Origin of the sequence: Cupriavidus campinensis (genome assembly GCF_905397395.1) — a bacterium.
Lineage (GTDB): Bacteria > Pseudomonadota > Gammaproteobacteria > Burkholderiales > Burkholderiaceae > Cupriavidus > Cupriavidus campinensis.
Genome location: NZ_CAJPVH010000022.1, coordinates 1 through 55,002, shown reverse-complemented (window position 1 = coordinate 55,002; position 55,002 = coordinate 1). Strand labels below are relative to the sequence as shown.

At 67.9% G+C, this 55,002-nt stretch carries 56 protein-coding genes and 1 other RNA gene (1 of these 57 only partly in view); 22 read left to right on the top strand and 35 right to left on the bottom strand.

The window, feature by feature from the left end; translation table 11 throughout:
- Both gltK and KHO18_RS14555 read left to right on the top strand, forming a co-directional pair.
- On the top strand, positions 1 to 228 hold the 3' end of the coding sequence (gltK, locus tag KHO18_RS14560) for a glutamate/aspartate ABC transporter permease GltK (protein WP_144197203.1). It extends 456 nt beyond the left edge of the window; the window shows 228 of its 684 coding nt (coding positions 457–684); its start codon lies beyond the left edge, outside the window; it ends in the stop codon at positions 226 to 228.
- Positions 225 to 959 carry an amino acid ABC transporter ATP-binding protein gene (locus tag KHO18_RS14555; protein WP_144197204.1) on the top strand — a complete coding sequence of 245 codons (735 nt, stop codon included), beginning with the start codon at positions 225 to 227 and terminating at the stop codon, positions 957 to 959. Before gltK ends, KHO18_RS14555 begins: the two co-directional genes overlap by 4 nt.
- An 87-nt stretch (positions 960 to 1,046) precedes the next feature.
- Here KHO18_RS14555 and KHO18_RS14550 read toward each other — a convergent pair whose 3' ends face one another.
- The gene (locus KHO18_RS14550) at positions 1,047 to 1,877 is read right to left on the bottom strand and encodes a class II glutamine amidotransferase (protein WP_144197205.1); all 831 of its coding nucleotides are present in this window, start codon (positions 1,875 to 1,877) and stop codon (positions 1,047 to 1,049) included.
- Positions 1,878 to 2,006: 129 nt separating this feature from the next.
- Here KHO18_RS14550 and KHO18_RS14545 point away from each other — a divergent pair, with 129 nt between their 5' ends.
- From KHO18_RS14545 to rnpB, 5 genes are all read left to right on the top strand, one after another.
- Positions 2,007 to 3,080 carry a tartrate dehydrogenase gene (locus tag KHO18_RS14545; protein WP_092291873.1) on the top strand — a complete coding sequence of 358 codons (1,074 nt, stop codon included), beginning with the start codon at positions 2,007 to 2,009 and terminating at the stop codon, positions 3,078 to 3,080.
- Positions 3,077 to 4,384 (top strand): glycerate kinase type-2 family protein, encoded by a 1,308-nt coding sequence (locus KHO18_RS14540; protein ID WP_211943428.1) that lies wholly within the window; start codon positions 3,077 to 3,079, stop codon positions 4,382 to 4,384. Before KHO18_RS14545 ends, KHO18_RS14540 begins: the two co-directional genes overlap by 4 nt.
- Before the next feature lie 10 nt (positions 4,385 to 4,394).
- Entirely contained in the window at positions 4,395 to 5,429 is a 1,035-nt protein-coding gene (gene pyrC, locus KHO18_RS14535) for a dihydroorotase (protein ID WP_144197207.1), read from the top strand.
- Positions 5,430 to 5,434: 5 nt separating this feature from the next.
- Positions 5,435 to 6,205 carry a DUF3025 domain-containing protein gene (locus tag KHO18_RS14530; RefSeq protein WP_377731482.1) on the top strand — a complete coding sequence of 257 codons (771 nt, stop codon included), beginning with the start codon at positions 5,435 to 5,437 and terminating at the stop codon, positions 6,203 to 6,205.
- Between the two features lie 24 nt (positions 6,206 to 6,229).
- Positions 6,230 to 6,570: RNase P RNA component class A (gene rnpB, locus KHO18_RS14525), an RNA gene on the top strand.
- 22 nt (positions 6,571 to 6,592) lie between these two features.
- Here the strand turns inward: rnpB and KHO18_RS14520 are convergent.
- Entirely contained in the window at positions 6,593 to 7,015 is a 423-nt protein-coding gene (locus KHO18_RS14520; protein ID WP_144197209.1) for an OsmC family protein, read from the bottom strand.
- A 691-nt stretch (positions 7,016 to 7,706) separates the two neighbouring features.
- Here KHO18_RS14520 and rplM point away from each other — a divergent pair.
- From rplM to erpA, 5 genes are all read left to right on the top strand, one after another.
- Entirely contained in the window at positions 7,707 to 8,135 is a 429-nt protein-coding gene (rplM, locus tag KHO18_RS14515; protein WP_092291883.1) for a 50S ribosomal protein L13, read from the top strand.
- Between the two features lie 12 nt (positions 8,136 to 8,147).
- Positions 8,148 to 8,540, top strand: a complete 393-nt coding sequence (rpsI, locus tag KHO18_RS14510) for a 30S ribosomal protein S9 (RefSeq protein WP_092291885.1) — start codon at positions 8,148 to 8,150, stop codon at positions 8,538 to 8,540.
- 268 nt (positions 8,541 to 8,808) lie between these two features.
- Positions 8,809 to 9,498 (top strand): DUF6776 family protein, encoded by a 690-nt coding sequence (locus KHO18_RS14505; RefSeq protein WP_244844807.1) that lies wholly within the window; start codon positions 8,809 to 8,811, stop codon positions 9,496 to 9,498.
- A 22-nt stretch (positions 9,499 to 9,520) separates the two neighbouring features.
- Positions 9,521 to 10,015 carry a bactofilin family protein gene (locus KHO18_RS14500; RefSeq protein WP_144197211.1) on the top strand — a complete coding sequence of 165 codons (495 nt, stop codon included), beginning with the start codon at positions 9,521 to 9,523 and terminating at the stop codon, positions 10,013 to 10,015.
- 112 nt (positions 10,016 to 10,127) lie between these two features.
- Complete coding sequence (gene erpA, locus KHO18_RS14495) at positions 10,128 to 10,496, top strand: iron-sulfur cluster insertion protein ErpA (RefSeq protein WP_092135946.1); 369 nt, start codon at positions 10,128 to 10,130, stop codon at positions 10,494 to 10,496.
- A gap of 79 nt (positions 10,497 to 10,575) precedes the next feature.
- Here erpA and KHO18_RS14490 read toward each other — a convergent pair whose 3' ends face one another.
- Positions 10,576 to 11,718 (bottom strand): anhydro-N-acetylmuramic acid kinase, encoded by a 1,143-nt coding sequence (locus tag KHO18_RS14490; RefSeq protein ID WP_211943426.1) that lies wholly within the window; start codon positions 11,716 to 11,718, stop codon positions 10,576 to 10,578.
- 2 nt (positions 11,719 to 11,720) lie between these two features.
- Positions 11,721 to 13,115 carry a M23 family metallopeptidase gene (locus KHO18_RS14485; protein WP_144197213.1) on the bottom strand — a complete coding sequence of 465 codons (1,395 nt, stop codon included), beginning with the start codon at positions 13,113 to 13,115 and terminating at the stop codon, positions 11,721 to 11,723.
- 215 nt (positions 13,116 to 13,330) lie between these two features.
- Here KHO18_RS14485 and tyrS point away from each other — a divergent pair, with 215 nt between their 5' ends.
- The 4 genes from tyrS to KHO18_RS14465 are packed head-to-tail and all read left to right on the top strand — an operon-like array spanning position 13,331 to position 16,448.
- Positions 13,331 to 14,572 (top strand): tyrosine--tRNA ligase, encoded by a 1,242-nt coding sequence (gene tyrS, locus KHO18_RS14480; RefSeq protein ID WP_144197214.1) that lies wholly within the window; start codon positions 13,331 to 13,333, stop codon positions 14,570 to 14,572.
- Between the two features lie 6 nt (positions 14,573 to 14,578).
- A complete protein-coding gene (gene dtd, locus KHO18_RS14475; RefSeq protein ID WP_144197215.1) occupies positions 14,579 to 15,049 on the top strand; it encodes a D-aminoacyl-tRNA deacylase in 471 nt (156 codons plus the stop codon).
- Positions 15,050 to 15,069: 20 nt separating this feature from the next.
- Entirely contained in the window at positions 15,070 to 15,717 is a 648-nt protein-coding gene (locus KHO18_RS14470) for a YbhB/YbcL family Raf kinase inhibitor-like protein (RefSeq protein WP_144197216.1), read from the top strand.
- Between the two features lie 56 nt (positions 15,718 to 15,773).
- Positions 15,774 to 16,448: a histidine phosphatase family protein gene (locus KHO18_RS14465; protein ID WP_211943425.1), complete on the top strand. Its 675-nt coding sequence runs from the start codon at positions 15,774 to 15,776 to the stop codon at positions 16,446 to 16,448.
- Between the two features lie 30 nt (positions 16,449 to 16,478).
- Here the strand turns inward: KHO18_RS14465 and KHO18_RS14460 are convergent, their stop codons facing one another.
- The 17 genes from KHO18_RS14460 to KHO18_RS14380 form a co-directional block, all read right to left on the bottom strand.
- Entirely contained in the window at positions 16,479 to 17,222 is a 744-nt protein-coding gene (locus KHO18_RS14460; RefSeq protein WP_144197218.1) for a queuosine precursor transporter, read from the bottom strand.
- 147 nt (positions 17,223 to 17,369) lie between these two features.
- On the bottom strand, positions 17,370 to 17,954 hold the full coding sequence (locus KHO18_RS14455; RefSeq protein ID WP_144197219.1) for a BPSL1445 family SYLF domain-containing lipoprotein: 585 nt from the start codon (positions 17,952 to 17,954) through the stop codon (positions 17,370 to 17,372).
- 62 nt (positions 17,955 to 18,016) lie between these two features.
- The gene (locus KHO18_RS14450; RefSeq protein ID WP_144197220.1) at positions 18,017 to 18,598 is read right to left on the bottom strand and encodes a hypothetical protein; all 582 of its coding nucleotides are present in this window, start codon (positions 18,596 to 18,598) and stop codon (positions 18,017 to 18,019) included.
- A gap of 239 nt (positions 18,599 to 18,837) precedes the next feature.
- Complete coding sequence (gene ruvB, locus KHO18_RS14445; protein WP_144197221.1) at positions 18,838 to 19,908, bottom strand: Holliday junction branch migration DNA helicase RuvB; 1,071 nt, start codon at positions 19,906 to 19,908, stop codon at positions 18,838 to 18,840.
- 60 nt (positions 19,909 to 19,968) lie between these two features.
- The gene (ruvA, locus tag KHO18_RS14440; RefSeq protein ID WP_144197222.1) at positions 19,969 to 20,550 is read right to left on the bottom strand and encodes a Holliday junction branch migration protein RuvA; all 582 of its coding nucleotides are present in this window, start codon (positions 20,548 to 20,550) and stop codon (positions 19,969 to 19,971) included.
- Positions 20,551 to 20,627: 77 nt separating this feature from the next.
- Positions 20,628 to 21,794 (bottom strand): glycerophosphodiester phosphodiesterase, encoded by a 1,167-nt coding sequence (locus KHO18_RS14435; protein WP_211943424.1) that lies wholly within the window; start codon positions 21,792 to 21,794, stop codon positions 20,628 to 20,630.
- A gap of 123 nt (positions 21,795 to 21,917) precedes the next feature.
- Positions 21,918 to 22,463 (bottom strand): crossover junction endodeoxyribonuclease RuvC, encoded by a 546-nt coding sequence (gene ruvC / locus KHO18_RS14430; protein WP_144197512.1) that lies wholly within the window; start codon positions 22,461 to 22,463, stop codon positions 21,918 to 21,920.
- A gap of 119 nt (positions 22,464 to 22,582) precedes the next feature.
- Positions 22,583 to 24,157 (bottom strand): bifunctional phosphoribosylaminoimidazolecarboxamide formyltransferase/IMP cyclohydrolase, encoded by a 1,575-nt coding sequence (gene purH / locus KHO18_RS14425; protein WP_144197224.1) that lies wholly within the window; start codon positions 24,155 to 24,157, stop codon positions 22,583 to 22,585.
- 16 nt (positions 24,158 to 24,173) lie between these two features.
- Entirely contained in the window at positions 24,174 to 24,407 is a 234-nt protein-coding gene (locus KHO18_RS14420; protein WP_019447044.1) for a Fis family transcriptional regulator, read from the bottom strand.
- A complete protein-coding gene (gene dusB, locus KHO18_RS14415; protein ID WP_144197225.1) occupies positions 24,404 to 25,477 on the bottom strand; it encodes a tRNA dihydrouridine synthase DusB in 1,074 nt (357 codons plus the stop codon). The genes KHO18_RS14420 and dusB overlap by 4 nt, the downstream gene beginning before the upstream one ends.
- A gap of 204 nt (positions 25,478 to 25,681) precedes the next feature.
- Positions 25,682 to 26,992: a UbiH/UbiF/VisC/COQ6 family ubiquinone biosynthesis hydroxylase gene (locus KHO18_RS14410; protein WP_211943423.1), complete on the bottom strand. Its 1,311-nt coding sequence runs from the start codon at positions 26,990 to 26,992 to the stop codon at positions 25,682 to 25,684.
- Positions 26,910 to 27,467, bottom strand: coding sequence for a hypothetical protein (locus tag KHO18_RS14405; protein WP_244844806.1), 558 nt, complete (start codon positions 27,465 to 27,467; stop codon positions 26,910 to 26,912). The genes KHO18_RS14410 and KHO18_RS14405 overlap by 83 nt, the downstream gene beginning before the upstream one ends.
- Complete coding sequence (locus KHO18_RS14400; protein WP_211943422.1) at positions 27,464 to 28,870, bottom strand: aminopeptidase P N-terminal domain-containing protein; 1,407 nt, start codon at positions 28,868 to 28,870, stop codon at positions 27,464 to 27,466. The genes KHO18_RS14405 and KHO18_RS14400 overlap by 4 nt, the downstream gene beginning before the upstream one ends.
- A gap of 99 nt (positions 28,871 to 28,969) precedes the next feature.
- Positions 28,970 to 29,734 carry an N-acetylmuramate alpha-1-phosphate uridylyltransferase MurU gene (murU, locus tag KHO18_RS14395; protein WP_211943434.1) on the bottom strand — a complete coding sequence of 255 codons (765 nt, stop codon included), beginning with the start codon at positions 29,732 to 29,734 and terminating at the stop codon, positions 28,970 to 28,972.
- Positions 29,735 to 29,739: 5 nt separating this feature from the next.
- Complete coding sequence (locus KHO18_RS14390; RefSeq protein ID WP_144197228.1) at positions 29,740 to 30,063, bottom strand: AzlD domain-containing protein; 324 nt, start codon at positions 30,061 to 30,063, stop codon at positions 29,740 to 29,742.
- On the bottom strand, positions 30,060 to 30,737 hold the full coding sequence (locus KHO18_RS14385; protein WP_244844811.1) for an AzlC family ABC transporter permease: 678 nt from the start codon (positions 30,735 to 30,737) through the stop codon (positions 30,060 to 30,062). The genes KHO18_RS14390 and KHO18_RS14385 overlap by 4 nt, the downstream gene beginning before the upstream one ends.
- Positions 30,738 to 30,826: 89 nt before the next feature.
- Positions 30,827 to 31,873 carry an aminoglycoside phosphotransferase family protein gene (locus KHO18_RS14380; protein ID WP_144197230.1) on the bottom strand — a complete coding sequence of 349 codons (1,047 nt, stop codon included), beginning with the start codon at positions 31,871 to 31,873 and terminating at the stop codon, positions 30,827 to 30,829.
- A 177-nt stretch (positions 31,874 to 32,050) separates the two neighbouring features.
- On the opposite strand from KHO18_RS14380, the gene KHO18_RS14375 reads away from it, so the two are divergent.
- The 5 genes from KHO18_RS14375 to trpS all read left to right on the top strand — a co-directional run bounded on the left by KHO18_RS14375 (position 32,051) and on the right by trpS (position 39,071).
- Positions 32,051 to 34,528, top strand: coding sequence for an LPS-assembly protein LptD (locus KHO18_RS14375; protein ID WP_144197231.1), 2,478 nt, complete (start codon positions 32,051 to 32,053; stop codon positions 34,526 to 34,528).
- A 9-nt stretch (positions 34,529 to 34,537) separates the two neighbouring features.
- Positions 34,538 to 36,016: a peptidylprolyl isomerase gene (locus KHO18_RS14370; RefSeq protein WP_144197232.1), complete on the top strand. Its 1,479-nt coding sequence runs from the start codon at positions 34,538 to 34,540 to the stop codon at positions 36,014 to 36,016.
- Between the two features lie 38 nt (positions 36,017 to 36,054).
- A complete protein-coding gene (gene pdxA, locus KHO18_RS14365) occupies positions 36,055 to 37,110 on the top strand; it encodes a 4-hydroxythreonine-4-phosphate dehydrogenase PdxA (protein ID WP_211943420.1) in 1,056 nt (351 codons plus the stop codon).
- A gap of 18 nt (positions 37,111 to 37,128) precedes the next feature.
- Positions 37,129 to 37,971 (top strand): 16S rRNA (adenine(1518)-N(6)/adenine(1519)-N(6))-dimethyltransferase RsmA, encoded by an 843-nt coding sequence (gene rsmA, locus KHO18_RS14360; RefSeq protein WP_144197234.1) that lies wholly within the window; start codon positions 37,129 to 37,131, stop codon positions 37,969 to 37,971.
- Positions 37,972 to 38,033: 62 nt separating this feature from the next.
- Positions 38,034 to 39,071, top strand: coding sequence for a tryptophan--tRNA ligase (gene trpS, locus KHO18_RS14355; protein ID WP_144197235.1), 1,038 nt, complete (start codon positions 38,034 to 38,036; stop codon positions 39,069 to 39,071).
- Positions 39,072 to 39,120: 49 nt separating this feature from the next.
- On the opposite strand, the gene KHO18_RS14350 is transcribed toward trpS, so the two are convergent.
- The 14 genes from KHO18_RS14350 to KHO18_RS14285 all read right to left on the bottom strand — a co-directional run bounded on the left by KHO18_RS14350 (position 39,121) and on the right by KHO18_RS14285 (position 53,291).
- Positions 39,121 to 40,023, bottom strand: a complete 903-nt coding sequence (locus KHO18_RS14350; protein WP_144197236.1) for a DMT family transporter — start codon at positions 40,021 to 40,023, stop codon at positions 39,121 to 39,123.
- Between the two features lie 9 nt (positions 40,024 to 40,032).
- The gene (gloA, locus tag KHO18_RS14345; RefSeq protein WP_092291943.1) at positions 40,033 to 40,440 is read right to left on the bottom strand and encodes a lactoylglutathione lyase; all 408 of its coding nucleotides are present in this window, start codon (positions 40,438 to 40,440) and stop codon (positions 40,033 to 40,035) included.
- A 92-nt stretch (positions 40,441 to 40,532) separates the two neighbouring features.
- Positions 40,533 to 41,417, bottom strand: a complete 885-nt coding sequence (locus tag KHO18_RS14340; protein WP_144197237.1) for a M48 family metallopeptidase — start codon at positions 41,415 to 41,417, stop codon at positions 40,533 to 40,535.
- Positions 41,414 to 42,175, bottom strand: coding sequence for a lysophospholipid acyltransferase family protein (locus KHO18_RS14335; protein ID WP_144197238.1), 762 nt, complete (start codon positions 42,173 to 42,175; stop codon positions 41,414 to 41,416). The genes KHO18_RS14340 and KHO18_RS14335 overlap by 4 nt, the downstream gene beginning before the upstream one ends.
- A gap of 15 nt (positions 42,176 to 42,190) precedes the next feature.
- On the bottom strand, positions 42,191 to 42,787 hold the full coding sequence (gene gmhB, locus KHO18_RS14330) for a D-glycero-beta-D-manno-heptose 1,7-bisphosphate 7-phosphatase (RefSeq protein ID WP_211943419.1): 597 nt from the start codon (positions 42,785 to 42,787) through the stop codon (positions 42,191 to 42,193).
- Between the two features lie 13 nt (positions 42,788 to 42,800).
- Positions 42,801 to 44,924 (bottom strand): glycine--tRNA ligase subunit beta, encoded by a 2,124-nt coding sequence (gene glyS, locus KHO18_RS14325; RefSeq protein WP_144197240.1) that lies wholly within the window; start codon positions 44,922 to 44,924, stop codon positions 42,801 to 42,803.
- Positions 44,925 to 44,959: 35 nt separating this feature from the next.
- The gene (locus KHO18_RS14320) at positions 44,960 to 45,607 is read right to left on the bottom strand and encodes a hypothetical protein (protein WP_377731481.1); all 648 of its coding nucleotides are present in this window, start codon (positions 45,605 to 45,607) and stop codon (positions 44,960 to 44,962) included.
- Complete coding sequence (gene glyQ / locus KHO18_RS14315; RefSeq protein WP_144197241.1) at positions 45,604 to 46,557, bottom strand: glycine--tRNA ligase subunit alpha; 954 nt, start codon at positions 46,555 to 46,557, stop codon at positions 45,604 to 45,606. Before glyQ ends, KHO18_RS14320 begins: the two co-directional genes overlap by 4 nt.
- A gap of 511 nt (positions 46,558 to 47,068) precedes the next feature.
- Positions 47,069 to 48,676, bottom strand: a complete 1,608-nt coding sequence (gene lnt, locus KHO18_RS14310) for an apolipoprotein N-acyltransferase (RefSeq protein WP_144197242.1) — start codon at positions 48,674 to 48,676, stop codon at positions 47,069 to 47,071.
- The gene (locus KHO18_RS14305) at positions 48,673 to 49,557 is read right to left on the bottom strand and encodes an HlyC/CorC family transporter (protein WP_144197243.1); all 885 of its coding nucleotides are present in this window, start codon (positions 49,555 to 49,557) and stop codon (positions 48,673 to 48,675) included. Before KHO18_RS14305 ends, lnt begins: the two co-directional genes overlap by 4 nt.
- A 122-nt stretch (positions 49,558 to 49,679) precedes the next feature.
- Complete coding sequence (ybeY, locus tag KHO18_RS14300) at positions 49,680 to 50,420, bottom strand: rRNA maturation RNase YbeY (protein WP_144197244.1); 741 nt, start codon at positions 50,418 to 50,420, stop codon at positions 49,680 to 49,682.
- 2 nt (positions 50,421 to 50,422) lie between these two features.
- Positions 50,423 to 51,436 (bottom strand): PhoH family protein, encoded by a 1,014-nt coding sequence (locus KHO18_RS14295; protein WP_144197245.1) that lies wholly within the window; start codon positions 51,434 to 51,436, stop codon positions 50,423 to 50,425.
- 8 nt (positions 51,437 to 51,444) lie between these two features.
- On the bottom strand, positions 51,445 to 52,797 hold the full coding sequence (gene miaB / locus KHO18_RS14290) for a tRNA (N6-isopentenyl adenosine(37)-C2)-methylthiotransferase MiaB (RefSeq protein ID WP_211943418.1): 1,353 nt from the start codon (positions 52,795 to 52,797) through the stop codon (positions 51,445 to 51,447).
- Positions 52,798 to 52,904: 107 nt separating this feature from the next.
- A complete protein-coding gene (locus KHO18_RS14285) occupies positions 52,905 to 53,291 on the bottom strand; it encodes a hypothetical protein (RefSeq protein WP_211943417.1) in 387 nt (128 codons plus the stop codon).
- Between the two features lie 401 nt (positions 53,292 to 53,692).
- On the opposite strand from KHO18_RS14285, the gene KHO18_RS14280 reads away from it, so the two are divergent.
- Positions 53,693 to 55,002 (top strand): DEAD/DEAH box helicase (locus tag KHO18_RS14280; protein WP_211943416.1); only part of this gene is annotated, 1,310 nt, incomplete at its 3' end.

Below are 55,002 nucleotides of genomic sequence, written 5' to 3'. Positions count from 1 at the left end.
TTCCGCAACATGGTGCCGCTGCTGCTGACGCAGGGCATCATCCTGTTCCAGGATACGTCGCTGGTCTACGTGAGCGCGCTGGCTGACTTCTTCGGCCAGGCCTACGGCATTGGCGAGCGCGACGGCCGCATCGTCGAGATGCTGCTGTTCGCGGGCTTCGTGTACTTCGTTATCTGCTTCTCCGCTTCGCTGCTGGTCAAGCGTTATCAGAAAAAGGTGGCTGTATGATCGAAATTAATAACGTTTCCAAGTGGTACGGCACGTTCCAGGTGCTGACCGACTGCACCACCAAGGTTGCCAAGGGTGAAGTGGTGGTGGTGTGCGGCCCGTCCGGTTCGGGCAAGTCCACGCTGATCAAGACCGTGAACGCGCTGGAGCCGTTCCAGAAGGGCGACATCCTGGTCGACGGTACCTCGGTGGGCAACCCCAAGACCAACCTGCCGAAGCTGCGCTCGCGCGTGGGCATGGTGTTCCAGAACTTCGAGCTGTTCCCGCACCTGTCGATCACCGAGAACCTGACCATCGCCCAGATGAAGGTGCTCGGCCGCTCGAAGGACGAGGCGATGGCCAAGGGCCTGAAGTACCTGGAGCGCGTGGGCCTGAAGAACCAGGCGTCCAAGTTCCCCGGCCAGCTGTCCGGCGGCCAGCAGCAGCGCGTGGCGATTGCCCGCGCGCTGTCGATGGACCCGATCTGCATGCTGTTCGACGAACCGACCTCGGCGCTTGACCCGGAGATGGTCAACGAGGTGCTGGACGTGATGGTGCAGCTGGCTCAGGAAGGCATGACCATGATGTGCGTGACCCACGAAATGGGCTTCGCACGCAAGGTGGCCAACCGCGTGATCTTCATGGACGCCGGCAAGATCGTCGAGGACTGCCCGAAGGAAGAGTTCTTCGGCGATATCGCCGCCCGCTCGGAGCGCGCCCGCCAGTTCCTGTCGAAGATCCTGCAACACTGATCGGTGTAGCAGGTCGTCAGACCCCCTCTCCCCACGGGAGAGGGGCGCAGCATCCCTCCCGCTTCACCCTCCCCAAAGCCAGAAGTCTCAAGTACACGCCGTATTGGCCGCGTTCTTCGCCTGCACCTCGGGCGGGATCGGCACGGTCAGGGTCATTGTCGGTAGCCCATGTTCGAACATGATCAGCTCGCCCGGCATGAAGCGCGTCCAGGTCTCGTTGTCGGTCAGCGGGGCGGTGGCGATCACGGCCACGCGGTCGTCGGGCGTAGTCACCTGGGCGAAATCGATCGACAGGTCGGCATCGATCAGATGCGCCTTCGAGAACGGCCACTGCCGCACGATGTAGTACAGGTGCGTCGAGCAGTGCGCGAACAGCGCCTGCCCATTGCATAGTAGAAAGTTGAAAACGCCGTGCAGCGTGATGTCGCGCGTGATGTCCGCCAGCGCGTGGCCCAACTCGTTCAGCGGCGGCTGGGAGCCCGGGAACCGCTTGCGCAGCCCCTGCATCAGCGTGCAGAACGCGAGTTCGCTGTCGGTGTCGCCCACCGGCTGGTACACGCCGGAGAGGAACGGCGCGAAGCCCTTCAGGTCGCCGTTATGGGCGAAGATCCAGTGCCGGCCCCAGAGCTCGCGCATGAACGGATGGCAGTTTTCCAGCAGCACTGTGCCCTGCGTCGCCTTGCGGATATGGGAAATGACGTTCTTCGACTTGATCGGATAACGCTTGATCAGCTCGGCCACCGGCGAGGTGCCGGCAGACTGGTTGTCGATGAACAGCCGGCAGGCCTTGTCCTCGAAGAACGCCACGCCGAAACCGTCGGCATGGTGGTCGGTCACGCCGCCACGGGCGGCAAAGCCCGTGAAGGAGAACGTCACGTCGGTTGGCGTGGCGCAGTTCATGCCTAGCAGCTGGCACATGGGGGCACCGGTGCGGCAAGGGGCTGCCGCTTTGCAATAGAATGCAGACATTATCCCGCGCGTGCGGGACGCTGCCAAGCGCGGCGCCCGGGCGCCCCCCAGTTGTTCAGCCCCAGCCCCTTCCCAGCCATGAGTCAATACAAGATCGCTGTCATTCCCGGAGACGGAATCGGAACGGAAGTGATGCCCGAAGGCATCCGTGCCATGGACGCCGCCGCGCGCCGCTTCGGCATCGACTTCCAGTGGGACCACTTCGACTTCTCCAGCTACGATTACTACGCCCGCCACGGCAAGATGCTGCCGGACGACTGGTTCGACACGCTGGTCAAGTACGACGCCATCTACTTCGGCGCCGTGGGCTGGCCCGAGAAGATCCCGGACCACGTGTCCCTGTGGGGCTCGCTGCTCCAGTTCCGCCGCTCGTTCGACCAGTACGTAAACCTGCGCCCGGTGCGCCTGATGCCCGGCATCAAGAGCCCGCTGGCCGGCCGCCAGCCTGGCGATATCGACTTCTACGTGGTGCGCGAGAACACCGAGGGCGAGTATTCGAGCATCGGCGGGCGCATGTTCCCGGGCACCGAGCGCGAAATCGTGGTCCAGGAGACCGTGATGAGCCGCGTCGGCGTGGACCGCATCCTGAAATTCGCGTTCGAACTGGCCCAGAAAAGGCCCAAGCAGCACCTGACCTCGGCCACCAAGTCGAACGGCATCTCCATCACCATGCCGTACTGGGACGAGCGCGTGGAGGCCATGGCCGCCAACTACCCCGGCCTGAAGGTGGACAAGTACCACATCGACATCCTGACCGCGCACTTCGTGCAGCATCCGGACTGGTTCGACGTGGTGGTGGCCAGCAACCTGTTCGGCGACATCCTGTCCGACCTCGGCCCGGCCTGCACCGGCACGATCGGCGTGGCCCCGTCGGGCAATATCAACCCGGACAAGACCTATCCGAGCTTGTTCGAGCCGGTGCATGGCTCGGCGCCGGACATCGCCGGGCGTGGCGTGGCCAACCCGATCGGCCAGATCTGGTGCGGCGCGATGATGCTGGAGCACCTCGGCCATGCCGATGCGGGCGCCGCCGTGCTGGCCGCCATCGAGAAGGTGCTGGCCGCCGGGCCAGGCCACGCGCCGCTGACGCGCGACATTGGCGGCACCGCCGGAACGGCAGACCTGGGCCGTGCGATTGCGGAGGCGCTGTGAATACCGCGAACTCCCATATCGATCCCCGTACGCTGCTGCTGGAGAGCTTCCGGGCCGCCGTCGCCGCCGCAGACCCGCTCGAGATCGTCGCCGCCCACCTGCCGCCGCCCCACGCCGGCGGCCGCACGCTCGTGGTCGGGGCGGGCAAGGCCGCCGCATCGATGGCGCTGGCCGTCGAGCGTGCCTACGCGGGCCGCGCCACGCTCGACGGCATCGTCGTCACCCGCTACGCGCATGGCCTGCCGACCGACCATATCCGCGTGATCGAGGCCGGCCATCCCGTGCCCGACGAGGCCGGCGAACAGGCCGCGGCGGACATCCTCACCCGCGTGCAGGCGCTCGGGCCGGAAGACCGGCTGATCGTGCTGGTGTCTGGCGGCGGGTCGAGCCTGCTGTCGCTGCCGGCCGAAGGCATCGCCATGGCGGACCTCAAGGCCACCACGCGCGAACTGCTTCGGTGTGGCGCACCCATCACAGAAATGAACGTCGTGCGCAAGCACCTGTCGCGCATCCAGGGCGGCCGGCTGGCGCAGGCGAGCAAGGCGCCCGTGACCACGCTGATCGTCTCGGACGTGGCCGGCGATGATCCCAGCGCCATCGCTTCCGGCCCCACCGTGCCCGATGCGAGCACTTATGCCGATGCCCTCGCCATCCTCCAGCGCTATGGCGCGAAGGTGCCGGCCCCGGTGCAATCGCACCTGGAACGCGGCGCGCGGGGCGAGATCGACGAGACGCCCAAACCGGGTGATCCGTTGTTCACCCGGGTCCAGAACCACATGATCGCCACCGCGCACGGCAGCCTGGAAGCCGCCGCCGCGCTGTTTCGCAAGCAGGGCGTCCAGCCCGTGGTCCTCGGCGACACCGTGACCGGCGAAGCCCAGGAAGTCGCGCGGGTCTATGCCGCGCTGGTGCGCGAGATTCGCGCGTACAATGCGCCGTTCGCGGCGCCGGTGGCGCTGATTTCCGGTGGCGAATGCACGGTGACGCTGCCCGCCAGCGGCGCGGAACGGGCCCGGGGCGGTCGTTGCTCGGAGTTCCTGCTCTCGCTGGCGATCGAGCTGGGCGGGGCGGACAATATCCATGCGATTGCCGCCGATACGGACGGCATCGATGGCTCCGAGGACAACGCCGGCGCCCTGTGCTGCCCCGATTCGCTCCAGCGCGCCGAGGCCGCAGGGGTCTCCGCCCGCCAGCAACTCGACGCGCACGACGCCTGGGGCTTCTTCGATGCCATCGGCGACCTGGTCCAGACCGGCCCCACGCGCACCAACGTGAACGATTACCGCGCCATCCTGATTCTTTGATTTTCCAGCTATGACCCAGACGCTCACCATCACCCGCCCGGACGACTGGCACCTGCACCTGCGCGATGGCGCGGCGCTGGCCGCCGTACTGCCGGACACCGCGCGCCAGTTCGGCCGCGCCATCATCATGCCGAACCTGAAGCCGCCCGTGACCACGGTGGAGCAGGCCGCCGCCTACCGGGCGCGCATCCTGGCCGCGCTGCCGTCCGGCATGGCGTTCGAGCCGCTGATGACGCTGTACCTGACCGACAACACGCCGGCCGAGGAAATCGTCGCCGCCAAGGCGAGCGGCTTCGTCCACGCGGTGAAGCTGTATCCGGCCGGTGCCACCACCAACAGCGATGCCGGCGTGACCGACATCCGCCGCTGTGCCGCCACGCTGGAGGCCATGCAGCGCGCCGGCCTGCCGCTGCTGGTGCACGGCGAAGTGACCGATGGCGACATCGATATCTTCGACCGCGAAGCCGTGTTCATCGACCGCGTGATGCGGCCGCTGCGCAAGGACTTCCCGGAGCTGAAGGTGGTTTTCGAGCACATCACCACCAAGGACGCGGCCGAGTACGTGGCCGAGGCCGAAGGCCCGGTTGGCGCGACGATCACCGCGCACCACCTGCTGTACAACCGCAACGCGATCTTCACCGGCGGCATCCGCCCGCATTACTACTGCCTGCCGGTGCTCAAGCGCGAGACCCACCGCGAGGCGCTGGTCAAGGCGGCCACGTCGGGCAGCGCGCGGTTCTTCCTCGGCACGGACAGCGCGCCGCATGCACGCGGTCTGAAGGAACACGCCTGCGGCTGCGCGGGCTGCTACACGGCACTGCATGCGATGGAGCTGTACGCCGAAGCGTTCGATGCCGCCGGCGCGCTCGACAAGCTGGAAGGCTTCGCCAGCTTCCACGGTCCGGCGTTCTACGGCCTGCCGCGCAACACCGGCACGCTTACGCTCTCGCGCGAAGACTGGGAATTGCCGGCTGAACTGCCGTACGGCGACACCACCTTGGTGCCGCTGCGCGCCGGCGAGACCTTGCGCTGGAAGGCGCAATAAGCGACTTGCCTGGCATCGACTGGACGCGGCCGTGGTTCCGGCCATTCGCCGCGTCCGGGGTCGCGCTTTCCGCCGCCGATCTGCGCGCGGCGCTCGACGAACAAGCCGTAGCTGCCGGGCTGGCGAACGCCAACGGCCAGCCGCTGCGCTTCGTCCCCCAGTCTGATCTTCCCGATGGGGTGGCCTATGAGGCGCATATCCACGCCACTGGCCACGTCCCCACGCGTGAGAACCTCCACGACGCGTTCAACGCGCTGATCTGGCTCCATTTCCCCGCGACCAAGGCCGTGCTGAACCGGCTCCAGGCCGAGGCCATCACGCGTGACGGCGTGCGGCCCGTACGTGGCGGCCTGCGCGATGCCGCAACGCTATTCGACGAGAACGCGGTAATTTTCCTGACCGAGGACGCCCGGCTGGCCCAGGCGCTGCAAGGGTTTGCCTGGCGCACGCTGTTCGTGGAGGCGCGCGCCGCGTGGGGCAGCGCGTGCGCGGTCATCCCGTTCGGCCACGCCTTGCTGGAAAAGCTGGTGCAGCCTTACAAGGCGATCACGGCCCACGCGTGGTGGCTGCCGGTGCCGCCCGGCACGCCACTGCCGGTCATCGACCAGACCCTGGCCGCGTCGCTCGCCGAGGCAGCCGGGCAGGGCACGCTGCGCGGTGGCCGCTGCTTCGCGCCGCTGCCGGTGCTGGGCATTCCTGGCTGGTGTGATGAGAACGAGGCGCCGTCGTTCTACGACGATACGGCCGTGTTCCGCCCCGGCCGCCAGATCCGCTGAGTTCGGTGGTAGACTGCGGGCCGCAAAGCAGGCCAGACAATCGCTGCTTGTCTCGCAAGGGGCAAGGGGAGGAAAGTCCGGACTCCACAGGGCAGGGTGTTGGCTAACAGCCATCCACGGCAACGTGCGGAATAGGGCCACAGAGACGAGTCTTGCCGCCGGGTTCGCCTGGCGGGAAGGGTGAAACGCGGTAACCTCCACCCGGAGCAATCCCAAATAGGCAGACGATGAAGCGGCCCGCTGAGTCTGCGGGTAGGGAGCTGGAGCCGGCCGGTAACGGTCGGCCTAGAGGAATGGTTGTCACGCGCAGCGCGCCGCAAGGCGGGCCGCGCGCACAGAATCCGGCTTATCGGCCTGCTTTGCTCTACCTTCCTGACGTCAGGGCGTTCAGCCCTCGACGATTTCCATCGTGTGCGTGATCTCGGCGGTCTTGGCCAGCATGATCGAGGCCGAGCAGTACTTGTCGTGCGACAGCGTGATCGCACGCTCCACCGTGGCCGGGTTCAGGTTGCGGCCCGTCACCGTGAAGTGGAAGTTGATGCGCGTGAAGACCTTCGGGTCCTCGCCGGCGCGCTCGGCGTCGAGCTTCACCGTGCAGCCGCGCACGTCCTGGCGGCCGCGCTTGAGGATCAGCACCACGTCATAGGCCGTGCAGCCGCCGGTGCCGAGCAGCACCATCTCCATGGGGCGCGGCGCCAGGTTGTTGCCGCCGCCATCGGGCGCGCCGTCCATCGCCACGATATGGCCGCTGCCGGTCTGGGCCACGAAGCTCATGCCTTCCGGGCCCATCCATGTCACTTTGCATTCCATTTTGTTCGTTCCTGGTTTTACGAGTGTGTTTTCGCGCTCACGTCCGCGCAATCACGAATCTTGCATTTCGTGAGTATATGGCATCGGCGCGCCGTGCCCGGGGCAAGGGATTTCCCTCGGGAATCTGAGGAAATGCTCTACTGTGGCGCCGATGACTCAACATCACATCGACGCTAAGTCATTGATTTTTCAAAAAGGCAAACATCTGTAAGCGCCTATTAAGGCATTGCGTAATATGCAATGCGATTTCGCAGTGCAAATTTTCTTGCGTTGCGGCAGCCGCTATGTATAATCCATTTCATTGAACGACGGCGCATCTGGCGCGCCAGAGTGCGAAAGCGAAAGCCCTCCGCACCGCCCGCCGCCCCGTCAATCTACCGGTGTCTCCTCCACCCTCCTCCTTTGGTGGATTCAAACCCAAGTCCAAACCGACTTGGGTTTTTTTTCATCCTCATTTCGTCCCCGGCTTCCATGTGATGCAGGGGGCTTGACGAAAAGCCACGACTTTGCTTGTGCGCCATCGCATTCCCCGAGTATAATCGCAGGCTTTTCCGGTCATTGCCCCCGGAAAAAGAGTCAGGGAGAGCCTGCAAACACAAGCAGGAAGGTCAGGTCCCAAGGGCCGGCCGATCGACAGGACGCTAAAACGGCGACCGTCACCTCGGGCAGTATTCAATAGTCAGGAAAAATCATGAAGACCTTTTCCGCCAAGCCTCATGAGGTAAAGCGCGACTGGTACGTGATTGACGCGACGGACAAGGTCCTCGGCCGTGTTGCCAGCGAAGTGGCACGCCGACTGCGCGGCAAGCACAAGCCGGAATTCACTCCGCACGTCGACACGGGCGATTACATCGTCATCGTCAACGCAGCCAAGCTGCGTGTCACGGGTACCAAGGAAACGGACAAGAAGTACTATCGCCATTCGGGTTACCCGGGCGGTATCTACGAAACGACGTTCGGCAAGATGCAGCAGCGTTTCCCGGGCCGTGCCCTGGAAAAGGCTGTCAAGGGCATGCTGCCGAAGGGTCCGCTGGGCTATGCAATGATCAAGAAGCTGAAGGTTTACGCCGAAGCTGATCATCCGCATGAGGCACAGCAACCCAAGACGCTCGACATCTAAGGAGGCCAATCCATGATCGGTAACTGGAATTACGGTACTGGCCGCCGCAAGAGCGCTGTGGCTCGTGTCTTCATCAAGTCGGGCAAGGGTGAAATCGTCGTCAACGGCAAGCCCATCAACGAGTATTTCGCTCGCGAAACCTCGCTGATGATCGTGCGTCAGCCGCTGGAACTGACCACCCACGCCGAAACGTTCGACATCAAGGTCAACGTGACCGGCGGTGGCGAAACGGGCCAGGCCGGCGCAGTGCGCCACGGCATCACCCGCGCCCTGATCGACTACGACGCCACGCTGAAGCCGACGCTGTCGAAGGCCGGTTTCGTCACGCGCGATGCACGTGAAGTGGAACGTAAGAAGGTCGGTCTGCACAAGGCACGTCGCCGGAAGCAGTTCTCGAAGCGCTGATGCGCATTCGCAGGTCCGCTCACGCGGATCTGTCGAATCCGGAAAAGCCGCACGCTCTGTCGTGCGGTTTTTTTTCGTCTGCGTCGTGGTGAAATCATCACTTTTTTGGTGAAGGTGTCTCAGATGTCATACATTGAGCCGCACAATGGCGGCTCGGAGATACAATCACGGGCCTGTGAATGAGAGGACGAACGATGGTGCCATGGGCCTGAAATACCGCCCGCTGCGACCGCGCCGGGGATTGCGCGCTTCGCGGGCCGTGATTCGTGTGCATCGGCCCTGGCGTGTGTGGATCTGGGCGCTGCTGCTGGCTATCGGGTTGGGGCTGGCCGTGGCATGGGCCATCGATGCGAGCCGTGGTGTGCGCCAACCAGCCGCGCCGGCGGATGCGACCCTTGTAGCGGCCAATGCCGCGCTGCATGAGCAACTGGCCGAAGTGACGGCCGAGCGCGACCGCCTGCGTACCAGTGCGAACACGCCGGAGGCCCGGCTGGAGATGGCCCGCGCCGAGCGCGAGCGCCTGGTGCAGCAACTGAAGTCGGCGGAAGCCGAGGTGAGCCAGCTCAAGGAAGATCTCGGCTTCTTCGAGGCGCTGCTGCCGGCCACCGGCGATACGTCCGGCATCCACGTGCGCAGTTTCCGCGTGGTCATCGACGAGGCACAGCCCCAGTCTGTGCACTATCGCCTGCTCGTGATGCAGGGCGGCTCCAAGGCGTTTGTCGAGCAGCCCGAATTCAGGGGTGATTTACAGTTCACAATTTCAGCGGTCCGGGCTGGGCAGCCGTTAACCCTGACACTGCCGAATCCGAAGGAGGTGCCGCTGCCGGCGGTGCGCCTCACGCATTACCAGCGTATCGAGGGCGACCTGGCGATTCCCAAGGGCGCCGAGGTACGTGCCGTATCGGTCCGTATCGTGCAGAACGGACAGGTCCGCGCGGCGCAGTCGGCAACGCCGTAGGACCCGAACAAGGAGAGGGATCATGTTGTTTTCGAAGAAGAAAGGCCTGTCGATCGACACCTTGATCGGCCAGGACGCCACCATCGAGGGCGATGTCACGTTCGCGGGCGGTCTGCGCCTGGATGGCCGCGTACGCGGCAACGTGCTGGCATCGGACGCGCAGCGCAGCATGCTCGTCATCAGCGAGAAGGGCGCGGTCGAGGGCGAAGTGCGCGTCGGGCACCTGATCCTCAACGGCACCGTGACCGGCCCGGTGAGCGCCAGCGAACTGCTCGAACTCCAGCCCCATGCGCGCGTCTACGGCGAAGTGCATTATGCGGCGCTGGAAATGCATCAGGGCGCCATCGTCGAAGGTCGCCTCGTGCCGATCGGGCAGGGCGAAGTGCGCGCACTGCCGAACCATGTGCCGGCCGCCGAGGTCAATCAAGAGACGCCGATGGAATCGAACACGTCCGAAGCCGAGGCTGGCGAGGTGTCGTCCAGCGTCACGCCCGAGAACGCGGGCGCCACGGCCTGATCTTTTGCCGATGGATGTGACGTGAGCGCCCAGAAGCCCTTGAAATTTAACGGGTTCGGCACGATTTCGAAGTAGCGCTTAGAATACGGCGTATCTAAACAGGAGAATCCCCATGAACGCAGTCGCTGAGGCACCCGTAACCGAGGACGTGCCGGCACCGTTCGTCTTTACCGACAGCGCCGCCGACAAGGTCAAGCAGTTGATCGAGGAAGAGGGCAATGCCGAGCTGAAGCTGCGCGTGTTCGTGCAGGGCGGCGGCTGCTCTGGCTTCCAGTACGGCTTCACGTTTGACGAAGACGTCAACGAAGACGACACCACGATGGTCAAGAACGGTGTGACGCTGCTGATCGACTCGATGAGCTACCAGTACCTGGTGGGCGCCGAGATCGACTACAAGGAAGACATCAACGGCGCGCAGTTCGTGATCAAGAACCCGAATGCCTCGACCACTTGCGGTTGCGGCTCGTCGTTCTCGGTCTGAACCCGGTTACGGTCGATAAAAAAGCGCACTTCGGTGCGCTTTTTTGTTGTCTGCGATTTTGGGAAATCCGCGCGCGAATCTAACGCGGATAGATCGCCCCGAGCACGCGCGGGCCGGCCGCGCCGGTGACCGTGGGCACGTTGCCGGGTGCGCGCCGCACGCATTGCCGCGCCAGCCAGGCGAAGGCGAGTGCCTCCACCTCCAGCACCGGCACGCCGAAATCATCGGTCGTCTCCACCGCCACGCCCGGCAGCAGCCGCGCGAGTTCGGCCATCACATAGCCATTGCGGGCGCCGCCCCCGCAGACGATGAGCCGGCGCGCATCGGCGGCGTGCGTCTGCACGTCACGCGCGATGGCGGTGGCCGTCAGCGTCGCCAGCGTGGCCTGCACGTCGGCGGCGGGCGGCTGGCGGTTGCCGCGCGTGGCCAGCAGCGTCTGCAGCCAGCCCGGGTGGAACAGGTCGCGCCCGGTGCTCTTGGGCGGCGGCGCGCCGAAATACGGTTCGGTCAGGCATTGCGCCAGCAGCGCTGCATCCACCGTGCCGCTGGCGGCCCAGGCGCCGTTGTCGTCGTAGGGCAGGCCGCGATGGCGGTGTATCCAGTCGTCGAGCAGCGCGTTGCCGGGGCCGCAGTCGAACCCGGTGACTGGGCGCCCGCTGGCCGTTGCCGGCAGGATGCTGATGTTGGAGATGCCGCCGATATTGCAGACCACGCGGGTCTCGTCTGGCGCGCCGAACAGCGCCGCGTGCACGGCGGGCACGAGGGGCGCGCCCTGGCCGCCGGCGGCCACGTCGCGGCTGCGGAAGTCGGCAACCACGGCGATGCCGGTCAGCTCGGCCAGCAGCGCCGGATGCTGGCTCTGCCGCGTGTAGCCCGTGCCGTCATAGAGGCCGGGGCGATGGCGGATGGTCTGGCCGTGCGCGCCGATGGCCGCGATCGATGCCGGGCGGGCATCGGCGAGCCGCAGCAGCGTTGCCACGCATTCGGCATAGACGCCGGCGAGCGCGTTGGCGGCCAGCGCCTCACGATGGATCTCGTCGTCGCCCGGTTGCTGCAAGGCGCCGAACGCCTCGCGCAATGGCTGGGGGAAGGGCGTGTGCGCCGCCGCCAGCACGACCGGGTGCGCGCCGGAAAAATCGACGAGCACGCCGTCCGCGCCATCCATGCTGGTGCCCGACATCAGGCCGATAAATCGCTCGCTGCTTGCCGGGGGCACGGACATGGTCAGTTGCTGGCGGTCAGGACGTTGTAGGTGCGCAGCATGTTGATGCGGCTCAACATCGCGCTGGTATAGGTCAGGAACTGCGTGCGCGACTTGCCGGTCAGCGCCGGCGCTTCCATCAGGGTGATGGTCAGCGGGTTCTGCGGCACGTCGTTGAAGCGGAACTCGTAGTGCAGGTGCGGCCCGGTGGCCCAGCCGGTGGCGCCGACATAGCCGATCACCTGCCCCTGGCTCACGTGCTGGCCCTGGCGCAGCCCGGCAAAGCCGGACAGGTGGGCGTAGTACGTGGAGTAGCCGCCCGCGTGCTGAAGCACCACGATATTGCCGTAGCCGTTCTGCTGGCCGACGAAGTCCACGGTGGCGTCGCCGGTGGCGATGACCTTGGTACCCTGCGGCGCGGCGAAGTCGACGCCCTTGTGCTGCGCCCACTGGTGGTGGAGCGGATGGTCACGCCCGCCGAAACCGGACGACACGCGCGAGAACTCCACCGGCGAGCGCAGGAACGGCCGCTTCATGCTGCGCCCGTCGAACGTGTAGTAGGCGCCGGCTGCGCTGTCTTCCGGCGCGTACCAGAGCGCCTGGTGCAATGTGTTGCGATTGATCAGCTCGATGGCCACCACGCGGCCGTTGCGCACGAAGGCGCCGTCGCGGAAACCGGCCTCGTAGACGATACGGAAGCGGTCGCCCTTGGCGATGTCGTGGTGGAAGTCGATCACGCCCGAGAAGATCGAGATCATCTGCTGGACGATCTCGTCCGGCACGTTGGCGCCGTCCATTGCCTTGAAGAAGCCGCCGGCCTCGATCGCCCCGGAGGCCATCTCGTAGTGCACGTCGTTGTCCACGGACTGGACGCGCGCCTTGTAGGTGTAGTCGCCGCCCTCGGCCTTCGGCGCCACGCGCTCGATCACGAGTTCGCGCGAGGCGGCGGCGTCGCCGCCCAGGTTGGCCTGCAGCGACACCAGCAGGTTGCGGTCGTCGATCTCGGCCTGCACGGCCTGGCCGGCGTCGAGGTTGAGCAGCCCGCGCGCGGTGGCGTTCTTGAGGATGAACGCCTGGGCGTCCGGGTCTTCCACGCCCAGCCGGCGCAGCAGCGTGGCCAGGGTGTCGCCGCGCTGCATGCGGTCTTCGCGCACGTAGCGGTTCTCGGTGTCGCTCTCGGTGAGTTGCTCGAGCTGGGTGCGCAGGTCGGGCAGGCGAATGGCCTCCCGCACCTTCGGCGCCTGGGGGTCGTCATAGGCATTGCGCGGGGCGACGCCCATCGCGGCAGCCATGCCGAGCGTGAAAACGGTGCCGACAGCAACGGTGAGTTGCTTGCGGCGCCGGGCATGCTGGGGGTTGGTCGGGTCGACAAGCACCACCAGCTCGCGCGCGAAAACTTCGCGGAGACTGGACCACATCACGTAAAATTCAACCTTGATTCCGGGCTCCGCTGCCGCGACGATGTGTCTTCGTCTGCCTTCCTCCCCCGAGGTTGCGGCGCGGGCCAATGTTTGTCAGCCGCCTACAATGGCGGTTGCCGCCGGGCTGCCCCGGCAGGCACAAAGCGCGGATTATACCAGAACGACTCCGGCTGTCCGTCGGCGATTCCTTAATTATTTCAACGACTTATCTCATGTCTGAAGTGACCCCGGCCGCCGCGGCCAAATATCCACTTACGCCGTCGGTGATGCATGCCCTGGAGATCACCAAGCGTGGCTGCGACGAGCTGTTGATCGAAGCCGAGTGGCTCCAGAAGCTCGCCCGCAGCGAGGCCACCGGGGTGCCGCTCCGTATCAAGCTGGGCCTGGACCCCACCGCGCCTGACATCCACCTGGGTCATACCGTGGTGCTGAACAAGCTGCGCCAGCTCCAGGACCTTGGCCACCAGGTGATCTTCCTGATTGGCGATTTCACCTCCACGATCGGCGATCCGTCGGGCCGTAATGCCACCCGGCCGCCGCTTACCCGGGAGCAGATCGAGGCCAACGCCCAGACCTACTACCGCCAGGCCAGCCTGGTGCTCGACCCCGCCCGGACCGAGATCCGCTACAACAGCGAGTGGAGCGACCCGCTCGGCGCGCGCGGCATGATCCAGCTGGCGGCCAAGTACACCGTGGCCCGGATGATGGAGCGCGACGACTTCACCAAACGGTTCCGGTCTGGGATTCCGATTTCGGTCCATGAGTTCCTTTATCCGCTCATGCAGGGCTACGATTCCGTGGCGCTCAAGGCCGATATCGAGCTGGGCGGCACCGACCAGAAGTTCAACCTGCTGGTGGGCCGGGAGCTGCAGAAGGAATATGGCCAGGAGCCGCAGTGCATCCTGACCATGCCGCTGCTGGTGGGGCTGGACGGCGTCGAGAAGATGTCGAAGTCGAAAAACAACTACATCGGCGTGACCGAGGCTCCGAACGACATGTTCGGCAAGCTGATGAGCATCTCGGACGACCTGATGTGGCAGTACTTCACGCTGCTGTCGTTCCGGCCGATGAGCGAGATCGACCTGATGAAGCAGGAGATCTCGCTGGGCCGCAACCCGCGCGACTGCAAGGTGATGCTGGCGCAGGAGATCGTCACGCGCTTCCACAGCGCGGCCGATGCCGACAAGGCGCTCGAGGACTTCAATCACCGCGCGCGCGGTGGCGTGCCGGACGACATTCCGGCGGTGACGCTGGAAGGCGCGCCGCTGGGCATCGCCCAACTGCTGAAGCAGGCCAGCCTGGTGCCGTCCACCTCGGAGGCCAACCGCAATATCGAGCAGGGCGGGGTCAAGATCGACGGCTCCGTGGTGAGCGACAAGGCCACCAAGGTGGCCGCCGGCACCTATGTGGTCCAGGTGGGCAAGCGCCGCTTCGCGCGCGTGACCCTGGCGTAAGGCGCGATGATCGCCCTGATCCAGCGTGTGGCGCAGGCCCGCGTGACCGTGGCGGGCCGCATCACCGGCGAAATCGGCGCCGGGCTGCTGGCGCTGGTCTGTGCCGAGCGCGGCGACACCGAGGCCCAGGCCGAACGCCTGCTGGCCAAGCTGCTCGCCTACCGCGTGTTTTCAGACGCCGAGGGCAAGATGAACCTGCCAGTGCAGAACATGGACGGGCAGGGCAAGGCGGGCGGGCTGCTGGTGGTGTCGCAGTTCACGCTCGCCGCCGATACCAACAGCGGCACGCGGCCAAGCTTCACGCCGGCGGCGTCGCCCGAGACGGGACGGCGATTGTATGAACATTTTGTGGCCTGCGCGCGCGCCGCGCATCCGTCGGTCGAAACCGGCGAGTTCGGCGCGATGATGCAGGTCAGCCTCGTCAATGACGGCCCTGTGACGTTCTGGCTGCGTGTGCCGCCGGCCGGCACGGCGTGACACATCCCAAGGAGATCCTCATGAAACTCTGGAGCAAGGCATTTGCCGACAACGCGCCCATTCCGGGCGAGTTTGCGTTCTGCGTGCCCGATGCCGCCAATCATGTGGCGCTGTCGAGCAACCGCAATCCGGACCTGCATTGGGACGGGGCCCCCGCCGAGACGCGTTCGTTCGTGCTGGTCTGCCATGATCCCGATGTGCCGACCGTGGGCGACGACGTGAACCAGCCCGACCGCGAAGTGCCGGCGTCGCTGCCGCGCGCGGACTTCTTCCACTGGGTGCTGGTGGACATGCCGCCGGGCCTGAACACGATCTCGGCCGGCACGCACAGCGACGGCGTGATCGCACGCGGCAAGCCGGGCCCGGACACGCTGGTCGGCACGGCCGTGGCCGGCGGCCTGCGCCATGGCACCAACGACTACACGGCCTGGTTCTCCGGCGACGAGGACATGAAGGGCCACTACTTCGGCTACGACGGTCCCTGCCCGCCGTGGAACGACGCGCTCGTGCACCGCTACGTGTTCACCGTCTACGCGCTCGATATCGAACGCCTGCCGGTGGAAGGCCATTTCACCGGCGCCGACGTGCGCCAGGCCATCCAGGGCCACGTGCTGGCCGAAGCCTCGCTGACCGGCACCTACACGCTCAATCCGAAACTGATCCGGTAATCATCCGCGCGCCGGGCGCAGACCCCGCGCGCAACCGTCGCCCCCAAGGAACCGGCATGTCGCAAAGCACCGGGCCGCAGTCGCTGGCCTACACCCACCTGATCGTGATCCGCCATGGCGAGACGGCCTGGAACCGCGCGCGGCGGCTGCAGGGCCAGCTCGATATCCCGCTGAACGAGGTGGGCCGCGCCCAGGCTGCCGCGCTGGCCGAGGCGCTGGCCGGCGAGCCGATCGACGCGATCTATTCGAGCGACCTGGGCCGCGCCATGGAAACCGCCACGCCGCTGGCCGAGACGCTCGGCCTGCCGGTGCGCCCCGACAACCGCCTGCGCGAGCGCTGCTACGGCGACCTGGAAGGCATGACCTATGCCGAAGTGGCCGAGCAGCGCCCCGAGGACTTCGCGCGCTGGCAGGCCCGCGTGCCGGACTACGCGCCGCCCGAGGGCGAATCGCTGCTGGAATTCCACGAACGCGCGGTCGAGGCCGCGCTGGCGCTGGCGCGCCGGCATCCGGGCGAGCGCATCGCGCTGGTGGCGCACGGCGGCGTGCTCGACTGCCTGTATCGCGAGGCCACCGGCATGACGCTCGAGGCGCCGCGCCAGCACGAGCTGCTGAACGCCAGCGTCAACCGCCTGCGCAGCGACAGCGCGCACCTGACCCTGCTGCAATGGGGCGATGTGAGCCACCTGGAGGCGCTGGCGCTCGACGAAGTCGACAAGCGCGTGCCCTGATCGCGCTTCCGGGGGCCCGCCCCCGGGGCCTCAGACCTTGAGCCGGAACGGCGTGAAGTTCGTGTGCCGGTCGAACCAGTCCTCGTTCTCGGCCCGCTTCAGGAACCCCACCACCTTGTAGGTGACCGGCGTCATCACCACTTCCCAGGCCGTCTTCAGCACGTACTGCGCCACGGCCACCTGGATGACCTTCTCCAGCGGCCAGATGCCGTAGAAGGCAATCACGTAGAACAGCGACGAATCGACCAGCTCCCCGGCCAGCGTGGATCCGATGGTGCGCGTCCACAGCCAGCGCCCGCCGCTCCACAGCTTCATCTTGGCCAGCACGTAGCTGTTGGTGAAGCTGCCGCAGCAGAACGCGATCAGCGACCCCAGCGCGATCCGCCACGTGTTGCCGAACACATCCTCCAGGCTCTTCTGGTAATCCGCCATGAACGGCGCCACCGGCATCTTCAGCACCACCAGGCTCATGAACGTGGCGAAGGCCAGCGCGGTGAAGCCGGCCCAGACCACGCGGCGGTCGCGGCCATAGCCGTAGACCTCGGTGAGCACGTCGCCAAAGATGTAGGAAATCGGGAAGAACAGCACGCCGGCGCCGAAGGTGACCGGGCCGATCCACGGCAGCGTGACCTGCGCCGCCTTGGCTGCGCCGATCAGGTTGGAGCAGAGCAGCACCGTGACGAAGGCCACCATGACGAAGTCGTAGTAGCGGTAGACGCGCCCGGTATGCGCGGCATCGACGGCAGGGAGGGGCGTGGCGTGAGACTCTGGCATGGGCGGGGAGCTTCCGGTGCGGGGTTCGCGCGATTATGCCAGCGCGGCGCCACACGTGTCGGCAAGCCGCCTGCGCCGGGCCCGCAAAAGAAAACTCCCGGCCGGAGCCGGGAGCCAACACACCCTGGAGGATGGAAAACCAGTCGATCAGAGCGACAGCTTGCTGATCTTGGAGCCATCGAGCGAGGCATCGAACATCAGCCCCGCGTTGGTCTGCACGAAGCCGATCACCGGCTGCTGGGCCGTGACGGTATCCAGCTTGCCGTTTGCGCCGATCTTGGCCAGCGCCACGCTGCCGTCCACGCCGGCCGTCCAGCCGCTGGACTGCACGAACTTGTTGTAGGCCTCGGGCGTCATGAACATCATGATCACCGCCTTCGACTGGCCGCCGGCGGTGAAGCCGAACGAAGCCGAAATCGTGCGGTAGTAGCCCACTGTGGCGCCTTTCGTGCGCAGCGCGCCGTCGCCATACTCGCCGGCCACGACCAGCCCGCCGCCGATCACGCGCGGGAACACCAGAATGCCCTGGGAGCGGTTGGCCAGCTCGCGCGAGCCGTCCACCGAGGCGTAGAGCCGGTTCAGCGCGCCGTCCACGCCGGCGTCGATTTCCTGTCTCTTGGCCGCGGCGTCCTCTGGCGTCTTGGGGCCCGTGGTGGTGCAGCCCGCGGCAAATGCCGTGGCCACGAGCAGGCCGGATCCGGTCACCCGCGTCACGAAATGGCGTCGATTCATATGCAACCTCCTGATGGGGAAAAGTACTGCATTCGACTCTTTCCGGTGGTTCGGACCGGATTTCAGCCGGCGTTAGGCGACTTCACGGTAATGGCGACAACCTCCCGCACAACGATCTTCGCCATCTGTCCCTGCTTGATCTTGGTGAGGTCGATGTTCGGGTCGCGGACCTTGACCGTGCGCAGCGTCTCGCGCGGGCCACGGAACGTCACGGTGCGATTGGCGGTATCGATCTTGGTGATCTGCGCCGTGATGGTGGTGGTGATCTCGCGCATCACGCCGGGCTTGCCGCCCTCCGGCGCGCGCGAGGTACGCTCCACCTGCTCCATCAGCGCGGTGTCCTTGCTGTCGAGCGGCTCCAGCGCCGCCACCACGGCCGCCGCGCGGGTCAGCGTGACGATGTCGCCCTTGCGCACGTTGCCAATGTTCTTGGCCTCGTCGCCGCCCACGATCTCGACGATATTGCCCTTCGGCCCCTGCACGAGCACCGCCTTCGAGTTGGCATCGATATCGACGACCTTGCCGCTGATAACGGCTTCCTCGGCGATGCCGACCGGCGCAGGCGTCTTCTGCGCATGCGCGGCGCCAGCGGCCAGGAGCAGGCTGGCAAGCATGGCAAGGGTCGGGATGGGTCGCTGGATCATGGCTCTGTGTCCTTTCTGGCGCAGTGGGCGCTGGGAGTGGAAACTGATGGAGCCATTGTGGACAACCGGCCATAAGCGGGCAATCCACTTCGAAAAAATTTGGAGCGGCGCGCGAAAACGTTTAACTGGCTAGGGAGGGCTGCAATGCGCGGTCGTTGCGCACCGCAGCAGGCCGGAATCGGCCGATTTTGTCTGGGGAGAGGCGCAGGGGGCGCCCCGGTGGACGCTCAGGGCGGCGCTCAGGGTGCCTCAAGCAGATCGCCGCCCGTGTCGTCCTGGGGCGTGGCGAGCCCGAAATGCCGATACGCCGCCGCCGTCGCCACCCGCCCGCGCGGAGTGCGCTGCAGGTAACCCTGCTGGATCAGGTAGGGCTCCAGCACGTCCTCGATGGTGTCGCGCTCCTCGCCGATGGCCGCCGCCAGGTTGTCCACACCCACCGGGCCGCCGCCGAACTTGTGCAGCACGGCTTCCAGCAGCTTGCGGTCCATCAGGTCGAAGCCGACGCGATCCACGTCGAGCATCGCCAGCGCGGCGTCGGCCGTCTCGCGGCTGATCGTGCCGTCGCCTTTCACCTCGGCGTAGTCGCGCACGCGCCGCAGCAGCCGGTTGGCGATGCGCGGCGTGCCGCGTGCCCGGCGCGCAATCTCCAGCGCACCCTGGGGCTCGATCACCGCGTTGAGCAACTGGGCGGAGCGCGTGACGATGCGCGCCAGTTCCTCCGCCGTATAGAACTCCAGCCGCGCCACAATGCCGAAGCGGTCGCGCAGCGGGTTGGTCAGCATGCCGGCGCGCGTGGTGGCGCCCACCAGCGTGAACGGCTGCAGGTCCAGCTTGACCGAGCGGGCCGCCGGGCCTTCGCCGATCATGATGTCGATCTGGTAGTCCTCGAGCGCCGGGTACAGGATTTCCTCGACGACCGGCGAGAGCCGGTGGATTTCGTCGATGAACAGCACGTCGTTGGCTTCGAGGTTGGTCAGCAGCGCGGCGAGGTCGCCCGGGCGCTCCAGCACCGGCCCGGAGGTCTGGCGCAGGCTCACGCCCATCTCGCGCGCGATGATGTGGGCCAGCGTGGTCTTGCCGAGGCCCGGCGGGCCGAACAGCAGCACGTGGTCCAGCGCCTCGCGGCGGTTGCGGGCCGCGTGCATGAAGATGTCGAGTTGGCCACGGATCTTTTCCTGGCCGACGTACTCATCCAGCAGCTTGGGCCGCAGGGCGCGCTCGAAGGCCTCCTCGCGGGCGGAGGCGGGGGTGGCCGAGATAACCCGTTCGGGCTGGCGCTCGGCGCCGGTGAGCTTGTCGGTTTCGATCATGGCAGTGGAATGCAGAACAGCCGCCATTCTACGCCGGCTGCCCCTAGCGTTCGCCCTTCGCTAGCCCTTCGAGAGCGCCTTCAGCGCCAGCTTGATGCCGTCGGACACGCCCGTGCCAGCCGGCACCTGCTTGATGGCCAGCGCGGCCTCTTTCTCGGAGTAGCCCAGCGCCAGCAGGGCGTTGAGCACGTCCACGGCGTTGTCGGCCACGGGCGTGGCGCCGGGCGCGTGGCCCAGTTCGGCCCCCAGCTTGCCCTTGAGCTCCAGCAGCAGCCGCTCGGCGGTTTTCTTGCCGATGCCCGGAATCCGCGTCAGCCGGCCCGCCTCCTGCAGCGTGACGGCCTGCGCCAGTTCGGCGACGGACAGCCCCGACAGCACGGCCAGCGCCATGCGCGCGCCGATGCCGGTGATCTTGATCAGTTCGCGGAACGTGTTGCGCTCGGACGCCGAGCCGAAGCCGTAGAGCAGGTGGGCATCCTCGCGCACGATCTGCTGCGTCAGCAGCGTCACCGGCTGGCCCACGGCGGGCAGGTTGTAGAACGTGCTCATCGGCACGTCGATCTCATAACCCACGCCGTGGCAGTCGACCAACAGGTGCGGGGGATTCTTCTCAAGCAGGGTGCCGGCAATGCGACCGATCATGGTGGGCAGGGTGGGGTGACGAAATTGCCGGCAAGTGTAGCGCGAGCGGGTGGCGCGCTGGGGGTTATCGCGCCGTGCTACCGCTCCGGCGTGCTGTCCACCGCGCGGCGGCCCAGTGCCGGGTCGTCCGTGAAGATGCCATCCACGCCGGCGGCCAGGAAGGCCTGGATCTCGCGCACCAGGCCGTTGGGGCTGCGCGTGGCGTCACCGCCGGCCACCCGCAAAGGCTTCGGCAGGAAGCCGTTCTCGGGCCGGAACGTGTACGGGTGGACGGTCAGCCCTGCCGCGTGGGCGTTGGTCACCAGCGCGGTGGGGGCGGCCAGTGCGCCCTGGGCGTCGCGCGGCACCACGTTGCTCTTCTCGGGGCCGATGCCGTTGGCGTAGGTGGCCACCTCGCGCAGGCCCAGCGGCGTGAGCATCTCGGCGTAGTTGCGCGTGTCGCCGGCCAGGCGCCAGTCGGCGGGGCGGCCGGACGGGCTGCCAATCAGCTGCACGATCTTCACGTTTGGCATCGACGTACCCAGCAGCCGCTTCATCGTGCGCAGCGGGCCCACTTCGAACGACTGGACGTAGACCGGCGCGCTGCGGGCGTAGGCGTTGCCCTGCAGCGCGGCGGCGAGCTTCTCCTCGGGCGGCAGGCCGATGCCCCGGAAGTAGCTCGGATGCTTCAGCTCAGGGTAGAGACCCACCGGGCGGCCGCGCTTCAGGGCGGCCTGCGAGGCCAGCCGCAGGATTTCGTCGAAGGTGGGAATCTCGAACTGGTCGTTCAGCTTGGCGTTGAGCGGGCGCAGCTTCGGAATCCGCTCGCGGGCGCGCAGCGTCTTCAGTTCGGCCAGTGTGAAGTCCTCGGTGAACCAGCCGGTCAGGCGTTCCCCGTCGATGACCTTGATGCGCTTGCGGTCGGCGAACCCGGCCACTTCGGCCACGTTGGTGGTGCCGGTGATGTCGTTCTCGTGGCGGGCCACCAGCACGCCGTCGCGGGTCATGACGAGGTCTGGCTCGATCACGTCGGCGCCGTCCTCGATGGCCTTGGCGTAGGACGCCAGCGTGTGCTCCGGCCGAAGCGCGCTGGCGCCACGATGGGCGATGACCAGCGCCTTCGGGGCCGGCGGCGCGGCCTGGGCGGGGGCCGGGGATGCCGCGGCCGCAACCTTGTCCTTGTGCGCGTGGTGCGACGGCGTGGTGCAGCCCGCGATCAGCGTGGCGGTGGCAAAGGCAAGGGTCAGGCGGGGAAGGAGGGACATCGCGCGGCGTTCATGGGAGGGGGCGGAACGCCGATTGTACGAGCAGAGGCCGGGGTTGGCCTGTCCGGCGCCCGCCGACGCGGCAGGGCCCGGGTTTGTTGAGGTATGCCGAGGTGTGACGGCCTAGCCGACCAGGCGCCCGCGGCGCACGCGCAGCCCCTTGCGGGCCAGGTCGGGCGCCATGCCGGCCAGCGTGCCGAGCGTATCGCCGCCGTTGGCATGGCAGATGGCCACGCCGAGGGCATCGGCCGCATCGGAACTGGGCCGGCCGGACAGCGCCAGCAGCCGCATCACCATCTCCTGCACCTGCTCCTTGTTGGCCCGGCCATAGCCGACCACGGCCACCTTGAGCTGGAGCGCGGTGTACTCGAACACGGGCAGGCCATGGCCGACCAGGCCGCAGATGGCGGCCCCGCGCGCCTGGCCGAGCATCAGCGTGGACTGCGGATTGACGTTGACGAAGACCTTCTCGATGGCCGCGCAGTCGGGCGCATAGGTGCGGGCGACTTCGGCGATGCCGTCGTAAAGGGTCTTGAGCCGCTCCGGGAGGCTGGAATTCCCGTCGCTCTTGATGGTGCCGGAGGCCACGTAGGCCAGCTTGTTGCCGTGTTTTTCCAACACGCCAAAGCCGGTGGTGCGGAGGCCGGGATCGATGCCGAGGATGCGCATGAAAGCGGGAGAAGCCGGAGAGATGCGCGTAGTGTAGTGGAATTGCGGATTGGCGCCCGCGCCGATGGGCGCGGGGCCCTGGGGATCGAAGCGGGCGCCCCGGTCCCCAGCGGGATACATCAGTGCCGGAAGTGGCGCGTGCCGGTCAGCACCATGGCGATGTTGCGCTCGTCGGCGGCGGCGATCACCTCGTCGTCGCGCATCGAGCCGCCCGGCTGGATCACGCAGGTTGCGCCGGCGTCCACCACCACGTCCAGGCCGTCACGGAACGGGAAGAAGGCGTCGCTGGCCACGGCGGAGCCCGCCAGGGTCAGGCCGGCGTTCTGCGCCTTGATGCTGGCGATGCGGGCCGAGTCCACGCGGCTCATCTGGCCCGCGCCCACGCCCAGCGTCATGCCGCCGCCGCAGAACACGATGGCGTTCGACTTCACGAACTTGGCCACGCGCCAGGCGAACATCAGATCGTCCATTTCCTTCGGGGTGGGGTGGCGGCGCGTCACCACGCGCAGCTCGGACGGCTGCACGTTGCGCGCATCGGGGCCCTGCACCAGCAGGCCGCCGCCCACGCGCTTGAGGTCGTACTGGTTCACGCCCTTGCCCAGCGGAATCTCCAGCAGACGCACGTTCTGCTTGGCCGCGAACACGTTGCGGGCCGCCGTGCTGAACGACGGGGCGATCAGCACTTCCACGAACTGCTTCGCCACGGCCTGCGCGGCGGCTTCGTCCAGTTCCACGTTGAAGGCGATGATGCCGCCGAAGGCCGAGGTCGAGTCGGTCTTGAAGGCCTTGTCGTAGGCTTCCAGCGCGTTCACGCCCACGGCCACGCCGCACGGGTTGGCGTGCTTGATGATCACGCAGGCGGCGCCGTTGGCAGCGTCGAACGACTTCACGCACTCCCACGCGGCGTCCGCGTCGGCGATGTTGTTGTACGACAGCTCCTTGCCCTGCAACTGCACGTAGTTGGCCAGCGCGCCGTCCACGGCCTTCAGGTCGCGGTAGAACGCGGCCGACTGGTGCGGGTTCTCGCCGTAGCGCATCTCCTGCACCTTCTCGAAGGCCAGGTTCAGCGTCTGCGGATAGGCGCTGCGGGCCTGGTGCGACTTGTCGGCGCCGAGGCTGGTCAGGTAATTTGTGATCGCACCGTCATATTGAGCGGTATGCGCGAAAACCTTGGTCGCCAGGCGGAAGTTGGTGTCGTAGCCGACGCTGTTGGCGTTGGCGCGCATCTCGTCCAGCACCACGGCGTAGTCGGCCGGGTCCACGATCACGGTCACGTCGCGGTGGTTCTTGGCCGCCGAGCGCAGCATGGTCGGGCCGCCGATGTCGATGTTCTCGATGGCGTCCGGCAGCGTGCAGTCGTCCTTGGCCACGGTCTGCTGGAACGGGTACAGGTTCACCACCAGCAGGTCGATGGTGGGGATCTGGTGCTCGGCCAGCGCGGCCATGTGCTCGGGCAGGTCGCGGCGGGCCAGGATGCCGCCGTGCACCTTCGGGTGCAGCGTCTTCACGCGGCCGTCCAGCATTTCCGGAAAGCCGGTGTAGTCGGCCACCTCCGTCACGGGCAGGCCGGCGTCGGCCAGCAGCTTGGCGGTGCCGCCGGTGGAAAGCAGCACCACGCCGAGCGCGTTCAGGTCGCGCGCGAAATCGACGATGCCGGTCTTGTCGGAAACGGAGAGAAGGGCTTGCTTGATCATGGCTTGGGGGAACGCTTCAAAGTAAACCGTGTTGCTGCAGCTTCTTGCGCAGCGTGTTGCGATTGATGCCGAGATAGGCGGCCGCCAGCGACTGGTTGCGCTCGGCGCGCACCATCACGGCTTCCAGCAGGGGCCGCTCCACGGCCTCCAGCACCATGTTGTACATATTGGACGGCTCTTCGCCGTCCAGGTCGCGAAAGTAGGTATCCAGGCTGTCCCGGATACATTGATCGATGGCGTTGCGGCTCATGCGGCAAGCAATTCCTTGTTCTTGTTGTTGTCGGCGTTCTTATTTTCACCTTCGGCCGTGGCGTCGCCGTCTTCCACGTAGACCAGGCGGTCGGAAATCGCCGCCTGCTCGTCGAAGAAGGCATTCACGGCCTCCAGCTGCGCCGTGGTGGACTCCAGCGTGTTCATCCGATGCCGGAACAGGTTCGCGCCCTTGAGGCCGCGCGTGTACCAGGCAATGTGCTTGCGCGCGGTGCGCACGCCGGTGAACTCGCCGTAAAACGCGTAGTGGTCGGCCAGGTGATGGTTCATGATCGCGCGGATCTCGGCCACCTCGGGCGACGGCAGCATCTCGCCGGTCGCCAGGAAGTGTTCGATCTCGCGGAACAGCCACGGCCGGCCCTGCGCCGCGCGGCCGATCATGATCGCGTCCGCGCCGGTGGCGGCCAGTACCTGGCGCGCCTTCTGCGGCGACGTGATGTCGCCGTTGGCCACCACGGGAATCCGGATCGACTGCTTGACCGCCGCAATCGTCTCGTACTCGGCCTCGCCGTGATACAGGTCCGCGCGCGTGCGCCCGTGGATCGTCAGCATGCTGATGCCGGCGTCTTCCACCAGGCGCGCCACGCGCAGCGCATTCTTGTGCTCGCGGTCCCAGCCGGTGCGGATCTTCAGCGTCACGGGCACGCGGTCGCCCACGGCGGCCACCACGGCCTCGACGATGCGCACCACCAGCGGCTCGTTCTGCAGCAGCGCCGACCCGGCCGCCACGTTGCAGACCTTCTTGGCCGGGCAACCCATGTTGATGTCGATGATCTGGGCGCCCCGGTCCACGTTGTAGCGGGCCGCCTCGGCCATCATCCCCGGCTCGGCGCCAGCGATCTGCACCGAGATCGGCTCCACCTCGCCCGCGTGGTTGGCGCGGCGCATGGTCTTCTCGCTCTTCCACAGCTGGGCGTTGGACGCCACCATCTCGGACACCGCGTAGCCCGCGCCCAGCTGCTTGCACAGCTGCCGGAACGGCCGGTCCGTCACCCCGGCCATGGGGGCGACGAACAGGTTGTTGCGAAGACGATGCGGACCGATCTGCACGATAGGAATAGCGAAGGGAACAGGCGCCCGGAGACGGGTTTGCGTCACTCGGCACGTTCGGTAAACAGGTACTGGGGGAAGGCGCGAGGGCGGGATTTTACCGCCAAACGGACCGGGTTGCCCAAGAAATGAGCAAATATCATGGATGACGGGGGCGGGCCATGCCTGCGTGGCACGGCCGCCCCGCCCGCCGCGACTGGGATGTCAGCGGCGCGCGCCGTACATCATGTGCCGCGCCAGCGCGTCCTTGAGCGGCGCCACGCAGGCCAGCGCCGCCAGCGACGCCCCGCGCGCATGGGCCGCCAGCGGCCCGCCGACGCCAAAGACGCGCGGCAGCAGGTCGGTCACGCCGATGGTCATGGCCCGGTCCACACGGTGGCGGCTGGCGAAGGCCAGCAACGCCTGCGGCGTGCAGCCGGCGCGCAGCGAGTCGGCCAGCGCGAAGGCATCGCGCAGGCCCAGGTTCAGTCCTTGTCCGGCCACCGGATGCAGCGTCTGCGCGGCGTTGCCGACCGCCGCGATGCGGCCATCGACGGTCACCGGCGCCGCGTTCAGCCCCAGCGGGAACGCGTGGCGCTTGCCCACCAGCGTGAAACGGCCCATGCGCGAGCCGAACGCCTCGCCCAGTTCTTCGGCGAATTCGGCCTCGGAAAGCGCCAGCCGCCGCATGGCCGTATCAGGCGGGCAGCACCAGACCAGCGCGTAGCCGGCAGTGCCGTGTTCGTCATGCGGCAGCAGCGCGAGCGGCCCTTCCTCGGTGAAGCGCTCCCACGCCCAGCCGGGGCGAGGTTGCGTACACGTCACATGACCGATGATGGCCGTCTGCTGGTAGTCGCGCCGCCGCGAGGGTTCGGCGCCGCGCGCCAGCCGCTGCGTGCGCTGGTGGAACAGTCCGCCTTCGGCCTGCACGGCGATGCGCGCCGTGAGCGCCATGGGCAGCCCGACCTGATCGGCATGCGAGGTGCCGCTCAGCCGCACCAGCGCCGCGTCTTCCTGCCGATCGGCCTTGGCGTCCTTGGTGTCCTGCGCGATGTCGTCGATGCGCGTCTCGAACAGGCGCGCCAGACGGCCCGGCGCAGCCTCCGCAGCCCGCGCCAGCGCGCGTTCCAGCGTCTGGCACAGGTCGCCGTAGCGCACGACATAGCCGAGCGCCGGCACGCCGTAATCGTCGTGATGCAGTTTCACGTGGCCAAAGCGCCCGCGCTGCGACACATGAATGTGCTCGATGGGTTGCACCGGCATCGGCCACGCGCCAATCTGCTCCAGTAGCTGGCGGCTGCCGTGCGACAGCGCAATCGCCCGTGGGTCCCGCGCGGCGCGTGCCGGCGTGGCCGCATCGATCAGCACGATCCGCCACGGCGTGGTGCGCAAGAGCTGCGCCGCCAGCGCCAGGCCGACCGGCCCGCCGCCAACGATGGCAATGTCGAACGGCTCAGGGCTGGGCGCCGGACTGTGGCTGGGACTGGTGTTGGGACTGGTGCTGGTGCTGGGCGTCGGGGTCACGGTGCTTGTCATCAGGAGCTTCCTCGCCGGATTGGGCAGTCTCGGCCGCGTTTGCTGCATTGGCCGCGGCGCGCTTCCACAGCACGGCATCCGTGCGTGACTTGCCGGCAGCGGCATCGCGCAGCGCGTTGTCGAGCTTCTGCTGGCTGAAGCCGGGCAGCGCCTGCAGGTGCGCCACCAGCGCATCGCCGTTGGCGGCGTCCAGCGGGGCCACGCAGCCCTGCTTGCTCTCGGCGTCGCCGGCCAGGATCAGCCAGGCGGCACCGGCCCAGGGCGCGCGGTCGGAAACGCGCACGATCACACGTTCCAGCGCCGCCCAGGCGAGTTCCTCGCGCTGGCCGTCAGGACGATGCACGACCAGGCGGTCGTCATACAGATTGATCACGAACGGCTCGCCCGGCACCACTTGCCGCGCTGCTGCGGGCTTGCTGGAATGCGTATATTGCGTGCCGCCACCGCTGAACAGCTTGCGGAGCAGGGTCTTCATCGTGCGAAATCTCCCAGGTTGTCGCGCATCAGCGCCTCGATCTCATCGGCCTTGACCGGCACGCCGCGCGTGAGCAGGTCGCAGTCGCCGGTGGTGACGACGGCGTCGTCCTCGATCCGGATGCCGATATGCCAGTAGCGCTCCGGCACGTCTTCGGCCGGGCGCACATAAATACCAGGTTCGATGGTCAGCACCATGCCGGGTTCCAGCGGCCGCCACGGCCGCTCGCCCTCATGGCCGGCGGGCAGCGGGCCCGGCGTGCGGTACTCGCCTACGTCGTGCACGTCCATGCCCAGCCAGTGGCCGGTGCGGTGCATATAGAAGCGGCGATAGCTGCCGCTGGCCAGCACGTCGTCCAGCGTGCCCTCCTTGTTGCGGTCGAGCAGGCCGGTGTCGAGCATGCCCTGCGCCAGCACTTTCACGGCGGCGTCGTGCGGCACGTTGTACGGCACGCCGGCGCGCGTCTGGGCGATGGCGGCTTCCTGCGCGGCCACCACCAGGTCGTACAGCTCGCGCTGGGCGGGCGAGAAGCGGCCCGAGACCGGGAAGGTGCGGGTGATGTCGGAGGCATAGCCGTCGAGTTCGCAGCCGGCGTCGATCAGGCACAGGTCGCCATCGCGCAATTCGGCCGGGCCGGCGCGGTAGTGCAGCACGCAGGCGTTCGGGCCGGTGGCCACGATCGAGTTGTAGGCCACGCTCTGCGCGCCATGGCGGCGGAATTCGTAGAGCAGTTCGGCTTCGAGGTGATATTCCTTGAGCCCGGCGCGCGAGGCGCGCATGGCCCGCACGTGCGCCTGGGCGGAGATTTCGCCCGCGCGGCGCATGATCGCCACCTCGCCGGCGTCCTTGAACAGCCGCATTTCGTCGAGGAGGGTGCGCACGTCGAGCGCGGCGGACGGCGCGGCCACGCCGGCGCGGCCCTGCATGCGCACGGCGTCGAGCCAGCGGCGCACCTTCAGGTCGGTCTCGGCCGAGGCAGCGAGCGGATACGCCACCTGGGCGCGATTGGCCAGCAGCGGCGGCAGCAGGGCGTCGATTTCCTCCACCGAGTGCGCCTCGTCCAGGCCGAACGCGGCGCGCGCGCCTTCGGGGCCATGGCGGAAGCCGTCCCAGATCTCGCGCTCCTCGTGCTTGGGGCGGCAGAACAGGATGCTGCGGTCCGCGCCGGGGCCGTCCCCGGGCGCGCCGGCCACCAGCACCAGCACGGCCTCGGGCTCGGTGAAGCCGGTCAGGTAATAGAAATAGCTGTCGTGACGATAGGGATAGTCGCTGTCACGGTTGCGCATGGCCTCGGGCGCGGTGGGCACGATGGCCACGCCGCCGCCGCCGGCGCGCAGGTGTTGCAGCACGCGGGCGCGGCGGTCGCGGCAGGCGCCAAGCAGGGCGGAGTCGGGTGCGGACATGGAGTGGGTGGCGAGGTGGCGAGGTGGGGAATGATGCCGATTCTAAACCCGTCGGCGTGCGGGTGGCCCCCTGGGAGCCTGGCCGGTGGCGCGGGCGCCTCAGGCGCGGCCGCCGGTGCCCGTGGCGGGCGCGCCCGGTTCGGCGCCTAATCCGGCGCGCAGTTCCGTATCCAGCGCGGCCAGCTGCGCCGGCGTGCCGACGTTCTCCCAGCGCCCGTCGAAACGTTCGCCGGTGGCATCGCCGCTGGCAATCGCGGCGCGGTAATAAGGCGTCATCGCCACTTTCTGGCCCGGCGCGATCTCGCGGAACAGGCGCGTGTCGTACAGGCCGATATTGCCGAAGGTCAGCGATTCGCCGTCCCCTGCCTGATCGGGCAGCCGCAGCAGGCCATCGCCAGCCAGCGCGAAGTCGCCGCGCGGGTGGAAGGGCGGATTCGGCACCATCACCAGGTGCATCATCGGGCGCACCGCGCCGGCCATGGCGCGGGCGCGTGGCAGCAGCGTGGCGTAGTCGAAGTCGCAGAAGATATCGCCCGACACGGCCAGGAAGATCTCGCCGGCGTCGGGGTTGGTCGTCAGCAGCGGCAGGGCCTTGGCGATGCCGCCGGCGGTCTCCAGCGCGCTGCCTTCGGCCGACCAGTGCAGGCGCACGCCGAAGCGCGAGCCGTCGCCGAGCGCCGTTTCCAGCTGCTCGCCGAGCCAGGCATGGTTGATCACGATGTCGGTCAGGCCGGCGCGCGCCAGCGCCTCGATCTTCCAGACGATCAGCGGCTTGCCGCCCACGTGCAGCAGCGGCTTGGGGCAGGTATCGGTCAGCGGACGCATGCGGTCGCCGCGTCCCGCCGCGAAGATCATCGCTTTCAGGGTGTTCACAACCAATACTCCAGGGCGATCAGCGTGGCCATGCCGCCGGCAATCGTCCAGCCCACGCTGCGCGTGTAGGCGGCGATGACGATGGCCACCAGCCCGGCCGCGAGCCGGGTGTTATAGGGGCTCAGGTAGAGCGCGCCGTCGTGCATCAGCAGGTCCGGGGCGATCAGCGCCGAGAGCATCGCCGCCGGCACGAACTGGAGCGCGGTGCGGAACCAGGACGGCAGCCGCACGCGGCCTTCCACGGCGATGAACGACAGCCGGATCAGGTACGTAGCCAGCCCGGCGCCCAGGAACACCCACAGCAAGGTCATCGGATTCATGCCGCCGGCTCCTTGCGCGGGCTGCGGCGCGGCGTGGGGTGCCCGCGCCCGAGCAGCAGCATGCCCGCCGCGATGCCGCCCAGCGCGGCCACCATCAGGCCCAGCTTGTGCGGCAGGCCGAAGCAGGCCACCGCCAGCGCCGTGGCCACCAGCGCGGCAGCCACGTGGGCGCGGTGCTTCAGGTTCGGCACGATGATGGCGATGAAGGTCAGCGGCAGGAAGAAATCGAGCGGCCAGTCCTGCGGCACCTGCGCGCCGACCAGCACGCCGGCCAGCGTGGAGAGCTGCCAGCTCGACCACAGCGAGAAGCCGGCGCCGAAGTAGAACCAGTGGCGGTAGCGCGCCCGTTCGCCGGTATCGCCCAGGCGGCGCGTCATGGCGGCGAAGGCTTCATCGGTCAGCAGGTAGGCCACCAGCGCCTTCCAGCGGCGCGGCAGCGGCGCCAGCGAGGGGGCGATGGTGGCCGAATAGAGCGCGTGGCGCAGGTTGACCATCGCCACGGTAAAGGCGATGACCAGCGCCGGCGTGCCGGCCGCCCAGAGCTGGGTCAGGATCATCTGGGAGGCGCCGCCGAACACGATGGCGCTCATCGCGCAGGCCAGCCAGGCGGGCATGCCGGCATTGACCGCCAGCACGCCATAGATCAGGCCGAACGGCACCACGCCGAGCAGCATCGGCGCCAGCGCGCGCACGCCGGCCCACCATTCCCCGCCACGGGTGACCGGCGCGGGGCTGGGCGATGCAGGATCAGCGGGGGTGGCGCTCAAAACGTGAACCCGGCGGGGCGCTCGGTGCCTTCCAGGGCATCGAGCAGCCGCACCAGCTTGCGCAGTTCGGTGTAGCGGCCGGCCACGTTGCGCGTGTACTTGAGCACCAGCGGCAGGTTGGCGAGGTAGCCGTCCTTGCCATCGCGGTGGTACAGGCGGGCGAAGATGCCGAGCACCTTCAGGTGGCGCTGCAGGCCCATCCACTCGAAATCACGGTAAAAGTCGCCGAAATCGGCGGTCAGCGGCAGCCCGGCCTTGCGCGCGCGTTCCCAGTAGCGGATCAGCCAGTCGAGCTGCTGCTCTTCGTCCCATTCTATATAGGCGTCGCGCCAGAGCGAGACCGCGTCATAGGTGGCCGGGCCGATCACGGCGTCCTGGAAGTCCAGGATGCCGGGGTTGGCGCCATCGTCCAGGACCATCAGGTTGCGCGAGTGATAGTCGCGGTGGACGTAGACCTGCGGCTGGGCCAGGTTGTTGGCCAGCACGGCGTCGAAGACTTCGCGCAGGTCGGCCTGCTGGGCACCGGTCAGCGTGGCGCCCAGGTGGCGGCCCACGTACCACTCGGGGAACAGGTCCAGCTCTCGCTGGAGCAGGGCGCGGTCATAGGCGGGCAGCGTGCCGGGGCGGGTGGCCAGCTGGATCCTGACCAGCGCGGCGGCGGCATCGTCATAGAGGCCGCGCGCGGACGAGGCGTCCAGCTTCGACAGGTAGGTCTGGCTGCCGAGGTCGGCCAGCAGCAGGAAGCCCTGCGTGAGGTCCTGGGCCAGCACGGTGGGCACGGTCACGCCGGCCTCGCCGAACAGCCCGGCCACGTGGATGAACGGCCGGCAGTCCTCGTGCGCGGGCGGGGCGTCCATGACGATGGCCGTCGGATGGGCGGCATGGCCGGTGCGCACGCGGAAGTAGCGGCGGAAGCTGGCGTCGGCGGATGCCGGGGCACAGGAGTCGGGGTCGATCGACCATGCGGCGCCGAGCCCGGCGACCCAACTCTTGAGCTGGGCGATGCGCGGGTCGGAGGTTGGGTCGTGAATAAGTGCTGCCATGCCGGATTGGGTGGATACGATGCCCCGTATAATACCCGACCAGACCCGGGCGCCGGGTGGCCCCCGGGAGGGGCCTTTGTTGCCCCGCAGCCTGCTCCGGCAAGGGTTGGCGGGAAGTACGGAACCGTTCGCGGGGCCGCACCGCACCCGGCGCCGAGCCGACCGATAACCGTCCGCATGACCGAACAACAACGATCACCGCATCATCCGGCCACCCGATCGCCCGCGCTGCGCGGCCTGCCGCGGCGCATGCGTGCCGCTTTGCCGGCCAGCACCCTGCGCCCGCTCGTGCTGGCCATGGCGGGCCTGTCGGTGAGCGTGCACGCGCAATATGGCGCGGGCTCGGCCATTCCGAACATCGACATCGCCGAGCCGGTGGTCACCCAGACCCCCGAGCCGCCACCGCCCGCGCCGGAAGCCGGCGCGCTGGTGCCGCGCCTGGACGAGGCGCCGCCAAAGGCCGCCACTTCCAGCGCAATCGGCATCGCGCCGGGTTCGACCCCGTCGAACCCCAACGCCCCGGCCTATGTCTCGGGCGACAGCCTGACCGGCTTCAGCGAGAAAGGCGTGGCGCTCGAGGGCAATGCCGAGCTGCGCCGCGACGGCGCCGTGGTCAAGGGCGACAAGGTGACCTATGACCAGGACACCGACGAGGCCCATGCCACGGGCAACGTGCGCCTGTCCAAGAGCGGCACGCTGGCCGTCGGCCCCGAGGCCAGGCTGCGTGTGGAGGCCAACGAGGGCTACATGCTCTCGCCCGACTACTATTTCCACCAGACCGGCGGCGCGGGCAGCGCGGAGCGCATCGACTTCATCGACCCGGACCGCAGCACGATGAAGAAGGCGTCGTACACGACCTGTTCGCCCGACAATGCCGACTGGTACTTCAGCGCGAACCGCATCGACATCGACAACGACCGCCAGGTGGGCACCGCCTACGGCGGCGTGCTGCGCTTCTTCAACGTGCCGATCGCCGGCGCGCCGGCGTTCTCGTTCCCGCTGAACGACGAGCGCCGCAGCGGGGTGCTGGCGCCGCTGATGGGGTACGGCTCCAAATCGGGTCTCGACCTGACGGTGCCGTACTACTTCAACCTGGCGCCGAACCGCGACCTGACGCTCTATCCGCGCCTGCTCAGCTCGCGCGGCGTGCAGTTGGGCGGCGACTACCGCTACCTTGGCGACGGCTACTCGGGCCGCCTGCGGGCCGAATTCCTGCCAGACGACCGGAAGGCCGAGCGCGACCGCTGGGCGTATTCGTTCCAGCACACCCAGCGGATCATTCCGGGCATGACGGCGTATGCCAACGTCAGCAAGGTGTCCGACGACCAGTACCCGGACGACCTGACGCGCTCGGTCTCGCAGTCCACGCTGCGCCAGTACACGCAGGAAGGCGGCGTGATCTACAACTGGCAGGACTTCACGTTCATGGCGCGGGTGCAGAAGTTCCAGACGCTGCGCCCCAGCGAGCCGTCCTACGAGCGCGAGCCGCAGGTGAACGGCCGCTACACGCGCTATGACTTCGGCGGCTTCGATATCTCGGTGGAAGCCGATTACACCCGCTTCCGGATCCCGCTGACGTCCACCGGCTTCCAGCAGCCCGAGGGTGACCGCGCCTTCATCCAGCCGGTGATCAGCTATCCGATCATCCGCCCGGGCTGGTTCGTGACGCCGAAGGTGATCTTCAACGCCGCGCAGTACAACATGGACGCCGGCACCAACACCACCGGCGCGCAGACCTCGTTCGGCCGCGCCATTCCCACGGTGAGCCTGGACTCGGGCATGGTGTTCGACCGCGCGGCGCCCGGCGTGAGCAAACTGTTCGGCGTGAACTACACCCAGACGCTGGAACCGCGCCTGTTCTACGTCTACACGCCGTTCCGCGACCAGAGCCAGTTCCCGCTGTTCGATACTGTCCAGTCAGATTTTGGCTACGGGCAGATCTTCAGCGAGAACGCGTTCACCGGTAATGACCGCATCGCCGACAACAACAAGCTCACGGCGGGCGTGACCACGCGCCTGATCGAGTCCGATACCGGCATCGAGCGCTTCCGCGGCACGCTGGCGCAGCGCGTGGACTTCACCGGCCAGCGCGTGCAGCTGACCGGCACGTCCACAGATACCAAGCCGAGCTATTCTGACTTGCTCGCAGCTACCACGATCCAGCTGTTCCGCGGCTACTATCTCGATGCGGGCATCCAGTACAGCCCCGAGGACAACCGCGTGAACTACTCGAACGTGGCGTTCGCCTGGCGGCCGGAGTCGCGCAAGCTGGTCAACGTGGGCTACCGCTACCGCCGGCCGACCTCGGTGACCGACAACTCGGCCATCGACCAGTTCGAGCTGTCGAGCCAGTGGCCGATCACGCGCCGCACCTACGGCATTGGCCGGGTGGCGTTCGACCAGACCGCCAACCAGCTGGTGGATGCGCTGGCCGGCATCGAATACGCCGCCGACTGCTGGGTGGGACGCGTGGTATACCAGCGTTTCCGCAACACCACGCAGGGCTATACCGGCCGGTTCTTCCTGCAGGTGGAATTCCGCGGGTTGTCCAAGATCGGTTCCAACCCGCTGGACATGCTGCGCCTGAACGTGCCGGGCTACGAGCCTGTTACCGCACGTCCGGTGCCCACGTCCCAGTACGATCACTATGAATGACGGACCAAGATGAAACGTCGAGCTCTTAACGCGCTGTCCCGTATGAATCGCCAGAACGCCTGCCAGCACCTGCTGCTGTCCGTGGTGCTCGCCACGCTCGCCGCGCCGGCGGCGGCCCAGCTCAAGGCGCCGGGTGGCCGCGCATCGGGCATCTTCCTGCCACAGGCCGGCCCGCAGACCGCCGCGCCGCCGAGCGAGCCGCAGATGGGCGTGCCGCAGCCGGGCCAGAAGCGCTCGCAGCTTGTCGATGAAGTGGTGGCGGTGGTCAACAACAGCGTGATCACGCGGCGCGAGCTGCTGGACCGCGCCGACGAGATCGAGAGCCAGCTGCGCGCGGCGCAGCGCGAGGTACCACCGCGCGCCGACCTGCTGGGCGAAGTGCTCGAGCGCCTGGTGATGGAGCGCGTGCAGACGCAGGCCGCGCAGGACGCCGGCATCCGCGTGACGGACCAGGAAGTGGACCGCGCCATCGAGTCGGTGGCGCAGCAGAACAAGCTGTCCGCCACCGAACTGCGCAGCCGTGTGGAAGCCAGCGGCATGAGCTGGACCAAGTATCGCGACGAACTCCGCAAGCAGGTGCAGGTGATTCGCCTGCGCGAGCGCGAGGTTGACTCCAAGGTGCAGGTCTACGACGGCGAGATCGACAATTACCTCGCCGCGCGCAAGGGCGGCGCCGCGCCGGCCGGACCGACCGAGTACAACGTGGCCCAGATCCTGATCCGCGTGCCCGAGAACGCGTCCGACGCCCAGAAGGCCGAGCTGAAGACCAAGGCCGAGGGCCTGCTGAAGCAGGCGCAGGGCGGGGCGGACTTCGCCGCGCTGGCCAAGGCCAACTCGGAAGCGCCCGAGGCGGCGCAGGGCGGCGCGCTCGGTTTCCGCGAGATCGGCCGCCTGCCGGCGCTGTTCGCCAACGCCGTGGTGGACCTCCAGCCCGGCGCACTGGTGCCCGAGGTGGTGGAGTCGGCCAACGGCTTCCACGTGATCCGGCTGATGGCCAAGCGCGCCGCGCCGGCCGCCGACCAGCCGCAGGCCAGCGAGCGCATCACGCAGACCCAGGTGCGCCACATCCTCGTGCGCACCGGCCCGAACATGCCCGAGGCCGAGGCACGTCGCCAGATGACGACGATGCGCGACCGCCTCACGCACGGCGGCGACTTTGCCGACTTCGCGCGGCGCTTCTCGCAGGACGGTTCGGCCCAGCAGGGCGGCGACCTGGGCTGGGTCTCGTCGGGCGAGCTGGTGCCCGAGTTCGAGCAGGCCATGAACCGGCTGCGTCCGGGCGAGATCTCCGAACCCGTGGTTACCCAGTTCGGCGTGCACCTGATCCAGGTGATGGATCGCCGCGAGACCGAGGTGTCGGCGGAGAAGCAGCGCGACTTCGCCCGTGCGGAAGTCCGGGAGCAGAAGCTGCGCGCCGCCTATGATGACTGGGTGCGCCAGCTTCGCAGCGCGGCGTACGTGGAATACCGCATCAACCGCCAGCGCTGATCCGCGGAAACCGCCGGCACCTTCCCCACCGCCCATCCATGCCCGACCCGCTTGCGCTAGCCATTACCACCGGAGAACCTGCCGGCATCGGCCCCGACATCACGATCGGGGCCCTGCTGCAGCTTGCCGGCAGCAATGGCAACCGCAACGGGCACTACCGCTTCCATGTGCTGGGGGATGCCCGTCTGCTGGCCAGCCGGGCCGCAGCGCTGGGCGTCGGGCATGCCTGGACCCGCCAGATCGGCGAGGGCGGGGTGGTGGTTGAGGATGTGCCGCTCGGCGTGCAGAGCGAGCCGGGCAGGCTTGACGCCCGCAACGGCCGCTTTGTGCTGGCGCTGCTCGATGCCGCCATCGACGGCCTGCAGGCCGGCAAATACGCGGCGATGATCACCGCGCCGGTGCAAAAGAGCACGATCAACGACGCGGGCGTGCCGTTCACCGGCCACACCGAATACCTGGCCGAGCGCGCCGCCGTGCCGCGCGTGGTGATGATGCTGGCCGGCCCGCAGCCCGCCCACGACAACGCCATGCTGCGCGTGGCGCTGGCCACCACCCACCTGCCGCTGCGCGCGGTGCCGGACGCACTCGACATCCCGATGCTGGTCGAGACGCTGACCATCGTCGATACCGACCTGCGCCGCCACTTCGGCATCGCCCGGCCGCGCATCCTGGTGACGGGCCTCAACCCGCACGCGGGCGAGAGCGGCCACATGGGGCGCGAGGAAATCGACGTGATCGCCCCCGCGCTGGCCCAGGCCTGCGATGCCGGCATCGACGCCCGCGGCCCCTATCCGGCCGACACGCTGTTCCAGCCGCGCCATCTGCGCGACGCGGACTGCGTGCTGGCGATGTACCATGACCAGGGACTGGCGCCGCTCAAGTACGGTACCTTCGGGCACGGCGTGAACATCACGCTGGGCCTGCCCTTTATCCGCACCTCGGTGGACCACGGCACCGCGCTCGACCTGGCCGGCACCGGCCGCGCCGAGCACGGCAGCATGATCGAGGCCATCCGCAGTGCCATTACCATGGCTGGCCACGCCAACGGGCGCCACCACGACGGCAATGCCGGCGTGTGGCCCGCCACCCGCTGACGGCCAGCCGCAGACACCATGCGTTCAAACGTGCACCAGGGCCATGTGGCCCGCAAACGATTCGGACAGAACTTTCTGGTCGATGACGGCATCATCCACGGCATCGTCGGCGCGATCGATCCGCAACCGAATGACATCGTGGTCGAGATCGGCCCGGGCCTCGGCGCGCTGACCGACCCGCTGCTCGAGCGCCTGCCGCAGATGCAGGTGGTGGAGCTGGACCGCGACCTCGTGGACCGCCTGCGCCGCCGCTATAGCGACCGGCTGGTCGTGCACGCCGGCGACGCGCTGGCGTTCGACTTTGGCAAGCTGCACGAGACCGGCCGCCCGCTGCGCATCGTCGGCAACCTGCCGTACAACATTTCCAGCCCGCTGCTGTTCCACCTGATGGACTACGCGGACCAGGTGCGCGACCAGCACTTCATGCTCCAGAAGGAAGTGGTGGAGCGCATGGTGGCGGAGCCGGGCAGCAAGGCCTTCGGGCGGCTGTCGATCATGCTCCAGGTGCGCTACCACATGGAACATGTGCTTGATGTGCCACCCGGATCGTTCAATCCGCCGCCCAAGGTCGATTCCGCCGTGGTGCGCATGATCCCGTGGCCGCGTGGCGAGGATGGCCGGCTGCGCTCGCCGTACCCCGCCTGCGACGCGGGCGTGCTCGGCGACGTGGTGACCGCCGCGTTCTCGCAGCGCCGCAAGGTGCTGCGCAACACGCTCTCGTTCCTGCGCGACCAGGTGGACTTCGACAAGCTCGGCTTCGACCTCGGCCGCCGCGCCGAGGAAGTGCCCGTGGCCGAGTATGTCGAACTGGCGCGCACCGTCGGCGACAGCGCCGCGCCCCGCGCGCGCGGCGTGGCCTGATTCCCCCGCAGTTTTCCGAATTTTCCGAATTTTCCGAATATCTCGAAGTTCCAGCGACGCTTATGACCGCCAACACGCCAACCGCGAAAACCGACCCGCGTCCCGTCATCCTGACCGGTGACCGTCCCACCGGCCCGCTGCACCTGGGCCACTTCGTCGGCTCCCTCAAGAGCCGCGTCGCCCTGCAGGACTCGCACAAGCAGTACGTGCTGCTGGCGGACACGCAGGCCATGACCGACAACGCGCACGATCCGGACAAGGTGCGCCGCAACGTGCTGGAGGTGGCGCTGGACTACCTGGCCGTCGGCATCGACCCGGCCAAGACCACGATCACGGTGCAGTCCCACCTGCCCGCGCTGGCCGAACTGACGCTGATGTACCTGAATTTCGTCACGGTGGCGCGGCTCGAGCGCAACCCGACGATCAAGGAAGAGATCCAGGCGCGCGGGTTTGGCCGCGACATCCCGGCGGGCTTCCTGTGCTATCCGGCCTCGCAGGCCGCGGACATCACCGGCTTCAAGGCCGTGCTGGTGCCGGTGGGCGAGGACCAGGCGCCGTTGATCGAGCAGACCAACGAAATCGTGCGCCGGATCAACCATCAGGTGGGCCGTGACGTGCTGCCCGAGGCCGCCGCGCTGATCCCCAAGCATGGCCGCCTGCCGGGTGTCGATGGCAAGGCCAAGATGAGCAAGTCGCTGGGCAACGCGATTCCGCTGGGCGCTTCGCCCGAGCAGATCAAGGAAGCGGTGCACCGCATGTACACCGACCCGAACCACCTGAAGGTGTCCGATCCGGGCCAGGTGGAGGGCAATGTCGTGTTCACCTACCTCGATGCGTTCGACCCGAACGTGGAGGAAGTGACCGAGCTGAAGGACCACTACCGCCGTGGCGGCCTGGGCGACATGGTGCTCAAGCGGCGTGTGGAAGGCATCCTGCAGGAGATGCTGCGCCCGATCCGCGAGCGCCGCGAGGAACTGGCCAAGGACCCGGGCTATGTGTTCGAGATCCTGCGCAAGGGCACGGCCGAAGCGCGCGAACTGACCCAGCAGACGCTGGAAGAGGTGCGCGACGCGCTGGGCATGTTCTCGTTCCCGCGCTAAGTCGTTCGACAGCAGGCACCTGGCATCAGGCCAGGTGCCTGCTGGTGCCTCAGCTCTTCCGGTTCACCAGCACGATCCCCAGCAGCACCAGCACCGCCGCCGCGCCGAAGCGCAGGCCCACGGCGTCGTGCATCAGCAGCACCCCGAAGGCCACGCCGAACAGCGGTGTCAGGAACGAGAACACCGACAGCCGCGACGCCAGGTACTGCCTGAGCAGCCAGAACCAGGTCAGGTAGCTCGCAAACGCGATCAGCACCGACTGGTAGAACAGGCTTGCCACCACCATCCCGTTGACTTCCACCCGCCCGGCCTGACCCGCCGCCAGCGCCATCGCCAGCAGCAGCACCGCCGAGACCGCCAACTGGTACAGCAGCGTCTTGCTGGCCGGGGCGCTGGAGAGCGAACTGGCGCGCACGACGATGGTCGTGGCCGCCCAGAGCGCGCCGGCTACCACGCCCAGCGCGTCGCCGAGCAGGGTGCTGGCGTGGGCCGAGGGGGCCACGATGCCATCGACAAAGGCCAGCGCCATGCCGCAGAACGCCAGCACCACGCCCAGCCACTGGCCGCGCCGCAGGTGCTCGCCGGGCACGAAGAGGTGCAGGCCCAGCGCGGTGAAGATCGGCGCGGTGTAGAGGAACACGGCCATGCGCGAGGCGGTGGTGTGGCCCAGCCCGACGAAGATGCAGAAGAATTCGGCGCCGAACAGCAGCCCGGCCACCAGCCCCGGGCGCAGCGTGCCGTCGCGCTGCCACAGCGGCGTGCCGCGCCAGGACGCGAAGGCGAACACCAGCAGCGCCGCAATCGCCGAGCGCACGCCGGCCTGGAGCACGGCGCCCATCAGCGGCGCCGTCACCTTGATCACCACCTGTTGCAGGCCCCAGGCGGCGCACAGCAACACCATCAGGCCGATGGCCGTGCCGTCCAGCGGGCGCCGCAGGGCATGCGTGCTCATCGCGCCGGCTTACGGGCGCGACGCGTCGCGCGTCGAATGCCGCTCGATCAGCTCGATCTTGTAGCCGTCCGGGTCCTCGACGAAGGCGATCACCGTGGTGCCGCCCTTGACCGGACCGGCCTCGCGCGTGACCTTGCCGCCCGCCGCGCGAATGCGCTCGCAGGCCGCCGCCGCGTCTGGGGTTTCCAGCGCGATGTGGCCGTAGGCGGTGCCCAGGTCGTACTGGTCCACGCCGTAGTTGTAGGTCAACTCCAGCACGGCCGTCTCGCTCTCGGGGCCGTAGCCGACGAACGCCAGGCGGTACTTGTATTCGGGGTTGTCGCTCTCGCGCAGCAGCTGCATGCCGAGCACGCGCGTGTAGAAGTCGATGGAGCGCTGGTAGTCGCCAACGCGGAGCATGGTGTGGAGGAGTCGCATGGGGAGCCTTTTTCTGGAATTCGTAGGATTGCGAGGCCGTATTTTAGTCCGGATGGCGCGGCCTCGCCGGCGGCTCCCCGCCTCGCCGGGCGTCAGAACGTCGGCAGCAGCTCGGGCGGATGCGCGCGTAGCTGGGCGCGGGCGTCGCGGAACTCGGGAAAGATCGATTCCACGGTCTCCCAGAAACGCGGGCCGTGGTTCATTTCCTTGAGGTGCGCCAGTTCGTGCGCGGCCACGTAGTCGATCATCGACAGCGGGAAATGCATGAGCCGCCAGTTCAGGCGGATCTTGCCGTCGGCGGTGCAGCTGCCCCAGCGCGTGGCGGCCGAGGTCAGCGCGAAGCCGGTGTGGCGCACGCCGAGCTTGTCGGCGTAGATTTCCAGGCGCTCCACCAGCAGGCGGCGCGCCTGGTGCTGGAGCCAGCCCTGCACGCGGTCCTTGATCTGCTGCTCGTCGGCATGCGTGGGCAGGGCCAGGTGCAGCACGCGCGTGTCGGCGTTGAACAGCAGCGCGCCGGCCGGCGAATCGAGCTGGAGCGTGATCGGCTTGCCCAGGAACGGCAGGCTCGCGCCCTCGCGCCATTGCACCGTGGGCAGCACGCGGCGGGCCTCGCGGTGGCGCCACTCGCCCAGCTTGTTGAAGATCCAGCGCTGCTTTTCGAGGATGGCCGATTCGATATCGGTCAGCGTGACCCAGCGCGGCGCCGTGATCGACAGCCCGCGGTCATCCACGGTAAAGCCGATGGTGCGCCGCGACGAGCGCTTGAGCGAGTAATGGAGCATGCGCTCGCCCACGTGCAGCGTGCGGCCGTTGGGCGGGGCGGGCGGCCAGGTGTCGGCCGGGGGCGTGTCCAGCGAGGGCGCCAGCAAGGCGGCATCCGCCGGGATCGATGACGGGGCAGGGCTGGGCGCGGCCTCCGCGAGCGGCAGTTCGAGCTGCGCGCCGGGGTTGTCGGGAGTGGGACGCAGCAGCTTCATGCGGCGGCTTCGCTGGCGGTGCGGCGATAGCTCTCGGGATCGATCCGGCGCATCTCGGCCTCGATCCACGCTTCCACTTCCTGGTTCAGCACGTCGGCGGTCTTGTTGGCCGACGGGATCGGCATGCCGATCGAGATCGTGATCAGGCCGGGGTACTTCAGGAAGGAGTTACGCGGCCAGACGCGGCCGGAGTTGACCGCCATCGGGATCACCCAGGCGCCGGTCTCCACGGCCAGCCGGGCGCCGCCGCTCTTGTAGCGCGGGTTCTCCTGGCCGGCGCGCGTGCGCGTGCCTTCGGGGAACATGATGATCCAGGCGCCTTCGGAGAGCCGCTCGCGGCCCTGGCGCGCGGCCGAGGCGAACGCGCGCGTGCCTTCCTTGCGGTTGATGTGGACCATCTTGAGCATGCCCAGCGCCCAGCCGAAGAACGGCACGAACAGCAGCTCGCGCTTGAACACGAAGCACAGCGGCTTGGGCATCAGCGCCACGTAGGCCACGGTTTCCCAGGCGGACTGGTGCTTGGAGAGCAGCACCACGGGCTTGTCGAGCATGGCGTGCATGCGCTCCATGCCCTCGATGCGGTAGCGGATGCCGCAGATCAGGCGGGCGGCCCAGATCACCAGCAGCGGCCAGCCGCGCACGAAGCGGAAGCGCCGGTCGGCGTTCATGAACGGGAAGGCGATGAAGCAGGCGCACGCGTAGGGCGGCGTGAGCACGATCAGGTACAGCGCGAACAGCAGGGAACGGATAAAGGTCATCAGTGTGGCCGGAATTCAGGGGGCGCTGGGCGCGGGTGACGAAAACGCCTTATGGGCGCCGTCGCCGGCAATCAGCCAGCGGGCGAACGCAGCCAGGTCGTCGTGGATGCGCGTGCCGGCGGGCAGCGTGCCCTTGTCGCGCGTCTTGACGCCCTTGCCGGTCAGGACCAGATGGGGGATGCAGCCAACCGCCACGCCGGCTTCGAGGTCGCGCAGGGAGTCGCCCACCACGGGCACGCCGCGCAGCTCCAGGCCGAAGCGCTCGCCGATCTGCTCGAACAGGCCCGACTTGGGCTTGCGGCAGTCGCAGTTGTCGGCAGCCGTGTGCGGGCAGAAGAACACCGCCTCCACGCGCCCGCCCAGGTTGGCCAGCCCCTTGTACAGCTTCTCGTGCATGGCATTCAGCGCGCTCATCTCGAACAGGCCGCGCCCGATGCCGGACTGGTTGCTCGCGATCACCACGCGGTAGCCGGCCTGGTTCAGCGCGGCGATGGCCTCCAGGCTGCCCGCGATCGGCACCCATTCGTCGGGCGTCTTGATGAAGTGGTCGCTGTCGAGGTTGACCACGCCGTCGCGGTCGAGGATCACAAAGCGGGGCTGGGACTGTGGCATCGCAGGGCTCCGGTCAGGCGGCCAGCTTGGAGATGTCCGCCACGCGGTTGGCCAGCGTGTGCAGCGTGGCCAGCAGCGCAAGCCGGTTCGCGCGCAGGCGCGCGTCCTCGGCCATCACCATCACGTCGTTGAAGAAGCGGTCCACGGCGTCGCGGAGCTGGGCCAGGTCGCGCAGGGCGCCGGTGAAGTCGCCGCCGGCGAAGGCCGCTTCCACACCCGGACGCACGCGTTCGATGGCGGCGTGCAGCGCGCCCTCGGCGTCTTCCTGGAACAGCGCCGTGTCGACCGTGCCGATGGCTTCGTCGGTCTTGCGCAGGATGTTGGTGATGCGCTTGTTGGCGGCGGCCAGCGCCTCGGCCTCGGGCAGCGCGGCGAAGGTGCGCACGGCTTCCATGCGGCCCAGCACGTCATGCAGCTGCTGCGGGCGCAGGCTCACCACGGCTTCCACCTCGTTGGTGGTGTAGCCCTTGTCCTTGAGGTAGCCGCGCACGCGGTCGAACAGGAAATCGGTGATGGCCTCGCGCGCCGGCTTGACGGCGGCGATGCCCGCGAACGCCTGCTCGGTCAGCGCCAGCAGGGTGTCCAGCGGCACCGCCAGCGGGCGCTCGATCAGCATGCGCAGGATGCCCAGCGCGTGGCGGCGCAGCGCGAACGGGTCCTTCTCGCCGGTGGGCTGGAGGCCGATGCCCCAGATGCCGACCAGCGTCTCGAGCTTGTCGGCCAGCGCCACGGCGGTGCTGACGGCCCCCTCGGGCAGCGCGTCACCGGCAAAGCGCGGGCGATAGTGTTCCGAGCACGCCAGCGCCACCTCGTCGGCCTCGTCGTCATGACGCGCGTAGTAGGTGCCCATCGTGCCCTGGAGTTCGGGGAACTCGCCGACCATGTCGGTCAGCAGGTCCGCCTTGGCCAGTTCGGCGCCACGCATGGCGGCAGCCTTGTCCACGGCCACGCCGTGGGCGTTCATCGCGTCGGCAATATGGCCGGCGATCTGCTGCAGGCGCTGCACGCGGTCCAGCTGGCTGCCGATCTTGTTGTGGTAGACCACGTTGCCGAGCTGTGCCACGCGCGAGGCCAGCGTCTTCTTGCGATCCTGGTCGAAGAAGAACTTGGCGTCCGCCAGGCGCGGGCGCACCACGCGCTCGTTGCCGGTGATGATCGACTCGGGCGTCTCGGTGGCCAGGTTCGACACGATCAGGAAGCGGTTGCGCAGGTGGCCGGCGGCGTCGGTCAGCGCGAAATACTTCTGGTTGGTCTGCATGGTCAGGATCAGGCATTCCTGCGGCACGGCCAGGAAGGCTTCCTCGAAGTGGCAGGGATAGACCACCGGCCACTCGACCAGCGAGTTCACTTCGTCCAGCAGGGCGTCCGGCATGACCACCTGGTCGGCGCCGGCTGCCTTGAGCAGGGCGGTGCGGATGCGCTCGCGGCGGTCGGCATAGCTCGCCACCACGCGGCCCTTGTTCTCCAGCAGCGTGGCGTATTCCGCCGCGTGCGGGATCTCGATGCTGCCCGCCGACAGGAAGCGGTGGCCCTGCGTGACATTGCTGGCCGCCAGGCCGAGCACGGACACCGGCACGATCTCGGCGCCGAACAGCGCGATCAGGCTGTGCGCGGGGCGCACGAAGTGCACCGTGGTGCCGTCCGGGCGCTGGTAGCTCATCAGCTTCGGAATCGGCAGTTTGCCGAGCGCCTCGTCCAGCGCGGCCTGGAGGCCGTCGGCCAGCGTGGCCCCACGGGCGGTGTAGCGGTAGAACAGCGCCTCGGCCTTGCCGTCGGAGGCGCGTTCCAGCGTCTGCCAGTCGATCTCGGCCACGCCGACGGACTTGGCCAGCGCGGCCAGTTTCTTGCCGAGCGGGGCGGTGGGGGCGCCGTTGGCGTCCAGCGCCACGGAGACGGGCAGGACCTTCTCGCGCTGCTCGCGGTCGGGGGCGCCGCGGCGCACGCCGGTCACCAGTGCGGCCAGGCGGCGAGGCGTGGCGAACGGGGTCACGCTGGCGCCGGCCTCGAGCAGGTCGCGCGCGCGCAGGCCGTCAGTCAGGCCTTGCGCGAAGGCATCGCCCAGGCGGGCGAGCGCCTTGGGCGGCAGCTCTTCGGTGAACAGTTCGATCAGCAGCGAATCGGTCATGGGTTGCGACATGAATCGTATCCAACGGGTATGAAAGGCGCGCGCTGTCAGCAGCGCGGCGCGAGATTGGGTTCCACGCCAGACAGCAGCCACAGGCCGTTCTGCTGGCGGAATTGCAGCGTGGTGTAGGCGCACTGCGCCACCACGCCGGAGGCGCCACGGGCGCCGGCGGCCGGAAAGCGTGCGTCGATGCGCTGCTGGCGGCGGTCATAGCGGATTTCGTCGATCCGTCCGCCCACCCAGAAATCGATCTTCTGCGGCAACTGCGCCGCTGAATAATAGTTGCGGACGGTGCGGCGCGAGCGGCCGTTGCGCTCTTCCCACGTGGCCCACTGCAGCGGGTAGCGGATGGCGCTCTCGTAGGTGCGCAGCGGCACGCGGTGCCAGCCGAGGTCGCGCGAGCCGGACAGGTCGCACGAGAACGAGCGCACCAGTTGCGTCCACTGGTCGATGCTCGCCAGCGACGGCTTCCAGTGCCGGGCGATGGCCTGCTGGAGCGCCTGCGGGTCGGCCTCGCAGATATTGGTGAGGTCGGCCGGCAGGTATAGCGCCTGCGGCACCGGGGTGGCGGCTGCGCGGGCGGCTGCCTGCGCGGCGCCGGACGCCAGCAGCCCGCCCAGCGACACCAGCGCCGCCAGCCACTTCAGGATGCCCGGCGCGGCGGGCATGCGTGCGCCGCGCACGCGCGAGGTCATGCGCGGGCCCCGTTGCCGCACATCGGGAAGCCGAGCGCTTCGCGCGAGTCGTAGTAGGCCTGCGCCACCTGACGCGACAGATTGCGGATCCGGCCGATGTAGGCCGCGCGCTCGGTCACGGAAATCGCGCCCCGGGCGTCGAGCAGGTTGAAGGTGTGTGCTGCCTTGAGCACCTGTTCGTAGGCCGGCAGCGCCAGACGCACGCCGGAATCCTTCTTCTGGCCGTCTTCGGTGGTCTCGCCCGTATCACCCATCAGCCGGCGGGCCTCGCCCTCGTGCTCGGAGAAATGGCGGAACAGGATCTCGGTGTTGCTGTGCTCGAAGTTGTAGGTGGACTGCTCCACCTCGTTCTGGTGATAGACGTCGCCATAGGTCAGGCGGCGCGTCTCGCCGTTCTCGACCCACTCGGTCCAGACCAGGTCATAGACGTTCTCCACCTTCTGGAGGTACATCGCCAGCCGTTCGATGCCATAGGTGATCTCGCCGGTGATGGGCTTGCAGTCGATGCCGCCCACCTGCTGGAAGTAGGTGAACTGGGTCACTTCCATGCCGTTGAGCCAGACTTCCCAGCCCAGGCCCCAGGCGCCGAGCGTGGGGTTCTCCCAGTCGTCCTCGACGAAGCGGATGTCGTTCTGCTTGAGGTCCAGCCCCAGCGCCTCCAGCGAGCCCAGGTACAGGTCGAGGATGTTCTCGGGCGCGGGCTTCAGCACCACCTGGTACTGGTAGTAGTGCTGCAGGCGGTTCGGGTTCTCGCCATAGCGGCCATCCTTGGGGCGCCGCGACGGCTGCACGTAGGCCGCGCGCCAGGGCTCGGGGCCGATCGCGCGCAGGAACGTGTGCACATGCGACGTCCCGGCGCCGACCTCCAGATCGATCGGTTGCAGCAACGCGCAACCCTGCCGGTCCCAGTAGGCCTGCAGGGTAAGAATCATTTGTTGGAAGGTCAGCATAGGAAGACGAAAAAGAAAGCCGCCGGCAAGTGCACGAGCGGTCTCGTGCCAGGATTGCCAAACCCTGAATTCTATCGGGTTTTGGCCACAAGCCGACCGGAACAGGGGGCAATCCCGTACGTTGTGTCACGAAACGGGCCCCGGCGGCGGTGTCGGGCTTTCGCAACGGGTCGGGTAAATCCTGACACGCCATTCAGAACCCGCCGATAGGTGCCGATACTATTTTTGTATACAGTGGAACTACGCAGCCGCTTCAAAGCGCGCGGCTCCCGGGCAGCCTCCTCAGGGGGACAACCGCTCATAAAAGGTGTCCGGGCAACGATAACTTTTGGGGATTGGTCATGACGCTGCTTTCTCGCAAACCATATATTGTCGCCCTGGCCGTGATGGCCGCCGCAGCCGCGGTATCGGTAGCGACGTCGGTCCTGGGCTGATCCGCCCCGGGCCGTAAAGAAAACGGGCCCTTGGCCCGTTTTTTTCTTTGGCGATGGATTGGCGATGCGGCTCGCCGCTATGGGCGTGCCCGCCGCCGCGCGCCGAACGCCAGCGCGAGCACGGCCAGGCAGGCCGCCAGCGCCGGCACATTGCCCCAGCGCACGAAGGGGGTGAGCCCCTGCGTGCCCTGCACGGTGGCCGCCAGCGTGCCGAGCTGGAAGGTCGGCAGCCGCGCCTGTACCGAACCATCGGGCTTTACCACGGCCGTCATGCCGGTATTGGTCGCGCGCAGCATCGGGCGGCGCGTCTCCAGGGCGCGCATCCGCGAGATCTGGAGATGCTGGTCCAGCGCGATGGTGTCGCCGAACCATGCCAGATTCGTCACATTCGCCAGCATATTGGCCGGGGAAGGCTGCTGGCGCAGGGTGGCGGCGATTTCCTCGCCGAACAGATCCTCGTAGCAGATATTCGGCGCCACATGGATGCCGCGTACTGGCACCGCCGGCTGGTCCAGCCCGCCGCGCCGGAAGTCGCCGAGCGGCATCTTCATCATGTCCACGAACCAGTGGAACCCGAGCGGGATGAACTCGCCGAACGGCACCAGATGGTGCTTGTTATAGCGATAAAGCGTGGGCTGTTCGGGCCCGATGGCGAACACGCTGTTGGTGAAGTCGACCGGTGAATCGGCCCCGGCCGCGCCGAACAGCACCGTGGTGCCAGTGGACTCCATGTACCGGCGCACCGCTTGGGCGATATCCACCGGCAGTTCCTGGAGGATCACCGGAAACGCGGTCTCGGGCGTGACCACGAGGTCCGCCGGCTCTGCCGTGATCAGGTCGCGGTACAGCTCCAGCGAGCGCTGGATGCCCACCGGCTCGAACTTGATGTCCTGCGCGACGTTGCCCTGGAGCAGCCGCACCGAGATCGGCTGGCCAATGGGCGTGGTCCAGGCGATGGGGGCCAGCGCGAAACCCAGCGCGGGCAGGCCGATGGCGAGGGCCAGCGCCGTGCCAAGCCGGCCACGCGTGCCGGTGTCTGGCGTGGCGGAGCGGCGCAGGGCGGCGCGTACCGCCGTGACCAATAGCGCGGCCACGGCCGCAGCCAGCGCGGTAATGCCGTACACGCCGATCAGCGGGGCGAAGCCCGCGAGCGGCCCGTCGGTATGGGGGTAGCCGCTGCCCAGCCACGGGAAGCCCGTGAACACCACGCCGCGCAGCCACTCGCTCAGCGCCCAGGTGGCGCCGAACGCCAGCGCCGGCAGCACGCCGTGGCGCCCGCGCTGGGTCAGCCAGTGCCAGGCGCCGCCGGCCAGCGCGGGCCAGATCGACAGATAGCCGGCAAACAGCACCACGGCCAGCGCGGCCATCCAGGCCGGCATCTCGCCGTAGACATGCATGCTGATATAGAGCCACCAGATCCCGGACAGGAACCAGCCCAGCCCGAACGCGTAGCCCGTGGCGGCCGCCGCGCGCGGGCGCGGGGCATCGGCCAGCAGCGCGACCAGCCCGGCCATCGACAGGATCTGGAGCCACCACCAGTCATGGGGCGCGAACGCCTGCGTGTGGGCGATGCCGAGCGTTGCCGCCATCAGCAGCCGGAACACAGCGGTAGCGGACCCGGCGCGGCGGCCGGTTTGCCGGGCGCTCGCCGTGCTGGCGGCGCCGGCCTGGACTTCGCGCGTCATGCGTCGGCCACGGCCAGGTGGTCGGTCGCCTCGCGGCGCACCTGCAGCAGATGCACCTGCCGCGCGTCGGCGCGCAGCACTTCGAAGCGGAGTGGTGGCAAAGTGATGATTTCGCCACGATGGGGCACGTGCCCCAGATGATTGGTCAGCAAGCCACCCACGGTGTCCACGTCGTCATCGGGGAAGGCGGTGCCGAAGGCTTCGTTGAACTGCTCGATCTCGGTCAGCCCGTGCACGCGCCAGGCGCCGTCTGCGGTCGGCAGGATCTTGTCGTGGTCCTCGTCGAGGTCGAATTCGTCCTCGATGTCGCCCACGATCTGCTCCAGCACGTCCTCGATCGTCACCAGCCCCGCCACGCCGCCGTATTCGTCCACGACGATGGCGATGTGGTTGCGGTTGATCCGGAACTCGCGCAGCAGGATGTTGAGCCGCTTGGACTCGGGGATGAACACGGCCGGGCGCAGCGTTTCGCGCAGGTCGAACGTGTCGTCGGTGTAGTAGCGCAGCAGGTCCTTGGCCAGCAGGATGCCGATGATGTTGTCGCGGCTGCCTTCGTAGACCGGAAAGCGCGAGTGCGCCGTCTGCTGCATGAAGGGGATGAACGTCTCGGGCGCGTCGGCGATGTTGACGGCGTCCATCTGGGCGCGGGGCACCATGATGTCGCGGGCGGTCAACTCGGAGACCTGGAACACGCCCTCGATCATCGAGAGCGAATCGGCGTCGATCAGGTTACGCTCATGCGCTTCCTGGAGCACTTCCAGTAGTTCGGCGCGCGTGTCCGGCTCAGGGGAAATGAAATCGGAAAGTCGTTCGAGAAGGGACCGTGGGCGATCCGCCTGCTTGTGATTGGCAGGTTTCGAACTGGGATAGGGGTCGTTCATGTCGCGGCTTAGCGCGTGGTGGAGATCGTCTGAAGCATACACTAAAAGGATTCCCGCCCCGTGACAGGGGGTGCCGTGGCGCACAAAGGTGGCGCACACGGCACTTCAGGGGATACCCCGCTTCAGCGATCCTCGCGCACCGGCAGGTACGGATCGGCGTAGCCGAGCGCCTGGAGCGTCTCCGTCTCGATCGCCTCCATTTCCTCGGCCTCGCCGTCATCCTCGTGCTCGTAGCCCTGGGCGTGCAGCACGCCATGGACGATCAGGTGCGCGTAGTGGGCGTCGAGCGGCTTCTTCTGTTCTCTGGCTTCGGCTTCCACCACCGGGCAGCACAGCACGATATCGCCGGTTACCGGGTCGTCGGCGTGCTCCGCGTAGGCGAAGGTCAGCACATTGGTCGCGTAGTCCTTGCCGCGATAGGTGCCATTCAGCGTGCGGCCCTCTTCCTCGTCGACGAATCGGATGGTCAGGGCGGCATCGGCGAACAGCGCCGAGCGCACCCATTTGCCGATCTGCTTGGCGGACGGCATGCCGGCGCGCTTGCGCACGCCATCGCCGTACTGGATATCGAGCTCGACGTCCGGCGGCGTGGCCGGGGTGCCGGTGGTGGTCACAAGTGGCGTAGCCGTCACGGCGACCGATACGGCGTCGTGGTTGTCCGGGCGCACCAGCAGGCCGGCCTGCTGGCGGGTGTCGGTGTGTTCGGCCAGCAGGGCCACCACGCCGTCGGCGGCCTGGGACAGGTCCACGGTCAGGCTGCGCCCATCGGGCAGTTGCACGCGCAGCGCGTGCGCGGCGCTCTTGCGCGCGCGGCCGTCGGCATCGAACAGGATGAGGCTGGCGGCGGGAGACTTCTTGGTCAAGATCAGGCGTCCTTGTGCTGGGCGTGGAATTCGTCATAAGCGTCGACGATGCGCGCCACCAGCGGATGGCGCACCACGTCGGCGCTGGAAAAGCGCGTAAACGCGACGCCGCGCACATCGCGCAGCACGTGCTGGGCTTCCACCAGGCCGCTTTTCTGCCCGCGCGGCAGGTCGATCTGGGTGGTGTCGCCGGTAATCACGGCCTTGGCGCCGAAGCCGATCCGCGTCAGGAACATCTTCATCTGTTCCGGCGTGGTGTTCTGGGCTTCGTCGAGGATGATGAACGCGTGGTTCAGCGTGCGGCCACGCATGTAGGCCAGCGGCGCTACCTCGATCATCTGGCGCTCGAACATCTTCTGCGTGCGGTCGAACCCGAGCAGGTCGTACAGGGCGTCGTAGAGCGGGCGCAGGTAGGGGTCCACCTTCTGGGCGAGGTCGCCCGGCAGGAAGCCGAGCCGCTCGCCGGCCTCCACGGCGGGGCGGGTCAGCACGATGCGCTTGACGGCATCGCGCTCGAGCGCGTCCACGGCGCAGGCCACGGCGAGGTAGGTCTTGCCCGTGCCGGCCGGGCCGATGCCCAGGGTCAGGTCGTGCGCGAGGATATGGCGCAGGTACTCGCGCTGCGTGGCGGTGCGGCCCTGCAGGCCGGTGCGGCGCGTGTGCAGCACCGGGGAGTCGTCCAGCCCGCGCGGGTCTTCCTCGCCATTGGCGTAGCCGCTGGCCGTGGTCTCGGGCAGGTAGGCGCCGTGCGCGGAGATCTGGCGCGATTCCACCAGTCCGAGCTGGATGTCGTCGATCGACAGCGCCACGCGGGAGTCGTTATAGAAGCGCTCCAGCGCCAGCGCGGCGTCCTGGGCGCGCGCGCCGCGCACCGTCATGCGATGGCCGCGGCGCTGGATCGTCACGTCGAGCGCCTGCTCGATCTGGCGCAGGTTCTCGTCGAGCGGCCCGCACAGGTTCTGGAGCCGCGCGTTGTCGTCCTTGGGTGCAACGAATTCCGCCGTCTGGATTTTCATGGAGGTCCTTACTGGCGCACCACGATCTCGCCGCGCAGCGAGTGCGGGAACGCCTGCGTGATGCTGACATCGACCATCTGGCCGATCATCTGGTCGCGCCGCGCCTGCGGTACGCCGGGCAGCGCGAAGTTGACCACGCGGTTGTTCTCGGTGCGGCCGTGCAGCTCGGTGGGGTCCTTGCGGGCCGGTCCTTCCACGAGGATGCGCTGCACCGTGCCGACCATGCCCTGGCTGATGCGCTGCACGTTTTCCTCGATGGCGGCCTGCAGCCGCTGGAGGCGGCGCAGCTTCACGTCATGCGGGGTGTCGTCGTGCAGGTTGGCCGCCGGCGTGCCGGGGCGCGGGCTGAAGATGAACGAGAACGAGGTGTCGTAGCCGACTTCCTCGATCATCGACATCAGCTTCTCGAAGTCGGCATCGGTCTCGCCGGGGAAGCCGACGATGAAGTCGGACGACATCGACATGGTCGGCCGGATCGCCCGCAAGCGGCGAATAATGCTCTTGTACTCGAGCGCGCTGTAGCCGCGCTTCATCGCCATCAGGATGCGGTCCGAGGCATGCTGCACGGGCAGGTGGAGGTGGTTCACCAGCTTGTCGCAGCGCGCGTACAGCTCCACCAGCCGCGAGGTGAATTCCTTCGGATGGCTGGTGGTGTAGCGGATGCGCTCGATGCCGGGGATCTCGGCCACGTATTCGATCAGCAGGGCGAAATCGGCGATTTCCGTCGTGCCGCCCATGGCGCCGCGATAGGCGTTGACGTTCTGGCCGAGCAGCGTGACTTCGCGCACGCCCTGGTCGGCCAGGCCGGCCACTTCGGCCAGCACGTCCTCGAACGGGCGGGAGACTTCCTCACCGCGCGTGTAGGGCACCACGCAGTAGCTGCAGTACTTCGAGCAGCCTTCCATGATCGAGACGAACGCGCTCGGGCCGTCCACCTTGGCGGGCGGCAGGTGGTCGAACTTCTCGATCTCGGGGAAGGAAATATCGACCTGGGACTGGCCGGTGCGGCGGCGGCGATCGATCAGGTCCGGCAGGCGGTGCAGCGTCTGCGGGCCGAACACCACGTCCACGTAGGGCGCGCGGGAGACGATGGTGGCGCCTTCCTGGCTGGCCACGCAGCCGCCTACGCCGATCACGAGGTCCGGCTTGGCGGCCTTGAGCGCCTTCATGCGGCCCAGCTCGGAGAACACCTTCTCCTGGGCCTTCTCGCGCACGGAGCATGTGTTGAAGAGGATGACGTCGGCGTCTTCGACGTTGTCGCAGGGCTCCATGCCCTGCGTGGCGTTGAGTACGTCCACCATCTTGTCCGAGTCATACTCGTTCATCTGGCAGCCGTACGTCTTCACAAATACTTTTTTCATGGTGCCGGTCTCAGTGGTTTACCTGGGGGCATCAGGGTTTGCTTCTGCTTCTGGGGACAACGCGGCCGGGGGCGGCCGCCTGCTACGTTTTACGGTCGTTTCTCAGCTTAATGCGAGGCCTTCCATTCCTTGACCTCGGCATCGGTCAGCACCCAGGCGGTCTGGAGCTGGCCGTAAAGGTCCAGCTTGTAGCGCACCGGGAGCTTCTTGCCGGCGATAACCACCGGGTTCAGCAGCTGTGTTTCCGTGCTGAAGACCCGCAGGCCGGGCGCCGTGGCCACCGTCTTGCTGTCGAGCTTGGCGGTCAGCGGCGTGGAGGCCGTGGGCATCGCCATCACCATCCGCGCCATCGGCGCATCGGCCGGAATCACGCGGACCGGAGTGCCGGCCACGGGCACGTCCTGGGCCAGTGCGGCCGCGCCGGGCAAGGCCAGGGCGGCGGCAACCACCGCCGGGAACACGGACTGACGCGTCAGGGAGAACCGCAAGGACATGATGACTCCGGCTTCGGGTGGACTGGTGAGGGAATGGCGCCGCCGCGCGGCATGCGCACGGGCCGGGCAACCCGGCATTCTACCCGCTTCGCCCGCCTTGCACCCCCTTTGGGAGGGTATCGGGCGCCCGGTGTGGCGAGATCCGGACACCCCGGCTGCCCCGGAGCCGTGGGTCGTTGGGGTGGATCTGGCATCACCCCGTCGCCGGCGGGGTATGGGGGAGCGTATGGGGAGGGCGCCGGGCTGGTACACTACGGCCCTTCTCCCACCGGAGGCGGGGGCAATCGGCCCGTCCCACCGGGACCTGACCCCCTTCGGGGTGCTTCAGGTTCGGTTCCCTACCCATGCCGCCCTGCGATTGGCGCAATCCCTTGCGTGACGGGCGGCTGAAGCGTCATTTCATGTCTTTTTCCGATCTAGGCTTGTCCGACAAGCTGGTGCGTGCCGTGGCCGAACAGGGCTACACCACGCCGACCCCGATTCAGGCGCAGGCCATTCCTGCCATTCTCAAAGGTGGCGACCTGCTCGCCGGCGCCCAGACCGGCACCGGCAAGACCGCGGGCTTCACGCTGCCGATGCTGCAGCTGCTGGGCGAATCCGCCGCCCGCAATCCGGCCCCGCGCGGCGCCCGCATGCCAGTGCGCGCACTGGTGCTGACCCCCACGCGTGAGCTTGCCGCCCAGGTGGAGGAGAGCGTCCGCAACTATGGCAAATACCTGAAGCTGCGCTCGATGGTGATGTTCGGCGGCGTGGGCATCAACCCGCAGATCGAGGCCCTCAAGCGCGGCGTCGATATCGTCGTGGCCACGCCGGGCCGGCTGCTTGACCACGTGTCGCAGCGCACCATCGACCTCTCCCAGGTGGAACTGCTGGTGCTGGACGAAGCCGACCGCATGCTCGACATGGGCTTCATCCACGATATTCGCAAGATCCTGAATATCCTGCCGGCCAAGCGCCAGAACCTGCTGTTCTCGGCCACGTTCTCGGACGATATCCGCGCGCTGGCTGACCGGCTGCTGAACAACCCGGCCTCGATCGAGGTGGCCCGCCGCAACACCACGGCGGAAACCGTGGCGCAGCGCGCCTACCCAGTGGACCGCGAACGCAAGCGCGAACTGCTGGCCCATCTGGTGCGCGAGCACGACTGGCACCAGGTGCTGGTCTTCACGCGCACCAAGCACGGCGCCAACCGGCTGGCCGAGCAGTTGACCAAGGACGGCCTGTCCGCGCTGGCGATCCACGGCAACAAGAGCCAGTCGGCGCGTACGCGCGCGCTGTCCGAGTTCAAGGCCGGCACGCTGCGGCTGCTGGTGGCCACCGATATCGCCGCGCGCGGCATCGACATTGACCAGCTGCCCCACGTGGTCAACTTCGACCTGCCGAACGTGCCCGAGGACTATGTGCACCGTATCGGCCGTACGGGCCGCGCCGGCGCCGAGGGCGAGGCGATCTCGCTGGTCTGCGTGGACGAACACGGCCTGCTGCGCGATATCGAGCGACTGATCAAGCGCCAGATCGAACAGACCATCCTGCCGGGCTTCGAAGTGGACCCGAGCATCGTGGCCGAGCCGATCCAGAAGGGCCGCCAGCAACGTGGTGGCGGCGGTGGTGGCCAGGGCGCAGGCCGTGGCCAGCGCCCGCCGGCCCAGGCCAAGCCCCGGGGCGAGGGCGGCGAACGCCGTCAGGAACGCGCCCCGAAGCCTGCCGCGCC

Excerpts from the sequence above, each read along its gene's own strand:
- KHO18_RS14555 (WP_144197204.1), top strand. The coding sequence starts at position 225 with ATGATCGAAATTAATAACGTTTCCAAGTGGTACGGCACGTTCCAGGTG.
- KHO18_RS14550 (WP_144197205.1), bottom strand. The coding sequence starts at position 1,877 with ATGTGCCAGCTGCTAGGCATGAACTGCGCCACGCCAACCGACGTGACG.
- KHO18_RS14545 (WP_092291873.1), top strand. The coding sequence starts at position 2,007 with ATGAGTCAATACAAGATCGCTGTCATTCCCGGAGACGGAATCGGAACG.
- pyrC (WP_144197207.1), top strand. The coding sequence starts at position 4,395 with ATGACCCAGACGCTCACCATCACCCGCCCGGACGACTGGCACCTGCAC.
- KHO18_RS14520 (WP_144197209.1), bottom strand. The coding sequence starts at position 7,015 with ATGGAATGCAAAGTGACATGGATGGGCCCGGAAGGCATGAGCTTCGTG.
- rplM (WP_092291883.1), top strand. The coding sequence starts at position 7,707 with ATGAAGACCTTTTCCGCCAAGCCTCATGAGGTAAAGCGCGACTGGTAC.
- rpsI (WP_092291885.1), top strand. The coding sequence starts at position 8,148 with ATGATCGGTAACTGGAATTACGGTACTGGCCGCCGCAAGAGCGCTGTG.
- KHO18_RS14500 (WP_144197211.1), top strand. The coding sequence starts at position 9,521 with ATGTTGTTTTCGAAGAAGAAAGGCCTGTCGATCGACACCTTGATCGGC.
- erpA (WP_092135946.1), top strand. The coding sequence starts at position 10,128 with ATGAACGCAGTCGCTGAGGCACCCGTAACCGAGGACGTGCCGGCACCG.
- KHO18_RS14490 (WP_211943426.1), bottom strand. The coding sequence starts at position 11,718 with ATGTCCGTGCCCCCGGCAAGCAGCGAGCGATTTATCGGCCTGATGTCG.
- KHO18_RS14485 (WP_144197213.1), bottom strand. The coding sequence starts at position 13,115 with ATGTGGTCCAGTCTCCGCGAAGTTTTCGCGCGCGAGCTGGTGGTGCTT.
- tyrS (WP_144197214.1), top strand. The coding sequence starts at position 13,331 with ATGTCTGAAGTGACCCCGGCCGCCGCGGCCAAATATCCACTTACGCCG.
- dtd (WP_144197215.1), top strand. The coding sequence starts at position 14,579 with ATGATCGCCCTGATCCAGCGTGTGGCGCAGGCCCGCGTGACCGTGGCG.
- KHO18_RS14470 (WP_144197216.1), top strand. The coding sequence starts at position 15,070 with ATGAAACTCTGGAGCAAGGCATTTGCCGACAACGCGCCCATTCCGGGC.
- KHO18_RS14465 (WP_211943425.1), top strand. The coding sequence starts at position 15,774 with ATGTCGCAAAGCACCGGGCCGCAGTCGCTGGCCTACACCCACCTGATC.
- KHO18_RS14460 (WP_144197218.1), bottom strand. The coding sequence starts at position 17,222 with ATGCCAGAGTCTCACGCCACGCCCCTCCCTGCCGTCGATGCCGCGCAT.
- KHO18_RS14455 (WP_144197219.1), bottom strand. The coding sequence starts at position 17,954 with ATGAATCGACGCCATTTCGTGACGCGGGTGACCGGATCCGGCCTGCTC.
- KHO18_RS14450 (WP_144197220.1), bottom strand. The coding sequence starts at position 18,598 with ATGATCCAGCGACCCATCCCGACCCTTGCCATGCTTGCCAGCCTGCTC.
- ruvB (WP_144197221.1), bottom strand. The coding sequence starts at position 19,908 with ATGATCGAAACCGACAAGCTCACCGGCGCCGAGCGCCAGCCCGAACGG.
- ruvA (WP_144197222.1), bottom strand. The coding sequence starts at position 20,550 with ATGATCGGTCGCATTGCCGGCACCCTGCTTGAGAAGAATCCCCCGCAC.
- KHO18_RS14435 (WP_211943424.1), bottom strand. The coding sequence starts at position 21,794 with ATGTCCCTCCTTCCCCGCCTGACCCTTGCCTTTGCCACCGCCACGCTG.
- ruvC (WP_144197512.1), bottom strand. The coding sequence starts at position 22,463 with ATGCGCATCCTCGGCATCGATCCCGGCCTCCGCACCACCGGCTTTGGC.
- purH (WP_144197224.1), bottom strand. The coding sequence starts at position 24,157 with ATGATCAAGCAAGCCCTTCTCTCCGTTTCCGACAAGACCGGCATCGTC.
- KHO18_RS14420 (WP_019447044.1), bottom strand. The coding sequence starts at position 24,407 with ATGAGCCGCAACGCCATCGATCAATGTATCCGGGACAGCCTGGATACC.
- KHO18_RS14410 (WP_211943423.1), bottom strand. The coding sequence starts at position 26,992 with ATGACAAGCACCGTGACCCCGACGCCCAGCACCAGCACCAGTCCCAAC.
- KHO18_RS14405 (WP_244844806.1), bottom strand. The coding sequence starts at position 27,467 with ATGAAGACCCTGCTCCGCAAGCTGTTCAGCGGTGGCGGCACGCAATAT.
- KHO18_RS14400 (WP_211943422.1), bottom strand. The coding sequence starts at position 28,870 with ATGTCCGCACCCGACTCCGCCCTGCTTGGCGCCTGCCGCGACCGCCGC.
- KHO18_RS14390 (WP_144197228.1), bottom strand. The coding sequence starts at position 30,063 with ATGAATCCGATGACCTTGCTGTGGGTGTTCCTGGGCGCCGGGCTGGCT.
- KHO18_RS14385 (WP_244844811.1), bottom strand. The coding sequence starts at position 30,737 with ATGCTGCTCGGCGTGGTGCCGTTCGGCCTGATCTATGGCGTGCTGGCG.
- KHO18_RS14380 (WP_144197230.1), bottom strand. The coding sequence starts at position 31,873 with ATGGCAGCACTTATTCACGACCCAACCTCCGACCCGCGCATCGCCCAG.
- KHO18_RS14375 (WP_144197231.1), top strand. The coding sequence starts at position 32,051 with ATGACCGAACAACAACGATCACCGCATCATCCGGCCACCCGATCGCCC.
- KHO18_RS14370 (WP_144197232.1), top strand. The coding sequence starts at position 34,538 with ATGAAACGTCGAGCTCTTAACGCGCTGTCCCGTATGAATCGCCAGAAC.
- pdxA (WP_211943420.1), top strand. The coding sequence starts at position 36,055 with ATGCCCGACCCGCTTGCGCTAGCCATTACCACCGGAGAACCTGCCGGC.
- rsmA (WP_144197234.1), top strand. The coding sequence starts at position 37,129 with ATGCGTTCAAACGTGCACCAGGGCCATGTGGCCCGCAAACGATTCGGA.
- trpS (WP_144197235.1), top strand. The coding sequence starts at position 38,034 with ATGACCGCCAACACGCCAACCGCGAAAACCGACCCGCGTCCCGTCATC.
- KHO18_RS14350 (WP_144197236.1), bottom strand. The coding sequence starts at position 40,023 with ATGAGCACGCATGCCCTGCGGCGCCCGCTGGACGGCACGGCCATCGGC.
- gloA (WP_092291943.1), bottom strand. The coding sequence starts at position 40,440 with ATGCGACTCCTCCACACCATGCTCCGCGTTGGCGACTACCAGCGCTCC.
- KHO18_RS14340 (WP_144197237.1), bottom strand. The coding sequence starts at position 41,417 with ATGAAGCTGCTGCGTCCCACTCCCGACAACCCCGGCGCGCAGCTCGAA.
- KHO18_RS14335 (WP_144197238.1), bottom strand. The coding sequence starts at position 42,175 with ATGACCTTTATCCGTTCCCTGCTGTTCGCGCTGTACCTGATCGTGCTC.
- gmhB (WP_211943419.1), bottom strand. The coding sequence starts at position 42,787 with ATGCCACAGTCCCAGCCCCGCTTTGTGATCCTCGACCGCGACGGCGTG.
- glyS (WP_144197240.1), bottom strand. The coding sequence starts at position 44,924 with ATGTCGCAACCCATGACCGATTCGCTGCTGATCGAACTGTTCACCGAA.
- KHO18_RS14320 (WP_377731481.1), bottom strand. The coding sequence starts at position 45,607 with ATGACCTCGCGCGTGCGCGGCGCACGCATGCCCGCCGCGCCGGGCATC.
- glyQ (WP_144197241.1), bottom strand. The coding sequence starts at position 46,557 with ATGCTGACCTTCCAACAAATGATTCTTACCCTGCAGGCCTACTGGGAC.
- lnt (WP_144197242.1), bottom strand. The coding sequence starts at position 48,676 with ATGACGCGCGAAGTCCAGGCCGGCGCCGCCAGCACGGCGAGCGCCCGG.
- KHO18_RS14305 (WP_144197243.1), bottom strand. The coding sequence starts at position 49,557 with ATGAACGACCCCTATCCCAGTTCGAAACCTGCCAATCACAAGCAGGCG.
- KHO18_RS14295 (WP_144197245.1), bottom strand. The coding sequence starts at position 51,436 with ATGAAAATCCAGACGGCGGAATTCGTTGCACCCAAGGACGACAACGCG.
- miaB (WP_211943418.1), bottom strand. The coding sequence starts at position 52,797 with ATGAAAAAAGTATTTGTGAAGACGTACGGCTGCCAGATGAACGAGTAT.
- KHO18_RS14285 (WP_211943417.1), bottom strand. The coding sequence starts at position 53,291 with ATGTCCTTGCGGTTCTCCCTGACGCGTCAGTCCGTGTTCCCGGCGGTG.